The organism is Streptomyces sp. NPDC127119 (assembly GCF_042677425.1).
Classification (GTDB): domain Bacteria; phylum Actinomycetota; class Actinomycetes; order Streptomycetales; family Streptomycetaceae; genus Streptomyces.
The window spans coordinates 1-47,874 of record NZ_JBHXTO010000067.1; the positions used below are offsets into that span (position 1 = coordinate 1).

36 protein-coding genes and 1 tRNA gene are annotated in these 47,874 nt (G+C 71.5%); 27 read left to right on the forward strand and 10 right to left on the reverse strand.

Going from position 1 to position 47,874, the window contains the following annotated elements:
* Both ACFVH5_RS25530 and ACFVH5_RS25535 read right to left on the reverse strand, forming a co-directional pair.
* On the reverse strand, positions 1-1,352 hold a 1,352-nt coding region (locus ACFVH5_RS25530; RefSeq protein WP_385836099.1), incomplete at its 3' end, for a gluconate:H+ symporter.
* A 68-nt stretch (positions 1,353-1,420) separates the two neighbouring features.
* On the reverse strand, positions 1,421-1,930 hold the full coding sequence (locus ACFVH5_RS25535; protein WP_385836100.1) for a gluconokinase: 510 nt from the start codon (positions 1,928-1,930) through the stop codon (positions 1,421-1,423).
* Positions 1,931-2,092: 162 nt separating this feature from the next.
* Between ACFVH5_RS25535 and ACFVH5_RS25540 the strand changes: the two genes are divergently transcribed.
* Entirely contained in the window at positions 2,093-2,800 is a 708-nt protein-coding gene (locus ACFVH5_RS25540; RefSeq protein ID WP_385836101.1) for a FadR/GntR family transcriptional regulator, read from the forward strand.
* Between the two features lie 77 nt (positions 2,801-2,877).
* Here the strand turns inward: ACFVH5_RS25540 and ACFVH5_RS25545 are convergent, their stop codons facing one another.
* Complete coding sequence (locus ACFVH5_RS25545) at positions 2,878-3,297, reverse strand: YchJ family protein (RefSeq protein ID WP_385836102.1); 420 nt, start codon at positions 3,295-3,297, stop codon at positions 2,878-2,880.
* 374 nt (positions 3,298-3,671) lie between these two features.
* Here ACFVH5_RS25545 and ACFVH5_RS25550 point away from each other — a divergent pair, with 374 nt between their 5' ends.
* From ACFVH5_RS25550 to ACFVH5_RS25645, 20 genes are all read left to right on the forward strand, one after another.
* Positions 3,672-5,537: a phage tail sheath family protein gene (locus ACFVH5_RS25550; RefSeq protein WP_385836104.1), complete on the forward strand. Its 1,866-nt coding sequence runs from the start codon at positions 3,672-3,674 to the stop codon at positions 5,535-5,537.
* Positions 5,538-5,576: 39 nt separating this feature from the next.
* Entirely contained in the window at positions 5,577-6,101 is a 525-nt protein-coding gene (locus tag ACFVH5_RS25555; RefSeq protein ID WP_055614510.1) for a phage tail protein, read from the forward strand.
* A gap of 133 nt (positions 6,102-6,234) precedes the next feature.
* The gene (locus tag ACFVH5_RS25560) at positions 6,235-6,963 is read left to right on the forward strand and encodes a hypothetical protein (protein WP_385836105.1); all 729 of its coding nucleotides are present in this window, start codon (positions 6,235-6,237) and stop codon (positions 6,961-6,963) included.
* Complete coding sequence (locus tag ACFVH5_RS25565) at positions 6,956-7,735, forward strand: hypothetical protein (protein WP_385836106.1); 780 nt, start codon at positions 6,956-6,958, stop codon at positions 7,733-7,735. Before ACFVH5_RS25560 ends, ACFVH5_RS25565 begins: the two co-directional genes overlap by 8 nt.
* 58 nt (positions 7,736-7,793) lie before the next feature.
* The gene (locus tag ACFVH5_RS25570) at positions 7,794-8,738 is read left to right on the forward strand and encodes a DUF4255 domain-containing protein (RefSeq protein WP_385836107.1); all 945 of its coding nucleotides are present in this window, start codon (positions 7,794-7,796) and stop codon (positions 8,736-8,738) included.
* A 66-nt stretch (positions 8,739-8,804) separates the two neighbouring features.
* Entirely contained in the window at positions 8,805-10,853 is a 2,049-nt protein-coding gene (locus ACFVH5_RS25575) for an ATP-binding protein (protein ID WP_385836134.1), read from the forward strand.
* Between the two features lie 5 nt (positions 10,854-10,858).
* The gene (locus ACFVH5_RS25580) at positions 10,859-11,182 is read left to right on the forward strand and encodes a hypothetical protein (protein ID WP_385836108.1); all 324 of its coding nucleotides are present in this window, start codon (positions 10,859-10,861) and stop codon (positions 11,180-11,182) included.
* Positions 11,179-17,874, forward strand: a complete 6,696-nt coding sequence (locus ACFVH5_RS25585; RefSeq protein WP_385836109.1) for a DUF4157 domain-containing protein — start codon at positions 11,179-11,181, stop codon at positions 17,872-17,874. Before ACFVH5_RS25580 ends, ACFVH5_RS25585 begins: the two co-directional genes overlap by 4 nt.
* A complete protein-coding gene (locus ACFVH5_RS25590; RefSeq protein ID WP_385836110.1) occupies positions 17,875-18,666 on the forward strand; it encodes a hypothetical protein in 792 nt (263 codons plus the stop codon).
* A gap of 2 nt (positions 18,667-18,668) precedes the next feature.
* Positions 18,669-19,388 (forward strand): hypothetical protein, encoded by a 720-nt coding sequence (locus tag ACFVH5_RS25595; RefSeq protein WP_385836111.1) that lies wholly within the window; start codon positions 18,669-18,671, stop codon positions 19,386-19,388.
* A gap of 10 nt (positions 19,389-19,398) precedes the next feature.
* Positions 19,399-19,809, forward strand: a complete 411-nt coding sequence (locus tag ACFVH5_RS25600; protein ID WP_385836112.1) for a LysM peptidoglycan-binding domain-containing protein — start codon at positions 19,399-19,401, stop codon at positions 19,807-19,809.
* Positions 19,802-20,941, forward strand: a complete 1,140-nt coding sequence (locus ACFVH5_RS25605) for a hypothetical protein (RefSeq protein WP_385836113.1) — start codon at positions 19,802-19,804, stop codon at positions 20,939-20,941. The genes ACFVH5_RS25600 and ACFVH5_RS25605 overlap by 8 nt, the downstream gene beginning before the upstream one ends.
* Positions 20,942-20,990: 49 nt before the next feature.
* A complete protein-coding gene (locus ACFVH5_RS25610) occupies positions 20,991-21,527 on the forward strand; it encodes a phage baseplate assembly protein V (protein WP_385836115.1) in 537 nt (178 codons plus the stop codon).
* Positions 21,528-21,624: 97 nt separating this feature from the next.
* On the forward strand, positions 21,625-21,978 hold the full coding sequence (locus tag ACFVH5_RS25615; RefSeq protein WP_385836116.1) for a hypothetical protein: 354 nt from the start codon (positions 21,625-21,627) through the stop codon (positions 21,976-21,978).
* Positions 21,975-22,361: a GPW/gp25 family protein gene (locus ACFVH5_RS25620; protein ID WP_385836117.1), complete on the forward strand. Its 387-nt coding sequence runs from the start codon at positions 21,975-21,977 to the stop codon at positions 22,359-22,361. The genes ACFVH5_RS25615 and ACFVH5_RS25620 overlap by 4 nt, the downstream gene beginning before the upstream one ends.
* Positions 22,358-25,660 carry a putative baseplate assembly protein gene (locus ACFVH5_RS25625; RefSeq protein WP_385836118.1) on the forward strand — a complete coding sequence of 1,101 codons (3,303 nt, stop codon included), beginning with the start codon at positions 22,358-22,360 and terminating at the stop codon, positions 25,658-25,660. Before ACFVH5_RS25620 ends, ACFVH5_RS25625 begins: the two co-directional genes overlap by 4 nt.
* Entirely contained in the window at positions 25,657-29,592 is a 3,936-nt protein-coding gene (locus ACFVH5_RS25630) for a putative baseplate assembly protein (protein ID WP_385836119.1), read from the forward strand. The genes ACFVH5_RS25625 and ACFVH5_RS25630 overlap by 4 nt, the downstream gene beginning before the upstream one ends.
* Entirely contained in the window at positions 29,592-31,751 is a 2,160-nt protein-coding gene (locus ACFVH5_RS25635) for a hypothetical protein (protein WP_385836120.1), read from the forward strand. The genes ACFVH5_RS25630 and ACFVH5_RS25635 overlap by 1 nt, the downstream gene beginning before the upstream one ends.
* Before the next feature lie 82 nt (positions 31,752-31,833).
* Complete coding sequence (locus ACFVH5_RS25640; RefSeq protein ID WP_385836122.1) at positions 31,834-33,447, forward strand: DUF6519 domain-containing protein; 1,614 nt, start codon at positions 31,834-31,836, stop codon at positions 33,445-33,447.
* Between the two features lie 3 nt (positions 33,448-33,450).
* The gene (locus ACFVH5_RS25645) at positions 33,451-34,329 is read left to right on the forward strand and encodes a peptidoglycan-binding protein (protein ID WP_385836123.1); all 879 of its coding nucleotides are present in this window, start codon (positions 33,451-33,453) and stop codon (positions 34,327-34,329) included.
* A gap of 306 nt (positions 34,330-34,635) precedes the next feature.
* Here ACFVH5_RS25645 and ACFVH5_RS25650 read toward each other — a convergent pair whose 3' ends face one another.
* The 4 genes from ACFVH5_RS25650 to ACFVH5_RS25665 all read right to left on the reverse strand — a co-directional run bounded on the left by ACFVH5_RS25650 (position 34,636) and on the right by ACFVH5_RS25665 (position 41,300).
* Positions 34,636-36,048 (reverse strand): M1 family metallopeptidase, encoded by a 1,413-nt coding sequence (locus tag ACFVH5_RS25650; protein ID WP_385836124.1) that lies wholly within the window; start codon positions 36,046-36,048, stop codon positions 34,636-34,638.
* Between the two features lie 43 nt (positions 36,049-36,091).
* Positions 36,092-40,045: a Pls/PosA family non-ribosomal peptide synthetase gene (locus tag ACFVH5_RS25655; protein ID WP_385836126.1), complete on the reverse strand. Its 3,954-nt coding sequence runs from the start codon at positions 40,043-40,045 to the stop codon at positions 36,092-36,094.
* Positions 40,046-40,242: 197 nt separating this feature from the next.
* Positions 40,243-40,449 carry a DUF397 domain-containing protein gene (locus tag ACFVH5_RS25660; protein ID WP_385836127.1) on the reverse strand — a complete coding sequence of 69 codons (207 nt, stop codon included), beginning with the start codon at positions 40,447-40,449 and terminating at the stop codon, positions 40,243-40,245.
* A complete protein-coding gene (locus ACFVH5_RS25665; protein WP_385836128.1) occupies positions 40,446-41,300 on the reverse strand; it encodes a helix-turn-helix domain-containing protein in 855 nt (284 codons plus the stop codon). The genes ACFVH5_RS25660 and ACFVH5_RS25665 overlap by 4 nt, the downstream gene beginning before the upstream one ends.
* A gap of 152 nt (positions 41,301-41,452) precedes the next feature.
* On the opposite strand from ACFVH5_RS25665, the gene ACFVH5_RS25670 reads away from it, so the two are divergent.
* Complete coding sequence (locus ACFVH5_RS25670; protein WP_385836129.1) at positions 41,453-41,896, forward strand: ATP-binding protein; 444 nt, start codon at positions 41,453-41,455, stop codon at positions 41,894-41,896.
* A 10-nt stretch (positions 41,897-41,906) separates the two neighbouring features.
* On the opposite strand, the gene ACFVH5_RS25675 is transcribed toward ACFVH5_RS25670, so the two are convergent.
* Positions 41,907-42,800 carry an NADP-dependent oxidoreductase gene (locus ACFVH5_RS25675; RefSeq protein ID WP_385836130.1) on the reverse strand — a complete coding sequence of 298 codons (894 nt, stop codon included), beginning with the start codon at positions 42,798-42,800 and terminating at the stop codon, positions 41,907-41,909.
* 93 nt (positions 42,801-42,893) lie between these two features.
* Between ACFVH5_RS25675 and ACFVH5_RS25680 the strand changes: the two genes are divergently transcribed.
* On the forward strand, positions 42,894-43,481 hold the full coding sequence (locus ACFVH5_RS25680; RefSeq protein ID WP_385836135.1) for a TetR/AcrR family transcriptional regulator: 588 nt from the start codon (positions 42,894-42,896) through the stop codon (positions 43,479-43,481).
* A gap of 99 nt (positions 43,482-43,580) precedes the next feature.
* Here ACFVH5_RS25680 and ACFVH5_RS25685 read toward each other — a convergent pair.
* Positions 43,581-43,668: transfer RNA gene (locus ACFVH5_RS25685), tRNA-Leu, on the reverse strand.
* Positions 43,669-43,876: 208 nt separating this feature from the next.
* Between ACFVH5_RS25685 and ACFVH5_RS25690 the strand changes: the two genes are divergently transcribed.
* The 3 genes from ACFVH5_RS25690 to ACFVH5_RS25700 all read left to right on the forward strand — a co-directional run bounded on the left by ACFVH5_RS25690 (position 43,877) and on the right by ACFVH5_RS25700 (position 46,666).
* Positions 43,877-45,202, forward strand: a complete 1,326-nt coding sequence (locus ACFVH5_RS25690; protein WP_385836131.1) for a M20/M25/M40 family metallo-hydrolase — start codon at positions 43,877-43,879, stop codon at positions 45,200-45,202.
* Positions 45,203-45,358: 156 nt separating this feature from the next.
* The gene (chpH, locus tag ACFVH5_RS25695) at positions 45,359-45,592 is read left to right on the forward strand and encodes a chaplin ChpH (protein ID WP_107021063.1); all 234 of its coding nucleotides are present in this window, start codon (positions 45,359-45,361) and stop codon (positions 45,590-45,592) included.
* A 180-nt stretch (positions 45,593-45,772) separates the two neighbouring features.
* Positions 45,773-46,666, forward strand: coding sequence for a chaplin (locus tag ACFVH5_RS25700; protein WP_385836132.1), 894 nt, complete (start codon positions 45,773-45,775; stop codon positions 46,664-46,666).
* 73 nt (positions 46,667-46,739) lie between these two features.
* On the opposite strand, the gene ACFVH5_RS25705 is transcribed toward ACFVH5_RS25700, so the two are convergent.
* Positions 46,740-46,928, reverse strand: coding sequence for a DUF5703 family protein (locus ACFVH5_RS25705; RefSeq protein WP_107021061.1), 189 nt, complete (start codon positions 46,926-46,928; stop codon positions 46,740-46,742).
* A 47-nt stretch (positions 46,929-46,975) separates the two neighbouring features.
* Here ACFVH5_RS25705 and ACFVH5_RS25710 point away from each other — a divergent pair, with 47 nt between their 5' ends.
* On the forward strand, positions 46,976-47,731 hold the full coding sequence (locus tag ACFVH5_RS25710; RefSeq protein WP_385836133.1) for a hypothetical protein: 756 nt from the start codon (positions 46,976-46,978) through the stop codon (positions 47,729-47,731).
* The last annotated feature ends 143 nt before the right edge of the window (positions 47,732-47,874 follow it).

The following is a 47,874-nucleotide window of genomic DNA, read 5'->3' on the forward strand; positions in this document are numbered from 1 at the left end:
GAGATGATGGTCTCCATGACCGACCAGGTCTTGATGGTCTGGCCGACGCTGAGGCCGAAGTACTCCTTGACCAGCCAGAACCCGGCGTCGTTCACATGGCTGAAGAACAGCGAACCGGCGCCGATCGCCAGGACGAGCAGCGCGGTGTGCGTGGTCGACATGTCGGCCGCCAGCGGAGCCACCAGACCGGCCGCCGAGATGGTGGCGACGGTCGCGGAACCGGTCGCGAGCCGGATCGCCACCGCGATCAGCCAGGCCAGCAGCAGTGCGGGGATCGACCAGTCCTTCGAGATGTCCAGGATCATCTGGCCCACCCCGCAGTCGATCAGCGTCTGCTTGAAGCCGCCGCCCGCGCCGACGATCAGCAGGATGCCCGCGATCGGGGCGAGCGACTTCTCGACGGTCGAGGACATCCGGCCCTTGGTGAACCCGGCCGCCCGGCCGAGCGTGAACATGGCGACGAGCACGGCCGCGAGCAGCGCGATCAGCGGGGAGCCGATCACGTCGAAGACGCGCTGCACCATGTGCGTCGGGTCGTCGATGACGATGTCCACCAGCGCCTTGGCCAGCATCAGCACGACCGGCAGCATGACGGTGGCGATGGTGGCGCCGAAACCGGGGCGCTTCTCCAGGTCCTCGGAGGCACGCTGGGGGATCATCTTCTCCGGCGCCGGGACGTCCACCCAGCGGGCCGCGTACTTCGAGAAGAGCGGTCCCGCGATGATCACGGTCGGGATGGCGACGAGGATGCCGAGGGCGAGGGTGACACCGAGGTTCGCCTTGACCGCGTCGATCGCGACCAGCGGGCCGGGGTGCGGCGGGATCAGCCCGTGCATCACGGACAGGCCCGCGAGCGCCGGGATGCCGATGCGCATCAGCGAGTAGTTGCCGCGCTTGGCCACCATCAGGACGACCGGGATCAGCAGCACGATGCCGACCTCGAAGAAGAGCGGCAGCCCGATCACCGAGGCGATCAGCACCATCGCCCAGGGCATCGAACGGCCGCCCGCCTTCGCGAGGATCGTGTCGACGATCTGGTCGGCGCCGCCGGAGTCCGCGAGCAGCTTGCCGAGGATCGCGCCGAGCGCGATCAGCACACCCACGCCGGCGACGGTCGAACCGAGACCGGCCGAGAAGCTGGTGATCGCCTTGTCGAGCGGCGCACCGGCGAAGGCGCCGAGCGCCAGCGACCCGATGGTCAGGGCGAGGAAGGCGTGGAGCTTGAACTTGGTGATGAGCAGGACGATGACGGCGATGCCCGCCAGTACGGCGATGCCCAGCTGAGCATGGCCCGCCGAGGTGATCGGCTCGACGGGATCCGCTGCCAGCATCTCGACGCTGAGTCTGGTCACGGTGCAGTTCCTTGCATGGGAGGGGAGAGGGGAGGGCGCCCCGCGGGGAGGGCAGGGGCGGCGGGGAGTTAGCGGGCGAGGCCGTCCAGCGCGGTGACCGCTCGGTCGGTGATCTCGTCGGGGCTGCCGGCGACGTCCACCGCGACACCCGTCTCGTCCGCCTGGAGCGGCTGGAGGGTGGCGAACTGCGAGTCGAGGAGCGCCGTGGGCATGAAGTGGCCCCGGCGGTGTGCCATCCGGTCCTCGATGAGCTTGCGGTCGCCGGTGAGGTGGACGAAGACGACGTCGGGGGCGGCCGCCCTGAGCCGGTCCCGGTAACTGCGCTTCAGCGCGGAGCTGCTGACCACGCCGCCGAGTCCGGCCCGCCCGTGCGCCCAGGCGCCGATGGCGTCCAGCCAGGGCCACCGGTCGTCGTCCGTGAGCGGCGTACCGGCCGTCATCTTGGCGATGTTCGCCTCGGGGTGGAAGTCGTCGCCCTCGGCGTAGGGAACGCCGAGCCGGTCCGCAAGCAGGGGCCCGATGGTGGTCTTGCCCGTGCCTGCCACGCCCATCACCACGACGACGTGGGGGGTAGTCATAACTGCCTCGCTGTCTTCTGTCTTCTTCGACATCGGATTGCGGATGAATGTCGGGTGCCGCATCCGTCACGACACTGAAACCCATAGGTCAGATGAATTCAAGAGTCTGTGACGTATAAGTCTGACTTTTTGTCCGTGCTCTGTTCCTCGTACCCTGAACCCATGAGCACACCGGGCCGGGGGCTGCACGGCCATGTACTGGAGAGCCTCGGTCCGTCGATCACCGCGGGCGAGTACCCCGCGGGCAGTGTTCTGCGCACGGACGAGCTGGCGCAGCGTTTCGAGGTGTCACGCTCGGTGATGCGTGAGGCGGTCCGCGTCCTGGAGTCGATGCACCTCGTGGAGTCCCGCCGCCGGGTCGGCGTGACCGTCCGTCCCGCGAACGAGTGGAACGTCTACGACCCGCAGGTCATCCGGTGGCGGCTGGCGGGCGCCGACCGGCCGCGCCAGCTGCGCTCGCTGACCGTGCTGCGCTGTGCCGTCGAGCCCGTCGCGGCGGGGCTGGCCGCGAAGTACGCCACGGCCGAGCAGTGCGCCGAGCTGACCGAGTGCGCGCTCGGCATGGTCGCGCACTCACGCGGCCACAAGCTGGAGGGGTACCTCGTCCACGACATCGCCTTCCACCGGATCGTGCTGAACGCCTCCGGCAACGAGATGTTCGCGCGGCTCGGGGACGTGGTGGCCGAGGTGCTGGCCGGGCGTACGCACCATCAGGTGATGTTCGAGGATCCCGATCCCGCGGCGGTGACGCTGCATGTGCAGGTCGCCGAGGCGGTGCGGGCGGGTGACGCGGTGCGGGCGGAGGCGTTGACGCGGGAGGTTGTCCTCGGGGCGCTTCAGGAATTGGACATCCTCAGCCCTGAGGGGTGACAGGTCCCGAGCTGCTTTCGGGTGCGGGTGCGTCGTGGCTGGTCGCGCAGTTCCCCGCGCCCCTCAAGGGCTGCGCCCTAAGACACGTCTCCGTCCACGTACACCCATGCGCCGTCCTGGCGTTCGAAGCGGCTCTGTTCGTGCAGGGAGCCGCCTGCGTAGGACGCGCGGAACGTCACCGTGCCCGTCGTGTGGAACGGCGTGCCCTCCGTCGTGGCGAGGATCTCCAGGCCCGTCCAGCGTGTCGCCCGGTCCAGACCCAGGTGCGTCGGGCGGGTGCGTGGATGCCAGGTGCGCAGCAGGTATGCCTCGTCGCACTTGACGAACGCGCAGTAGCGCGAGCGCATCAGTGCCTCGGCGGTCGGCGCCGCGCCCTCACCCCGGTGAAACCGGCCACAGCACTCCTCGTACGTCTTCGCAAGACCGCAAGGGCAGGAGGGGTTGTGCGCGGGAGCGGAACGGCGCTGGTTGCGTGACTGCGGGGTGCGTCGGGACATGCGCTCCATTCTGCTGCACCACGCCCTGTGGCGGATCGGTGAATCAGGCGCCGCGACACGAGTACATCGTGTGCGAGCTGTGCGCGGTGCCCTCCATCGAATCTCCTTCAGGGGTGGCGTGAACACGCCTTGCATACGCAACTACCCAGCCAACAGGGTGGATTGAGCACTTGAGCATCAGGAGTCACAAGCGAGCTGCTTGACCCCGGACGGCCGTCCGGCCGGGGCACTGACGGGGGAAGCTGATGCGGTGTCGTGGACCGGCGTGCCTTCCGCACGTCCGGAGACCTCTGCGTGCGCCGGATGTGTTACCACCCCCTCTGCCGCCTCTTGGTGCATGTCATCCGGTGCCCGAGATCCGATGAGGAGGGGGAATGCCGATGAACGCGGTGAACACTGCCAGGCCCACGTATCCCGGCGTCTACGTCGAAGAACTTCCCAGCAGCGCACGGACCGTCTCGACCGTCACCACCTCGGTGACCGCCTTCGTGGGGCACACCCGGCGCGGCCCGCTGAACGAGCCGGTGCGTGTCACGAGTTTCACCGAGTTCGAGCGCCGCTTCGGGGGCCTGAGTTCGCGCGGCGCCGTCGGCTACGCGGTGCACCAGTTCTTCGGCAACGGCGGCACGGTCGCCGTGATCGTCCGCGTCGCCAAAGCGAACACCGGAAAGGCCGCCCGGGTCACCCTGGAGTCCACCGAGGGCCACAGCGGGAGCGCGGTCCTCGACGTGCACGCCAAGGAATTCGGCGTATGGGGCAACGGCCTGCGCGTCGCCGTCGACCACGACACCCCCCGCCCCGACGAGACCTTCAACCTGCGGGTGTACGACGCCAGGGGCCGGGCCCGTGAGAGTTTCACCGGGCTGTCCATGGACACCGCGCACGGCCGGTACGCGCCGACCGTGATCAACGCCGGGTCGCGGCTCGTCCGCGTCGAGGCCGTGGGCGAGGGCCGGCCCGACCCGTCCGGCACCGTCTCCAAGCCGTTCGGGCACGACCTGCCCGACCTCGCCGTCGACCTGACCGTCAAGATCGGTGACGTCGAGCGCGAGTTCACGCTGTACGACCCCGACTGCGACGGCGAATCCCCCTCCAACGTGGCCGAGTTGGCCCTGCTGCTCGAACGCAGGCTGCGGGCGCTGCCCGACGCGCCGGGACGGCACGCCTTCGCGGGCGCCGAGGTCACCGCCTTCGGCCGTCGCCTCCAGGTCGTGGCGGGCTCCACCGACCCCGACGACGTCGTCCGGTTCGTCGGCGAGTGCGCCAACGACCTGGGCCTTGAGGCCTCCGTCAACCCGCCCGTCTTCCCTCTGGAGGGCGGCGAGGACGGCGAGGCCCCGGGACCGCGCGACCTCATCGGCAGCGAGGCCGGCAAGACCGGCCTCCAGGCGCTGCGCGGCGTCGCGGACGTCAACCTGCTCGTCCTGCCGGAACTCGCGGCGTACGAGTCGACCGACGACGCGATCACGGTCGTCTCCGCGGCCCAGAGGCTCTGCGAGGAGCGGCGGATCTTCCTGCTCGTCGATTCGCCCGGCACCTGGGTCAGCGTGGACACCGCCCGCGCCGGACTCGCCGCCTTCGACGCCGTCCGCGGCAACCACGCGGGCCTGTACTTCCCGCATCTGCAGCTCACCGACCCGCTCACCGGACGGCTGCGGTCCTTCCCGCCGTCGGGCGCGGTCGCGGGGGTCATCGCGCGCACCGACTCCGAGCGCGGGGTGTGGAAGGCGCCGGCCGGCACCGAGGCACGGCTCGCGGGAGTCCACTCGCTGACCGTCGACCTCACCGACCGGGAGAGCGGCCTGCTCAACCCGCTCGGCGTCAACTGCCTGCGCACGCTGCCGCTGGTGGGCCCGCTCGTCTGGGGCGCGCGCACCCTGGAGGGCTCCGACGCCCTCGACAGCGAGTGGAAGTACGTGCCCGTACGACGGCTCGCCCTGCATGTCGAGGAGAGTCTGCGACGCGGCCTGCAATGGGTGGTGTTCGAGCCCAACGACGAGAACCTGTGGCAGCAGATCCGCCTCGGCGCCTCCTCGTACCTGCACACGCTGTTCCGCCAGGGCGCCTTCAAGGGCGGCACTCCGCGGGAGGCGTACTTCGTCAAGTGCGACCGCGACACCACGACGGACGAGGACATCGCGAACGGCGTCGTCAACGTCCTGGTCGGCATCGCACCGGTCAGGCCGGCCGAGTTCGTCGTCGTCAGGATCCAGCAGACGTCCGGGCAGTTCGAGCTCTAGACGCCATGAGTCCCCTGAGGGAGAACGTGAAGGAAACCGATGGCTGAGTTCACTGTCAACGCCCAGCGCTTCGACCCCTACAAGAACTTCAAGTTCCTCGTGCTGTGGGACGGTCGCACGGTCGCGGGCATCAGCAAGATCAGTCCACTGAAGCGGACCACCGAGGTCGTCAAGCACCGGCACGGCGGCGACCCCAGCTCCCCGCGCAAGTCGCCCGGGCGCTCCGAGTTCGAGGGCATCACGCTGGAGCGCGGGGTCACCCACGATCCCGAGTTCGACCGCTGGGCCAACAAGGTCTGGCAGGTCGGCGCGGGCCTCGGCTCCGAGGTGTCCCTCGCCGACTTCCGCAAGGACATCGTGATCCAGGTCCTCAACGAGGCAGGTCAGGTGGCCGTCTCGCACAAGCTCTACCGGACCTGGCCGAGCGAGTACCAGGTGCTCGGCGAGCTGGACGCCAACGCCAACGCGGTGGCCATCCAGTCGCTGAAGCTCGAATGCGAGGGCTGGGAGCGGGACTACGAGGTGCCCGAGCCGGAGGAGCCCTCGTTCCTGAACCCCGCCTGACCGGCGCGGGGTCGCACGACGGCCACGACGGCTGGAGCAGTCGGGACGGCTGGGACGGCAAGGGCTGCGGGGGCAGCGGGGCAGCGGGGGCAGGTACGGGCCGGTACGGCCAGTACGGAATGGGGGGCGGGACATGACGATCACTCGGGCGGCCGAACTACTCACCACCTGGGAGACCGGCCTCGTCCAGGCCTCCTCCGGACGCGCCCTGCTGCTCCACCGCGCGGCCCGCCCGGACACCGGGCCCGAGACGCTGTCCGCGCTGCCGGTGGGCGAGCGGGAGGCGGACCTCTTCGCGCTGCGCCGGACCCTGTTCGGCGAACGGATGCAGGTCCGCCTCGGCTGTTCCGCCTGCGGCGAGGACATGGAATTCGACCTGGACGCCGGGGAGTTGGCCCGGTCGACAGGCAGTCCCGCCCGGTCCTCGGTGCGGGTCGCCGAGGACGGCTGGGAGATCGAACTCCGGGTGCCGAGTGCCGCCGACCTGACGGCGGCGGCCCGGCACCCGGAACCCCGCCTGGCCCTGCTGGAACGGTGCGTCGTCTCGGCCGTACGCGATGGAGCGGACGTCCCCGCCGACGCGCTGCCCGAAGAGGTGCGGCACCGGCTCGCCGAGGCGGCGCAGGAGGCCGACCCGGGCGCCGACCTCACGCTCAACGTCAACTGCCCCGAGTGCGGAGCGGCCACCCGCGCCGAACTCGACATCGCCTCCTATCTGTGGACCGAACTGGACGCCTGGGCGCGCGACGTCCTCCTCGACGTCCATCTGCTCGCCACCGCCTACGGCTGGAGCGAGCCGGAGATCCTGGCGCTGAGCCCGCTGCGGCGCCGCTACTACCTGGAGCTGTGTGCCGATGTCTGACCCCTTGGCCGATTCCTCGGGAGGGCGCCCCGAGCGGGAGCGGGCGTCACGGGCGCCCGACTTCTTCGACCGGCTGCTCGCCCGGCACACCCCGGCCGCCGCGCCGCCCGCGGACGTGGTGCGGCTGCGACCGCGCCTGGCCGGCCCCTTCGAACGGGCCGAGGCGGTACGGGCCACCGCGCCCGAGCCGGACGAGGTGGGCGCACTCCGGCCGGCCGCACCCCGACAAGGTCTGTCCGAGACGGACGTGGCGGGCCCGACCGTGCGCGAGGTCCAGCTCCGTACGGAGCGCGAGCGGACCGTCGTGCAGGCCGGGCGGCCGGTGTCCGAGGAGCCTGCGCCCCGGCCCGTGCCGCGTGACCTGCCCGAGGCGCCGTTGCTGCGGCCCGCGGCCGAGCTCGTACCGGCGTTGCGGCCCGTGCCCGACCCGGTGCGGCGTTCCGCCGGACGGGGCGAGCCGGAGCGGGCCTCCTCCCCGAGGGTGCTGTCCGGTCCCTTCCCTTCAGGCACGGGCATGGCTTCCCCTGCCGCCGTGTCCGCCGCGCTGCGACCCGGCACCGCGGACACGGCGACGGCCCGCGACGCCGTACGGCAGGCCGCGGGCCGACGGTCCGGGCGCGGCGGCGAACAGGTGGTCCAGGTGCAGATCGGGCGCCTCGAAGTGACGGCGGCGGGGGCCGCCCCGGCCGACGGCAGCCGTCGGCCCACCGCCCCCGGGCGGCCGGCGGCGACCGTGAGCCTGGCCGACTACTTGGCGAGGGGGCGCGAGTGAGACACACGGAAGCCGGCTGCCGACCGATCAGCGCACCACGGACCGAGGAACTGGCCTCATGAGCAACGCACTTGCCCTCGCCCACGTCACCCAGGCCCTCGCCCTGCTGATCGAGGCCAACCTCCAGCCCGAGATCGACATGGCCGTCAAGGTCGAGCCGCGCAAGCCGTCGGCCGACCCGCCCGCCGAGCCCACGATCACCGTCTTCCTCTACCAGGTCACCCCCAACACCTCGCAGCGCGCCACCGACCTGCCGACACGCGCCTTGGTCGGCACGCTGCTGAAGCGGGCCGCGACGGCGCTGGACCTGCACTTCCTCATCAGCGCGTACGGCGACGAGACGGAACTGGTCGGCCAGCGGCTGATCGGCTCCGTCGTACGCACGCTGCACGAGATCCCCGTCCTGCCCCTCGACATCATCGAACTCGCCGGGGAGAAGCCCTACTTGGCGGACAGCGACCTCGCCGGAGCGGCGCAGCGGGTGCGGTTCACGCCCACGGTGATGGACATCGACGAGACCTCGAAGCTCTGGGGGATGCTCCACCAGACCCCGTACACCCTCTCGGTGGTCTACCAGGCGGCGCTCGTCCTCATCGAGGGCCGCGAGACACCGGTGCCGGCGAAGCCGGTGGAGCGGTCGACGGTACGGGTGACGCCGAACGGCGGCGCGCCCGTCGGAACCGCCGCCGCGCAGGAACCGGCCGCCAGGACGTCGGCCAAGGCGTCGACCGGGACACCGGCCAAGGCGTCGACCGGGGCATCAGGCGGGGCATCAGGTGGGACAGCCACCGGAACGACCTCCGCGAAGGCGGTGAAGGCGCCGACGAAAGCGCCGGTGAAGGCTGCGGCCAAGGCACCGGCCCGTACCCGTAAGGGGGCGCAGCCCGGCAAGGCGGCCCAGGCGGGCAAGGTCCCGCGCGGCGCGGCCAAGGGCACGACGCCCGCGACCCCCACGGACTCCGCGACCGCCCCCGACGGCGGTCCCGACCGCACGGAGCGGTGAGGCGGCATGCGGACGACGGGGGCAGGCGCCAAGGGCATGGACGGGCACGAGCCGGGCGGGGCGAGCATGGGGGGCGACAGCGCGACGCTGACCTCGGAGATGCGGCGCGTCCTCGCCCGCGTCGACGCGCACGCGTCCCGGGTGTCCCGCGTGTCCCAGGCGAACGAGTCGGCCACCACCGGGGTCGGCACGGAGGCCGGTACAGAGGCCGGTACAGAGGCCGGTACAGAGGTCGGCACGGACGCCGGTGCGGACGGCGCCGACGGTTCCGTACGGAATCCGGCCGGTGCGGCGGGTCCGGGGACGGGCCCCCTCGACGCGCTGGTCGACTGCTTCGGGCTCACCCCGTTCGAGCGGGACCTCGTACTCCTCACCGCAGCCTGCGAGTTGGACGCCACGACTGCCGCCCGCTGTGCCGCGGCGAGCGGGGACCCGGAGCGCGCGTACCCCACGTTCTCGCTCGCCCTGGCCGCGCTCGCCGAACCGCACTGGAGCGCGCTGACCCCGGTCGCGCCCCTGCGGCGCTGGCGGATCGTCGAGCCGGCCGACGAGTCACGGCAGTCCCTGGCCCTGACCCTGTCCCGGCTGCGGCTCGACGAACGCGTCCTGCATTTCCTGCTCGGCTCGCCCTATCTGGACGCGCGCCTGCACGGCCAGTTGCGCCGCGCACCGGTCCCCGAGGAGCTGCCACCGTCGTACGACCTGGCCGCGACCCGGATCGCCGACGGCTGGACCGCGCGTACCCGCCCCGACGCGCCGTTGCTCGTCGAGGTGGTCGGCGGTGATCTGCGCAGCCGGGCCGACATCGCCGCCGCCGCGGCCGGCCGCTCCGGGCTCGCCCTGTACGCGATGAACGCCGAGGACATCCCGACCGCCCCCGCCGACCGCGACCTGCTGGCCCGGCTGTGGCAGCGCGAGGCGATCCTGCTGCCCGCCGCCCTGCTCGTGGAGGCGGGCGAACTCGACCGCGACCAGCACGCGGCGACCGACGCGTTCCTCGCCGGGGCGGCCGTTCCCGTCGTCGTGTCGAGCCCCGACCCGCGTCGGTCCGACCGGACGCGCGGTGAACGGGTGACGGTGCCGAGCCTGGACGACGAGGAACAACTGGCCCTGTGGACGGGCGCGTTCGAGGACGTCGTGGACATCGGGGAGGGTGAACTGCGGGCACTGGTAGCCCAGTTCCAGCTGCCACCCCATGTCGTACGGTCCGCCGCGGACGCCGTACGCCGTGAGCTGCCGGCCGCGGACGCGCCGGACCCCGCGCTCCTCGCCTGGCGGGCCGGGCTGAACGAGGCCCGGATCGGCATGGACGAGCTGGGCCGCCGCATCGAGCCGGACGCGGGCTGGGGCGACCTGGTGCTGCACGAACGGCAGACGAGCGTGCTGCGGGAGATCGTCGCGCATGTGCGGCAGCGGGCGACGGTCCACCAGGAGTGGGGCTTCGCCGCCACCCTGCGCCGGGGCCTCGGCGTCACCGCGCTCTTCGCGGGCGGCTCGGGCACCGGCAAGACCCTCGCGGCCGAGGTCATGGCCAAGGAACTGGGCCTGGACCTCTTCGTCATCGACCTGTCCCAGGTGGTCAGCAAGTACATCGGCGAGACCGAGAAGAACCTGCGCCGCGTCTTCGACGCCGCCGAACGCGGCGGCGCGCTCCTCCTGTTCGACGAGGCCGACGCCCTCTTCGGCAAGCGCAGCGAGGTCAAGGACAGCCACGACCGGTACGCCAACCTCGAAGTCAGCTATCTGCTCATGCGCATGGAGGCGTACCGGGGCCTCGCGATCCTCACCACCAACATGAAGAAGGCCCTGGACACGGCGTTCCTGCGACGGATCCGGTTCGTCGTCGACTTCCCGTTCCCGGCCGAGCACGAGCGCGCCGAGATCTGGCGCCGCGTACTGCCGCCGCAGACCCCGGTGAAGGGCATCGAACCGGAGCTGCTGGCCCAACTGACCGTCGCGGGCGGCTCGATCCGCAACATCGCCCTCTCCGGAGCCTTCCTCGCCGCCGAGGAGGGCGACCGCCTGCAGATGCGGCACATGCTCGCGGCGGCCCGCACCGAGTACCTCAAGCTGGAGCGCTCCCTCACCCCCGGGGAGGTCCGCGGATGGGTGTGAACGGCGTGAACGATGTGAGCGGGAGCGGGAGCGGGAACGGGGGCGCGGGCAGGCGGCCGGACGCGATCCGGGTGGACATCGGCGAACTCGTCCTCGACGGCTTCCGCGTGGACCCCGACCGGGTGTCCACCGCGTTCACACACGAACTGACCCGGCTGGTACGGGAACACGGTGTGCCGCTGGCCACCGGGCGGGGCGCGGTGACGCTGGACGCGCTGTCCGGCCTGCCGCCGCTGCCCGCCGGGCTGTCGGCACGCCGGCTCGGCCAGGAGCTGGCCCGGGCCGTGCACGCGGGCCTCTCCGGCGAGGGCGAGGTGCAGCCTTCATGAGTGGCAACTCGCTTACACAGGACGCCAGTTCGGAACAGGTCGCCGAACAGCGCCGCCGCAGACGCAAGGAGCGCGCCGCCAAGTCCCGGGCACCCGAGCCCAAGGACATCGTCAGCGGCGCGGGACAGCCGCTCGACGTCGGCGTACGAAGGGAGCTGGAGGAACAGCTCGGGCACGACCTCGGCCGCGTACGGCTGCACACCGGGCGGGACGCCGGACAGCTGACCGAACTGCTCGGCGCGGACGCCGTCGCCGTCGGCCAGGACGTCTTCTTCCGCGAGGGCGCCTACCGCCCCGGCACGGCCGACGGCCAACGCCTGCTCGCCCACGAGCTGTTGCACACCGTGCAGAACCCCGACGGCCTCGGCGCCCTGCGGGCCGGCCGCGACCTCGGCGCGGTGAGCCTCCCGCACCAGCCGATCGAACAGGAGGCGGAATCGGCCGCGCAGACCCTCGTACGCCCGACCACGGAGCAGTCCGCGCAGTCCGCGCAGGAGCTGGCGTCGGAGGTGGCACCGGGCCAGGCCACGCCGGGCTGGCTGCGCTATGCCACGGTGGACGCCGACCGCAACCGGCTGGAGCAGATCGACCCGGCGACCCTCGTGGACCGCTTGACGAACTCGGTCGTGCGGTCCCTGCGCGGTGACCCGGAGGACCGCTCCAAGCGCACCCGCCACCAACTCGCGCGACTGCCCGAGGAGTTGCTGGACGGCGTTCTCGACCGGCTGGACGACCGGCTGCTCGGCTCGGAGCACGACCGGGTGCTCGACATGGTCGAGGAGATCGAGGCCGACGGAGACCTGCCGGAGGAGCCCGACTCGTACGAGACCCCGGCGGTCGAGGCCGACGCGGCCCGGGAACTGCGGGTCCGGCGGGAGAGCGAGCGGCGTGCGGCCGAGGAGGAGCGGACCGAGGAGCAGGGGACCGGGGAGGCGCCGGGGCCGGAGAAGGAGCCGTCGGGCGCGGAGGGGGCGACGGGTTCCACACCGGAGAACGGGAGCGCCAGGCCGGGCGGCGGCCGGGACGCGGAGGAGCAGCAGACTTCGTCCGATGCAGCGCAGTCCCCGGGCGCGCGGCAGTCAGGTGAGAGGACGACCGCGGGCTCCGACGCGCAGGGTGGAGCGGCGACGGGCGGACCAGAGAAGGGCGGACCGGAGAAGAAGCAGGCGAAGGAGGACCGGGCCGCAGCCGGGGACCAAAGTGGCGGCAAGAGCGGTGGGGCGCAGAAGGAGGGCGGGGGGGACAAGGGGGCCGCTGCGGAGCGGAACGCACCCGCGGCGAGCAAGGAGGAGTCCGCCGCCAAGCACCGTCCGGGCGCCGTCGACGCGCTCGTGGCGGGGCAGCATCCCAAGCCGGCGGACAAGGCCGGGCAGCCGAAGCCGACGGGTTCGCCCACGGTGGCCGGCAAGGATACCCAGCTGCCCGCCCGGCTCAGCCGGCTCGACGGCGTACGCAACCAGGATCTCGAAGGCCCCGAAGAGACGGCCGACGAGGACCCCTTCGGCTCCGGCAGCGAGTCCGAGGTCGAGGTCGGCGGCGGGGAGAAGAGCGCCTGGGACACCAAGCTCCAGCCCGAGGACTTCATCCCGGAGCACGACCCCGATATCTCCGGCATACCGACCGCGGACGCGTCGGACCCGTCCTCGGCCGCCGCCACGGCTGCCCCGTCGTTCTCCGCGCCCCCGGTGACCAGGGCCGACAAGGTGCAGGCGGAACGGGAAGCCGAGGACGCGGAGGACGCGGCGGCGGAGTCCGAAGCAGGGTCCGAGTCCGAGTCCGATTCCGGGGACGTCATCGCGTCCGCCGGCATGAACCCGGCGGACGCGGAGGCCGGCCCGGAATCCGGTCCGGGCGACAGCCGGTTCGGTGGTCTCGCGGTGGAGCAGGCCGCCGCGCCGCTGTCCGTGTCGGGCGTACCGGCGAGGGACCCGAAGAGCGGTGCCGACCCCAAGGCCGGACCGGTGGACGCGCAGACGGCGGTGCAGCAGGCTCCGGGCAGGTCCGAAGGCGGCGCCGAGAGCGGCGGAGAAGTACGGGAGACGGCGGCCAAGGAGGAGAAGGGCACTCCTGCCGGAGGCGAGAAAGCGGGCGGAGCGCAGGAGAAGGCTTCCCCGCAGGCGAGTTCGGCTTCGGCTTCGGCTTCGGGTGCGGGTGCGGGCGGGAGCTCGGGCTCGGCTGCTGTTACGAGTCCGCAGGCGTCGTCGGCAACGGCGTCTGCGGGGTCTGCGGGCTCCTCGGGATCCTCGGCGGGGACGAGTACGTCGGCGACCGAGTCCGGGACCGCGTCACCCGCACGAGACAGCCATGTCTCCGGCAACACGTCCGGGAGCGGGGCCGGAACAGCGACCGGGACGACGGAATCCCCGGCAGCGCAGACCCCCACCTCTCAGCCCGAGCCCGAGCCCGAATCCGCGCCCGAGCCCGTCCAGACCGCTCCCGCTACCGCAGCCGCTCCTGCCTCCCGGGCCCCGGCGGGCAGGTCGGCGCCGGCCGCCAAGGGGGCGCGCGGAGGCGGCGGAGGCAGGAGCGGAGGCGGCGGCAGTGCCGCTGTGCCGGCCGCCCGGGGCGGCAAAGGCGGCAAGAAGGACTCCGCCCCGGCCCCGAACCTCTCGCAGGTGTCCCCGGAAGCGGGCCTGTCCACGGCCTCGAATCTCAAGCCCCACAGGGCACTTGAGGCCATGGGCGGGGTGAGCGGCTCGGTCGACCGTACCGTCGGCGACGAGCACAAGGCACTCGCCGCCGCCCCGCCCTCGATGCAGCGACCCGCCGGCGCGCCCCAGACCCTCCAGGGCAAACCGAAGGCCGACGCACCCGCGCAGTACTCCCAGGACCCGGCGCGCAAGTCCGAGGCGCCCGAGGAGGAGAAGGCCGAGGTCAAGGGCGCCAAGGAGCCCGAGGGCCAGATCGAGGCCGAGAAGGCGGAGGAGCCGGACGGCTGGGACACCTTCAAGATGGCCCTGGGCTTCGGGATCGGCTGGCTCGCGGACAAACTCGGCTTCGAGGTGGACGCGCAGGAACTGGCCGCCAAGTTCGCCGGGCTGCCGACGAAGGACGAGGCGCTCAAGCAGGCCCAGGCGGGCAACGCGCCGGGCGTGGAACTGCAGGGCGAGGCGGAGGGCGCGGCCGGCGAACAGGGCGCCGCGGTCGACACCAAGGGCCAGGACACCGTCACGACGGGCCGCGACGACGCGGCCCGCCCCATGGGCGAGAACCAGGTCTACCCCGACGCCCCCAAGGAGCAGCTGACGGCGAAGGTGCTCGGCGCCGAGGGCGGCAAGGGCGGCGGGCCGGAGGGCGGGGCGTCGTCCACCGGGGCCGTACCCCCCGAGGCGGCCTCCGAGGTGGCGGAGCACGACCGGGGGCCGCAGTTCAGGGCGGCGTTCAGTGACGGCCAGAAGGGGATCTCCGAGGGGCGGCAGACCAAGGACCGGGACTTCCGCGACTCGCAGGCGAAGCACAAGCAGAAGGTCGACGCCGAGATCGCGGCGAACACCGAGAGCCAGGCGGGCGAGCGCGAGAAGGCACTCGGGGATGTGACCGCTCAGCGTGCCGACTGGCGCAAGGAGCAGGACGAGGAGCTGAAGAACCTCGGTACGAAGAAGACCGAGCGGCACGACAAGGTTCGCAAGGACGTCCAGGACAAGGAGAAGAAGACAGACGACGACGTCGCCAAGGAGAAGACGGACGGCGACAAGAAGATCCAGGACGCGAACACCAAGGCGGAGCAGGACGCCGAGAAGAAGCGCGACGACAGCGTCAACGAGTCGGGCAACTGGATCAGCAAGGCCTTCGACTGGCTCAAAGAGAAGGTCATCGAGATCAAGAACGCGATCGTCCGTGTCATCAGAGCGGCACGGGACGCGGTCATCGGTTTCATCAAGAACTTCAGGACCACGGTCGAACGCTGGATCAACGAGGCACGCAAGTTCATCGTCGACGCGATCAAGAACCTGATCGACGACCTGATCGAATTCGCGAAGGCCCTGGTCCGTGGAATCATCGAACTGGCCGCGCGGATACGGAAATTCATCAGCAATCTCATCTCGGCGGCGATCGCCCTGGTGAACCGGCTGGCGAAACTGCTGAAGCAGATCGTCACGGACCTCCTGAACGCCATCGGCAAACTCCTGGGCAGCATCCTGAGCATTCTGCGGAAGATGCTGCTCGATGTGGTCAAGGCCGTGGTCGCGGCGGTGAAGACGGTCCTGGACTACGCGTCGAAACTCCTCGGCGCGCTCGGCGAGTTCATGATGATCGCCGTCGACTTCCTCTCCGACCCGGGCGGCTGGCTGAGCGGGGCGAAGAACTCCGCCGTCGACGGGGCGAAGAACCACCTCTTCCGCGAGGTCCAGGCGGCGGTGAAGCAGTGGTTCCAGTCGAAGATCGAGGAGATCATCGGCATTCCTAAGGCGATCATCGACAAACTCCTCAAGGGCGGCTTCACCCTGGAGCGGATCGTCAAGGAGACGTGGGACGCGATCGTCCCGCAACTTCCCTTCATCATCGGCGAGATCGTCATCACGAAGGTCATCGCCAAACTCATCCCCGGGGCGGGCTGGGCGATGGCGGTCATCGACGCCGTCCGCACGGCGATCGGCGCCCTCAGCGAGATCCTGCGCGCGATCGGCGCGGTCATCACCTGGCTGCGCGCGGTCCGCCAGGGCGGCGCGGGCATCCTCTTCGCGAAGGCGGTGGCGGCGGGCATCGTCGCCCTCCTGGAACTCGCGTACGAGGCGCTGCTCAGCGGCATCGGCAAGTACGTGGCGAAGGTCGGCCGCCGCCTGAAGGGCGTGGCGGCCAAACTGGGCAAGGAAAAACCGACCAGCGGCGACGGCAGGGCCCCGGCGGGCGGGGGCACGGACGACCGGGGCAACACGACAAGGCCCCGGCCGGCCACGACAACCCCGAGGCCCGGCACGACTCCCACCCCGACCAGGCCGACGACCGCGGGCCCGGCAAAGCCCACGGCGCAGGGCCCAGCCAAGAACACCCCCAAGCCCGGCCCCACGGCCCCGACGAAGCCGACGGTCGACACCAGGAAGCCCACGGGCAAGGACAAGAACGGCCGCCCGAAGACGAAGGAGGACGAGAAGCCGGACACCCGCCCGACGCCGTCCCCGAAGCCCAAGCCCCAACCGGCGCCTCGCCCGAAGCTCGACCCGGAAACGCGCCCCGGGCCGAAGAGCGGCACGCCGGATCGGCCGAAGGACGACAAAGACTCCGCCGCGCCGCCGAAGAGCCAGGGCCCGGATTCCACTGGGCCGAGGAAAGGCAGCAAGGACTCCTCAGAACCCGACGGTCGGAAGCCGAACAAGCCCGAGGGCGACGAGCGAGGCACGCCCGGCAAACCCCGCCCCGGAAGCGGCAAGGAAGGTTCCGCCAAGACGAGGCCGAAGCGCAATGCGGACAAGGACGGATCGGACAGGCCCAGGACGGGGCCCGGCAGAAGAGGCCCGGGAAAGCCGGGGCGCAGGCCGGACCGGAGTGGCCCCGGCAGGCCCAAGGCCCAGTCGGGAAAGGACAGGCGGAGAAAGGAGGAGGACTCCCGGGACTCGAAGGACGAGAGACTCCGGAAGATCATCGCGCGCATACGGCCTCAATTGAACACATTGCTCGACAAGGGAACCCCCGAACTGGCCTTCCGTGGGGTCCTACGCGCCCTGCGGGCCTGGCACCGACTTACTGACCTCTCCGCCCAGGGCGCCGAGAACTTCCGTGTCATCGCGACACTCAATCCGCAAGGTCTGGCCACGCAAGGGGATTTCGAGACCTTCGCCCTGGGTGAGTTCGAGGACAAGGTGATCACCGAGATCCGTCAAGCGATCGAAGGTGAAGTGCACGGGCAGCGTGAACTCAGAGACATAGTCAAGCTGTGCAATAAAATCGGCGACGAGATCATAGCGAAGCACAAGAAGGCGGCAGCCGCCCAACAGAGCAACAGTCAGACGCAGCGAGTCGCTCAATCGAAGAAGAAGAATTCCACCCGGCAGGGCGGGGCGCGACTCGGTGAACTCCAGTGGGACCCGGACGAGCGTGAGCTCAACGACATAGTGGCTCGTGACTTCCCGGACTCCGTCTTCCTGAATTACTATCGCTCGCCGTCGGGGAATCTGCCCGGTGAGACTGTTCATGTCGGTCAGTTCCGATCGAGCAAGGATGTGCTCCAGGAATCCGAGCGGCTTGGAGATCAGGTGGCCTACCGGGATCCCCGGTACCCAATGCGGCAGTATGTTCTTAGTGAGACGGGCAACTATGTTCCCCGCGTGGTGCAGCGCGCCCTTGCCGGACGGGACAAGAGGCCGGACAAGCGTGGAATAACCGTTACCGCCCCAGAGATGATCGCGTCGCCGGAAAACATCATGGCGCATGTCCAAGGTGCCTCGGCGCCCAAGGGGCAGGAGAAGCAGACACCCTTCACTTCAGTGACGAAAATCGATGCCAAGAACCTCACCAACGCGAAGGGAGAGAAACTTGGCGGCCAATTCGGTTACGTCACGATCGATCTTCTCCATGTGTCGCCGACGCAGATCTTTGACCTCACCGGATCGGAAGAGCAGGAACTGTACGGATTGGCCAATCCCGTGCGATCGCAGCGGCAGGCACTCCAGGACGTCGTACGAACCCAGGAAGTGCTGATCCACGGCCTGATTCCAGCCGAAGCGATCAAGTTCATTACGGGCCAGGGAGAGTAAGTGTCATTCGACTCCTATCACTGGGAAGATTTCTCCGTCCTCGACCCGGGGATCGCGGAGCATCGCGAGAACCTGTTTTCAGGGAGTGGGCAGCCGAGTGACTTTCTCGCACTGTTGTGCAGCGGTGACCCTGTGGGGGTCGGCGTGGCGCTCGACCAGTACAGCGAGGCGGAGGCCCTCACCAGATTCGGGACGGCGAACCCGTACGGGGCTCACCACCTCGCTGTACGGGAGGCGGCACGCCGCGTGCTCGAGGATCCGCCGTACCCCTCCGAAGCCGACGGTGACGAGGGGCTCAACCACGCCAGTGCGCTGCTGGTTCTCGCTCACCTCGCGACAGCCGAGGACGGCGACCGCATCGCGGACATCCTGCGCACGCACCCCACGCCGGTGGTCATGAACGCCGCAGGTCGAGCGGCGCGCTGTGCGCTGATGGCTTCCGAGACCCTCAACGAGAATCTGATCGACGCACTGAGTGCAATTCTGCTCGACGAATCCATGAGTACACGAGAGCGCCTCGACGTGCTGAGCGCCTTCGCGCACCTACGGGACGAGACGGTCGGCGACATTCTCGCGCGAACCGTGAGGACACCCGACACCAAGTTGCAGGTTGAAGTCGTCGTGATTCTCGCGAGCCACTTCCTGGCAACTCACATGGAAATCGTCGACGAGATCACGGCTGCCTGGCCGAAGAGCCCCTCTCCCACCCAGACGCGCATTCTCCGCGCTGTGGATGCCGCCAAAAATGCCAGCGCCGGAGAGCGAACCCCCGACCGCCCTGATACGGAGTGAATATGACCCGCTACGCCGACATCCCCAAACCCATCCGTTCCGGAATAGTCGTCGTCGACCCCGACCGCGGAACCCCCCAGCGCATCATCGTGCTGCAGTTCAATCCCGACACCCTGGAGCGCAGTCTCAGTCCGCAGTCCGCCGGGGGGAGTGGGGATTCCGGTGGTGGGGGGAGTGGGTCCGGGGATCGGAATGAGGCTTTGCGGCTCAAGGGGCCCGCCCAGGAGACCTGGAAGTTCACCGCCGAGATCGACGCGACCGATCAGTTCGAGGTCGCCGCCCCCGACGGCATCCACCCCCAGCTCGCCACGCTCGAAATGCTCGTGCAGCCCACGACCCAGCAGATCCGCGACGCCACCCGCCTCTCGCAGAAGGGGGCCATCGAAATCAGCCCGATCGAAATGCCGTTGACCCTTTTCACCTGGGGCAGCAAGCGCGTCATGCCCGTGCGGATCACCGAACTGTCCATCAACGAGTCGGCGTTCGACGTGAACCTCAACCCGATCCGCGCCTCGCTCGGCATCGGGCTGAAGGTCCTCACCGTCAGCGACCTGCCCGCCGGACACCGCGGCGCCGACCTCTACATGGCCCACCTCGCCCAGAAGGAACGCCTCGCCTCGGCGGCCCGCCGCGGCAGCCTCGGCGGCCTGGGCCTCACAAGCGCCGGCACGGGCACGGGCACGGGCACGGGCACCGGCGTCACCCTGACCGGAAGGGGCTGAGGCAGCGGCCATGGCAGACATCGAGCCCTACGAGAACGCCCTGGACGCCATCCCCGGCGCCCACCCCTACCCCCGCTCCAGCCGCTACCACGACGCCGAGATCGGCATCCACCGCCAACCCGACGGCACCGAAGTCCGGTATACCAAGGGCCGGTTGCTGCCCCCGCTCGACCAGCCCGGTCAGCCCGGTCAGCCCGGTCAGCTCGATCAGTTCGACCGGGCCGGCGACGAGGGCCGGCGCCACACCGTCGGCAGCGGCGACCGCCCCGACCTCCTCGGGCAGCGCTACTACGGCGATCCCGCCCAGTGGTGGCAGATCGCCGACGCCAACCCGGTCCTCGACCCGCGGGAGCTGACCGACGAGGCAGGCAAGGTCATCGAGGTGCCGCTCCCCGGCAGCGGGGGAGAGCGGCGTGTTTGACGTCCCCGTGGGCCAGGGTCCCGTACACATCACCCTCCGCATGGGTCCGAAACTCACCCGCCCCGTCCCCGCCGAGGTCACCGAAGCGCTGCTGTCCGCGCAGATCACCGCTACCGCGGGCGAACGCAGCGGCTTCCAGCTCGCCTTCGACCTCACGAAGAACGGGATCATCAACCGTGCCCTGCTCCCGGAGGGCTTCTTCGACCCGAAGACCCGGATCATCGTGACGGTCACCGTCAAGGGCACCCCCGACGTGCTCCTCGACGGCCTGATCGTGCGCCAGGAGGTCGGCGCCAGCAACCAGCCCGGCCACTCCACGCTCACCGTCACCGGCGAGGACCTGTCGCTGCTGATGGACCTGGAGGAGCGGACCGACCGCTATCCCAATCTCCCGCCCTCCGACCGCGTCCTCGCGATCCTGCGCCGCTACTCCGACTACGGCATCCGGCCCGATGTCTACAAGGAGAAGGTGAGCCAGCCCCCGCACCAGGACCTCCGCGTGCACTACCAGACCGGTACCGACCTCCAGTACGTCACCGAGCTGGCCCGCGCCAACGGCTACACCTTCTACCTGGAACCCGGCCCCACCCCCGGGCAGTCGTCCGCCCGCTGGGGTCCCGAGATCCGCCTCGGCATCCGCCAGCACGCCCTCAACGTCAACATGGACAACAACTCCACCGTCGACCAGCTGACGTTCTCGTACGACGGAACCGCGCGGGAGGAGCCGCAGGCCCGCTGGCAGGACCCGGGGACCAGGGTGTCCACCCTGCTGCCGCAGCCGCCGATCAGCCCCCTGCGCCCACCGCTCGGCAAGCGCCCCACCCCCGCCCTCAAACGCAGAACGCTCACCGGCACGGCCAAGCAGCAGCGTGAACAGGCCGAGGCCGAACTGCTCGCCAGGGCCGCCGTGTCCGCCGACGTCATCTCGGGCTCGGGCTCGCTCGACGTCAACCGGCACGGCTACATCCTCCAGCCCCGCCAACTGGTCGGCGTCCGCGGCGCCGGACGGGCGTACGACGGCGACTACTACGTCAAGTCCGTCACGCACAACCTGCGCCCGGGCTCGTACCAGCAGAACTTCACCGTCTCGCGCGAGGGGCTTGAGGCGCGCAGCGCCTACGTCAGGCCCTGAACCAAGTCGAGGCGACCGACAACACCCGACAGAGCAGGAGCAGTTCAGCATGGCGGCAACCGGCAATCGCTACCTCGGCAAGTTCCGCGGCCGGGTGGTGGACAACGACGACCCGCTGCGGATCGGGCGAGTCAGGGCCGAGGTCCCGGACGTCCTGGGCGACGAGCCGTCGACCTGGGCGCTGCCCTGTCTGCCCTTCACCGGGCCGGAGTCGGGACAGTTCGTGGTGCCGCCGCCCGACGCGGGTGTCTGGGTGGAGTTCGAGCAGGGTGACCCCAGCTTCCCCATCTGGACTGGGTGTTGGTACGGGGCCGCCGAGGAGCTGCCGCCCGACGCGCGCCGCGAGCTCCAGGCCGGTTCGCCGAACAAGCCCGTGGTCGTGCAGACGCCCCTCGCGCACAAGCTCGTGATGAGCGACACCGCCGGTGCCGAGCAGGGGATTCTGCTCCAGGCCCAGGGCGGCGCGTACATCCGTATCACCAAGGACGCCGTGGTCATCGCGACCGGCGCGGGCGCCGAGGTCGTCCTGCGCGGCAGGGAAGTGACCATCAACGAGGGCCAGTTGACCGTGCTCTCGAAGCGATAGCGACAGCGACAGAGACAGAGACGGCGACCGCCATGGCCAGGGCGACTGCCGCAGCGGTGCAGAAACGACAGTGAACGGAAGACGGGGGAACCATCAAGTGTCCAGAGCGACAGGGGCGTCCGGAAGCCTGCTCGGCGCAGGCGCCGTGATCAGCTGCCCGCACGGCGGGCGGGCCACCACCGCCACCACATCCGGCTCCACCGTGCTGATGGACGGGCATCCCGTCGCCACGGCCGCCCACGCGTACGTCGTCACCGGCTGCCCGCACACCGTCGACGGGGTGCCCGAGCCGTGTGTCTCCGTCCGCTGGACGGCGGGGAGCACCGGGGTGACGGCCGGCGGTTCGCCCGTCCTGCTCGACATCTCCGCGGCCGAGTGCTTCACGGCCGCGTTCGTGCCGCAGGGGCCGCCCGTCGTCCAGGCCGACCGGCGAAAGGTGACCGTCCGATGAGCCCACGCACCCGCCCCCGTACCGACATCGCGTTCCCCTTCAGGACCGACCGCCGGGGCCGTACCGCGCACGCGCGCCACGACGAGCACGTCCGCGACCTGATCGAGCAGGTGCTGTTCACCAGCCCCGGCGAACGGGTGATGCGCCCCGACTTCGGCTGCGGACTGCTCGACCTGGTGTTCGCGCCCAACAGCCCCGAACTCACCAGCACCCTCGAACTGTCCGTGCAGGCCTCCCTGCAGCGCTGGCTCGGCGACCTCGTCGAGATCGAGGACCTGGACGTGGTGAGCGAGGACGACACGATTCGGGTCCACCTCTCCTACGCCGTGCGCTCCACCGGGACGCGCCGCGACGACGTCTTCGAAGGGAGGGCCGCGGCATGACGGCCTCCGGCACGACCCGCGGCACGACCGCCTCCCGGCGGGCGAAGGCAAGAGCCGCCCAGCTCAACGGAGTCGACGCGGTCGAGGTGAGCGACGACGGACTCACCCTCACCGTCACCTTCCTCGGCAAGGCCCCGCACGGCCTGTGCGCCGAGAACGTACGTATCGAGGGCGGCCGGCGCGTCGACGGGCTCACCGGCATCACCGTCGTCGACATCGGCGTCGAGCGCGAGGAGGACCCCGAACTCGACGACCGGCTGTACGTCACCCTCGACCGGACCGGCGACTCGTCCCGCTACCGGCTCTCCCTGGTGGAGACCGACCCGTACGGGCGTCCCGGGACCGAGCCGTACCGCGGCTTCGACCAGCGCTATCACGGCGCCTCCTTCACCTTCCGGCCCGACTGCCCGAGCCCCTTCGACTGCAAGCACGGGCACGAGCACGAGTACGGCCACGAGTTGTCACCCGCCCAGGCGTTCCCCGAAGCGCCCGTCGTCGACTACACCGCCCGCGACTACGACACCATCCGCAAGCTGCTCCTCGACCGGCTCGCCCTCACCACCCCCGACTGGCTCGAGCGCAGCCCCGCCGACCTCGGTACGACGCTGGTCGAGATGCTCGCGTACACCGGCGACCAGATCAGTTACCAGCAGGACGCCGTCGCCACGGAGGCGTATCTCGACACCGCGCGCCGCCGGGTCTCGGTCCGCCGGCATGTGCGGCTCATCGACTACGCGATGCACGACGGCTGCAACGCGCGCGCCTACGTCACCGTGGAGAGCGCCGGCGACCACACGCTGCCCCCGGGCACGTACCGCTTCGCGTCCGTCGACGTCCGCTCCCTCGACCCGCACGACCGTCCGGCGCCCGGCACGGTCATCGGTGACGGGGACCTCGCCGACCTCGACGAGCGCGGGTCCGTGGAGGTCTTCGAACCGGTCGTGGCCGCCGACCCGCTGGAACTGCGGTCCGCCCACAACACGATCCGGCTGTGGACCTGGGGTGGCGAGGTGCGCTCCCTGCCCAGGGGTGCGACGGCCGCGACCCTGCGCGACGAGTGGCGCGACACGGAGACCTGCGAGGAACGCCGACTCGGCCTGCGCGCAGGTGACTTGCTGGTTCTGGAGGAGGTGAAGGGGCCGCGCACCGGCACCCCCGGCGACGCCGACCCCGCCCACCGGCAGGTGGTCCGGCTGACCTCCGTCACCCCCGCCGTCGACCGGATCGAGGACCAGCCGGTCCTGGAGGTCACCTGGGCCGCCACGGACGCACTGCGCTTCCCGCTGTGCCTGACCACGCGCGGCGGACGCGGCTGCGAGCCCGTCGAGGACGTGACGGTCGCCCGCGGCAACGTCGTCCTCGTCGACCACGGCCGCTCCCTCAACCCGCGCGGCGAAGGCCTCCCGGAGACGGTCACCGTACCGCCGGGTCCCGCCGTCGGCGGCTCCTGCGGCACACCGGCCTTCGGCTGCGCCGACCCCGACGAGGGCAACGGCCCCGCCCGGCTCGTCAACTCCCTCACGGACAAGGCGGACTGCGGTGAACCGCTGACCCCCGACGATGTCCACGAGCTGTTCGCCGTGGTGGGCGAGGACGCGACGGTACGCGCCGGACTCGGCCTGGAACTCACCGGGCGGCGCCCAGGCCGCGGCGGGACGGCGAGCGAGGGGCAGGTCGTGCCGGGCACGGCGTACGCCCAGGCCGCGGCGCTGCGGACACTGCTCGCCCAGTCCGTGTACCCGGGCATCGCACCCCGCTTCCGGCCCGTGCTCGGCCGCTCGCCCGTCACCCAGGCCGTGCCGTACCCGGAACCTGGGGTCGTCGCCACCGGCCAGGCCGACCGGATCGCCGCCATCCCGGGACGGGTCGAGCAGCGGCTCACCGAACTGTGGCGCAGCGCCCGCGACCGCGACGGGCTCGGCGAGCAGGAGATCGCCGAACTCACCGTGCTGTACGGCCTGAAGGTCCTGGAGCGCCTCGAACTGCGCCGCCACCCGGTCCGCGCCCTGCGTGAACTCCTCTTCCTCAGCGACCGGTTGCTCCACGCCAAGCTCCGGCGCGTCGAGGTGCTCACGGCACGGGCCCGCGCGGGGACGGTCCTCGACGGACACATCGCCTGGGAGATCGCGCACAGTTGGGGACCCGCGTACGCGGACGGCCTGCACCCGGGCGAACAGGTCCTGCGGGGCCCGGCCTCGGCGGCACTCCGGCACGACCCGCGCCAGGCCCTCCCCGCCGTCCGGCTGCACGAGGCCCATCACGGCCATCACGGCCATGACGGTCAGTACGATCACAACGGCGACGACAAGCACGGCCACCACCACGGCCACCACCACGGCCACCACCAAGGCCACCACGACGACGTGATCTGGGAACCACGCCGCGACCTCCTCGACAGCACCCCCCGCGACCGCCACTTCGTCGGTGAACTGCAGGACGACGGACGCCTCGCCCTCCGCTTCGGCGACGGCCGGCACGCCGCGCGGCCCACCCCCGGCACCCGGCTCGAACTCCGTTACCGGCTCGGCGGCGGCACCGCGGGCAACGTGGGCGCCGAGGCCATCAACCACCTCGTGCTCACCGCCGACTGCGAGCCGCCGCCCGTGGCGGGCGTACGCAACCCGCTGCCCGCCGCAGGCGGCACGGAACCCGAACCGGTCGAGCAGGTACGCCAGTCGGCCCCGCTCGACCTGCGCCGCACCAGGCTGCGCGCCGTCACCGCGGACGACTACGCGGCCCTCGCCGCCGCCCTGCCCGGCGTCCAGCGGGCCGCCGCCACACTCCGCTGGACCGGCAGCGGCCAGGAGGCCCACATCGCCGTGGACGCGTACGGCACCGGGGACTCCTCTCCGGGGCTGCTCGCCGAGGTGACCCAGGCCCTGGAGGCGTACCGCCGTATCGGCCACGACCTCGTCGTCGGCGCCGCCCGGTCCGTGCCGCTCGACATCGCCCTGCGGGTCTGCGCGGTCCCGGGCCATCAGCACGGGCAGATCCTGGCCGAGCTGTACCGCGTGCTCGGCCGGGGCCGCCTCCCCGGCGGACGGCTCGGCTTCTTCCACCCGGACGCGCTCACCTTCGGCGAACCGGTCCGGCTCAGCCGCCTGGTCGCCGTCGCCGCGGCGGTGCCGGGCGTGGAGAGCGTCCAGGTCACCCGGCTGCGCAGGCAGTTCCACGAGGACCGAGGAGAGAGGGAGGACGGCGTGCTGCGGCTCGGCCCGCTGGAGATCGCCACCTGCGACAACGACCCCGACCGGCCGGAGAACGGCCGGCTGACGATATCCCTCGGAGGTGCCCGATGAGCGACGACTGCACCTGCGGCGGAGCATGCGGCGACGGAAACGGGCCCGGTGCCGGCACCGGGTGCGGCGGCGGCGCGTGCGGCGGTCACGACGAACGCCTCGCCCCCGCCCCGCTCCACAACCCTCCCGGCCGTACCGCCCTCGACCTTCGCGTCGGCGACCACGGCTCCTTCCTGGCCGCCCTGCTCGACCGCCTCGCCTCACCCGCGTACCCGGCGCTGCGGGGCCTGACGGTCCGCACCCCGGACGACCCGGCGATCGGCCTGCTCGACGCCACTGCCGTCCTGGGCGACCTGCTCACCTTCCACTCCGAGCGGATCGCCGACGAGGCCTATCTGCGCACCGCCGACGAACACCGCTCCCTGGTGCTGCTCGGCCGCCTCGTCGGCCACCGGCCGCGTCCGGGTGTCGCCGCCGCCACCCATCTCGCGTACAGCCTCGAACGGGACCCGCGCGCCGAGACCCTGTCCGTGGTCGTCCCGCGGGGCGCGCGCAGCCACAGCGTGCCCGCGTCCGCCGACGAACAGTCGCAGACCTTCGAGACGAGCCGTGACCTGACGGCCCGCTGGGACTGGAACGAGCTGAAGGTCCGGCGCCGCCGCCCCTCCCTCGTCACTCCCGAGGACCTGGAACGCCGCTCCGCGCTGTTCGTCGAGGGCACGGCCAACTCCCTCGCCGTCGGAGACCAGTTGCTCTTCGTCTTCGGCGAACAGGCGGGCGCGCAAAGGCTGCTGCTCCCCGTGGCGAGCGTCCGTGTCGACCGGGACGACGAGATCACCGCGATCGGGCTGCCCCGGTCGGCGCCGCCCACCTTCCGTGAACTCGTCGACGAGGTACGGCGCTGGACCACCGAGCCCGCCGCCCCCGGTGAGCCCGGCGACGAACCGCCCACACCGGAGGTGCCCAACCCGCGCCCGGTCAGCCGCCTGATCGACGACCTCGACGACCAGGTCCTCGCCCCGCTGCGCGCCGACCTGGACGGCATCGGCACACCGGAGAGCCTCGCGGCCCGCCTCGCCGAACCCGTCGCGCGCCTCGGCGAGGCCCAGATCCTCGCGACCCCGTACGAGGACGTGGCGGCCTGGTTCGAGCAGCTGGAAGCGGTGCTCGCCGAACTGTCCGAGAGAGCACTGGAGTTGGCCCCCTCCCAGCCGATCCCTCCGGGGGACGGGGACGGGGACGGGGACGGGGACGGGGACGGGGAGGGGGAGAGCGAGGGCGAGGGCTCCACGACGGCGGCGGCCCGGAGCGCGCCGACGGCCCTGAGCACGCCGGTGTCCGCGTCCGCGACCGGCCGTCACGAGGCCGCCCTCCAGGCACTCGGCGCCGTGCTGCCCGCCCTCCGCGGCAAGGCACCGGCGCCCACCGCGCGAGCGACCCGCCCCCGCCGCCCCGGCGCGGACACGGCCCGCCTGCTCTCGGTCCTCGACCCCGGACTCAGCGGCCTCTACCCGGCCTGGCGCACGGCCACCGCCCCCGGCACCCCACCGCTCCTGCGTGAACTGCTGGCCCTGCGCGTGACCACCGCCCCCTTCGGCGCGACGGCCCCGCTCAAACCCGTCCAGGACGACCGGGGCCGGGTCATCCGCACCGCGGACTGGCCCCTCACCGGCGCCCTGCTGGTCAGCATGCGCGTCGTGTTCGACACGGCGGGCAGGGCGCCGGTGAGGGCGGAGTTCCAGTACGTCGAGGGCAGCAGCTCCGACCAGCGCGCGGAGAACCTGCCCGTCACCGTGCCGGTCACCTTCCGCCTCGGCACCGGTGAGGTGGACCTGTCCACCCACGCGGGCCAGGACCGCGAACCGGGCCGGCTCACCAGGCGGCCCACCGACGCGCAGGAGCCGGGCGTCACCGCGGTCCTGCGGGCGGGCCTGCCCGAGCGCACCCTCTTCGTGTCACGCCCCGACGCGGACGGCGTGCTCCGCGTCGGCATCCACAACGGCACCACCGAAGAGGTCACCCTGCGGCCCGGCGTCCCGGAGCGGTTCACGCACGGCGAGTACGAGGTGAGCCTCACGTACACCGTGGGCAGCGCCGCCCCGAACGTCGAGGTGGTCGTCGCCTCGAAGCCCGCGCCCGCCAACCGCCGCCTGCTCCAGCTGGACTCGGTGCGCGACAACATCACGGTCGGCAGCTGGGTGGCGGTCCAGCGTCCCACCAAGGGGGCCGAGGGAGGCATCCCGGGTGATCCCGCTCTCGCGTACGTCACCACGAAGGTCGTGTCGGCGCGGACGGCCGCGTACACCAACTACGGCATCACCGGCCGGGGCACCGAACTCGTCCTGGCCGACCCGTGGCTGGACGAGTTCGACGTCCTGCTGTCGCACATCCGCGACACCACCGTGCACGCGGCGGGCGAACCACTGCGCCTCGCGGACGAACCGCTCGGCGAGGACGTGCACGGCAACGAGATCGAACTCGCCGAGCTGTACGACGGGTTGAGGCCGGGCCGCACCCTGATCGTCGAGGGAGAGCGCAGCGACCTGCCGGGTGCCACGGCCGTACGGGCCACCGAGGTCGTCACCGTCGCCGCCGCCGAACCGGCGATCGACCCGGCCCTGCCCGGCGACCACGTCCACACCGAGCTGACGCTCACGACGGACCTCGCGTACCGCTACCGCCGCGACAGCGTGCGCGTCCTGGGCAACGTGGTCGAGGCGACGCACGGCGAGTCCCGCGACGAGGCGATCGGCAGCGGCGACCCGGACCGGGCCAACCAGACGTTCGCGCTCTGGCAGGCGCCCCTCACCTGGCTCGCCGACGACAACCCGCTCGGCGCCACACCGGTCCTGGAGGTCCGGGCCGACGGTGTCCTCTGGCACGAGGTCGACAGCCTCGCCGGGCGCGGCCCGCGCGAACGCGTCTACATCACCGGCAGCACCGCCGACGGCCGCACCACCGTGACCTTCGGCGACGGCGTTCACGGCGCCCGGCTGCCCGGCGGCCACGAGAACATCCACGCCCGCTACCGCTTCGGCACGGGCCGGGCCGCCAATGTCGCCGCGGGCCGCGTCACTCAGGCCCTGACCCGGCCCCTGGGTGTCTCCGCGGTCACCAACCCGCGCCCGGCCACCGGCGGGGCGGACGCGGACGGGCCCGCCCTGACGCGCCGCACGATCCCCCTCGCCGTCTCGGCCCTCGACCGCCTGGTGTCGGAGGCCGACTACGAGGACTTCGCCCGCTCCCGGGCCGGCGTCGGCCGGGCCGCCGCGCGCGAACTCTTCGACGGGCGGCGGCGCGTGCTGCACGTGACGGTCGCGGGCACCGACGACGTGCCGATCGCCGGAACCGGAACCGGGACCGGGACCGCTGGCGGCGACTCGCCCCTCCTGCGGTCCCTGCGCGCCGCCCTCACCGAGTACGGCGACCCGAACCTGCCGGTCCGCGTGGACGCCCGCGAACTCGTCGCGCTCCTCGTGTCCGCGAAGGTGAAGGTGTCGCCCGACCACTCCTGGCAACTCGTCGAACCCCGCCTGCGCCAGGCACTCCTGCGCGAACTCGGCTACGAGGGAAGCGAGTTGGGGCGGCCCGCCCGCCTCTCCGCCATCCTCGCCACGGCCCACCGGGTGCCCGGCGTCGACTACGTGGACGTCGACGTCTTCACGGGGGTGGCGGCCTCCACGACCGCCGGAGAGCTCACCCGGCTCCTCGCCGACCCCGGCCTGCCGAAGGCGACGGTCCCGGCGCGCGGAGCCACGTACGACGAGAAGACCCACACCGTCCGCGAGAAGGACGGCGAGACGCTGTCGGAGATCTGCGGCCGGTACGGGGTGCCGCTCGCCGAACTCCTGCGCCTCAACCCCGACATCACCGACACCCGCCGCCTGGCGAAGGGCCGCTCGGTGTACGTCTTCCGCGGTATCCGCCCCGCCCAGCTCGCCCTGCTGTCACCGAGGGCCGCGGACACCCTGATTCTGACGGAGGTCAACTGATGTCCAGGGAACCGGACGGACTCGCCGAGCTGCTTCCCCAGTGGCACCGGCTGCGCGACGCCCAGGAGGGCGAACCCCTGCGCGCGCTGCTCGCCGTCATGGCCGAACAGCTCGACCTCGTACGGGAAGGGGTCGAGCAGGGATACGAGGACCTGTTCGTCGAGACGGCGGCCCCCTGGGCGCTGCCGTACCTCGGCGACCTGGTGGGCTACCGGACCCTTCCCGGCTACGAGCGTGTCCTCACCACCGGTCTGCGCGGCGGGAGTCCGGCCGCGCTCACCGAGGCCGTCGCGCCGCGCGCCGACGTCGCCGCCACGGTCGCGAACCGCCGCCGCAAGGGCACCCTCCACCTCCTCGAAGAACTCTCCGAGAACGTGGCGGGCTGGCCCGCACGCGCCGTCGAACTCTCCCGCCACCTCTCCCACCAGCAGCCCGTGAAGCTGTACGGGGCCGGAGGAACCAGCGCGGCGGGTCGCGGCACGCGCGGACGGCTCGCCGACCTGCGGAACGGCTCCGCGCTCGACCTGGCGGGCGGCCCCTTCGGCGAGGTGGCCCGCTCGGCCGACGTACGCAGGGCCGACTCCCGCCACCGGCAAGGGGGTTGGACCCCGGCGGGCGTCGGGCTGTACGTCTGGCGGCTCAAGGCGCACTCGCTGACGTCGTCACCCGCGTACTGCGTCGACCGGGCCCGCAACCTCTACACCTTCTCCATCCTCGGCAACGACACCCCGCTCGTCACCCGGCCGGTCCCCGAGCCCTCACCGCACCACATCGCGGAGATCGACAACGTTCCCGCCTTCATCCGCCGCCGCCGTCTCCACGACCGGCTCGCCGACCTCTACGGGCCCGGTAAGAGCTTCGTCATCCGGCGCGACGGCGAGGACCGGCCCGTACCGCCCTCCGACATCGTGGTCGCCGACCTGTCGGAGTGGCGCTACCGGCCCAAGCGCGGCCAGGTCGCGGTCGACCCGGAGCTGGGCCGGATCGCCTTCGGCGCACGGACCGCGCCCCGCAAGGGAGTCTGGGTCGACTACCACCACGCGTCCGGCGCGGACCTGGGCGGCGGCGAGTACGCACGCGACCGCGAACCGCGCCCCGACGCCACGGTGTTCCGGGTCGGCCCCGGCCAGAGCCACCGGCAGATCATGGACGCCTACCGGGCCTGGCAGCACGACCGCCGGGCGGGCCGCTGCGGCCCCGAGGGCATCATCGAGATCACCCAGAGCGGCGCCTACCAGGAACAGCTGGACTTCGACCTCGACCCGGGCGACCGGCTGGAACTGCGCGCGGCGGAGGGCACCAGGCCCGTCATCCGGCTGCTCGACTGGTACAGCAACCGCCCCGACGCCCTCAACATCCGTGCCGTCTCCGACGACTGCGCCCCCGGCGAGCGGCCCCGGATCGTGCTCGACGGGCTGCTCGTCACCGGCCGCGGCATCAACGTCACCGGCCCGATGGGCGCCGTCGTCGTACGCCACTGCACGCTGGTGCCCGGCTGGTCCCTGGAGCCGGAGTGCGACCCGCACTCCCCGGAGGAGCCGAGCATCGTCCTGGAACGCACCACCGCGTGCCTCCGGATCGAGCACAGCATCCTCGGCACCATCGAGGTCATCGGCGACGAGGTCTCCGAGGAGCCCCTCGACATCCACCTGCGCGACAGCGTCCTGGACGCCACCGCCGACGACCGCGAGGCACTCTCCGCCCCCGACTGCCGGCACGCCCACGCCGTCCTGCACCTGCACCGCACGACCGTGATCGGCGAGATCCACACGCACGCGGTCCGCATCGCCGAGAACTCGCTCTTCACCGGCCGCCTCCACGTGGCCCGCCGGGGCATCGGCTGCCTGCGCTTCTCGTACGTGCCCACCGGCTCCCGTACGCCCCGCAGGTACCGCTGCCAGCCGGACCTGGCCGGTGAGGCGGGCCCCGGCCAGGCCTCCCGCGTACGTCCGCGGTTCACGTCGACGCGCTACGGGACGCCCTGGTACGGGCTGCTCGCCGACCGGGTCGCGGAGGAGATCCGGCGCGGCGCGGAGGACGGGGCCGAACTCGGCGCCTTCCACGACCTGTACCGGCCCCAGCGCGAGGACAACCTGCGGGCCCGGCTCGCGGAGTACACGCCCGCGGGAACGGACGCCGGGATCTTCTTCGTGACGTAGACCCGCCCGAGCAGGCCCGCCCCACCTCGCTCCGCCCCACGACTTCGACGAACCGCACTTTCCGACCAGGGGGACACCCTTCATGCACGCAGACCTCTCCCGCTCCACCTTCCGCCCGGAGCGGCACTACTCGGCGGTGCTGGTCCAGCAGGGCCGCGTCCAGCTCGACGCCGACGCCAACGAACAGACCGCGATCCAGCTCCATCAGGCCCGCGCGCTCACCACCGACCTGATCGGCCCGCACGGCGGACCGCGCGACGCGGCCGGCTTCCGGATCGAGTACGTCGGCGGCAAGCACGACATCGACACCCTCCTCATCCACGGCGGCCGGTACTACGTCGACGGCATCCTGTGCGACGCGGACCGCCCGGCCGCCGGAGTCCCGGTACCGGACGAGGACGCGGAGGACGGTACGGACGGCACGGACAGCGCCGACACCGACGGACAGGGCGCCGCGCAGCCTGACCCGCACTGGACCTACTGGGACCAGCCGGACGGCTTCCGCGACGCGGAGAAGCCCGGCGACCGGCTGCCCTCGCCCGCCCGGGCACCCTTCGTCGCCTACCTCCAGGTCTGGGAGCGCGCGGTCACCGCGGCCGAGGACCCGGCCCTGCGCGAGGTGGCGCTCGGCGCGGCGATGCCGGACACCGCCGCCCGGGCCAAGGTGGTCTGGCAGGTCCTGCCACTGGCGCTCGCCGACCTGGACATCGAGGCCTCCGACCCGTCGAAGGACACGGTCCGCGAGGCCTTCGCCCGCTGGGCCCGCAGGCGGACCGTCTCCTCGTCCCGCCTGGCCGCCCGCGCCGAACGCCCCGGACACGCCGACGAGGACCCCTGCCTGGTCAAGCCGGACGCCCGCTACCGCGGCCCGGAGAACCAGCTGTACCGGGTCGAGATCCACGCGGGCGGCGCGGCGAAGGACGCCTCGTACAAGTGGTCGCGCGAGAACGGTTCCGTGGTCTTCCCGGTGGACGAACTGGACGGCACCTGGGTCCAGTTGGCGTCCCTCGGCCACGACGACAAACTGGACCTGGACGTGGGCGACCGCGTGGAGTTCACGGACACCGCGTACGCCTCCCGCCTCGAACCCCTGCCCCTGCTGAGGGTCGAGGAACTGGACCTCCCCGGCCGCCGCGTACGCCTGTCGGCGGAGCCCGAGCCGGGCGTCGGCCGGCTGCCGCACCTGAACCCGTTCCTGCGCCGCTGGGACCACCACGAGGGCCCGCGCCGCAAGGGCCGCACGACAACCCTGCGGGGCGGGGCGGTTCCCGTCACGGAGGGGGAGTGGCTGCCCCTGGAGGACGGCATCGAGGTGTACTTCGCCAAGGGCGGCGCCTACCGCACCGGCGACCACTGGACCGTGCCCGCCCGCACCGCGACCGGCGGAGTCGAATGGCCGGTCGACGGCTCCCGCAGGCCCCTGCTCCGGCAACCGGCCGGAATCACCCGCCACTTCGCGCCGCTGGCCCTGGTCAAGGGCGAGGCGGGCGCCGTGGACCTGCGCCTGGCCTTCGCGCCGCTCGCCACCGACGTCCCGGCGGCGGACGAGGCGACGCTCGCGGCGGAGGCGCGGGCCCGCGAGGAGGAACAGCGGGCAGAGGCCGCCGACCCGTCGGGCGGCAGGTCGCAGACCACCGCGGAGGCGGAGAACGCCGCGGACGCCGCCGTAGACGCAGACGCGCAAGGAGAGAAGTAAGCCATGGCCACACCACTGACCGCCTCCAAACTGGTGGCGATCCTGCGCGCGGAGGGCCTGACGGTCCACGAGATCCGCAGCTGGCGCAGCCACAACCGCAACAGCAAGGGCGCCTGGGGCCCCATGAACGGCGTGATGATCCACCACACCGTCACCTCGGGCACCGCAGCCTCCGTCGACATCTGCTACGACGGCTATTCCAGCCTGCCCGGCCCCCTGTGCCACGGGGTCATCGACAAGAAGGGCCATGTCCATCTGGTCGGCAACGGCCGCGCCAACCACGCGGGCCTGGGCGACGGAGACGTCCTGCGAGCCGTCGTCAACGAGACGAAGCTCCCGTCCGACAACGAGGCCGACACCGACGGCAACCGGCACTTCTACGGCTTCGAGTGCATCAACCTCGGCGACGGCAAGGACCCGTGGCCCGAGGTCCAGAAGGAGGCCATCGAGAAGGTCTCGGCCGCGATCTGCCGCGCCCACGGCTGGAGCGAGCGGTCCGTGATCGGCCACAAGGAGTGGCAGCCCGGGAAGGTCGACCCGCGCGGCTTCACGATGGACAGCATGCGCACGCGCATAGCGACCCGCTTGAAGAGCAAACCCACTTCGCCCAAGCCCCCGGCGACGCCCCCGAAACCGTCGTACGTCCCCTTCCCGGGCAGCGCCTTCTTCCACGTGGGCCAGAAGTCGGCCGTCATCACGGCGATGGGCCGCCGCCTGGTCGCGGAAGGCTGCGGCCGTTACGAGTCCGGCCCGGGCCCCGACTGGACGGAATCGGACCGCAAGTCGTACGCGGCCTGGCAACAAAAACAAGGCTTCAAAGGCAAGGACGCGGACGGAATCCCAGGCAAGAAAACCTGGGACACCCTGAAGGTCCCCCGCTAGCCCCCTAAGGGGCGCGGGGAACGGCGCGAGCAACCACGACGCTCCCGCAGGTCAAAAACGCCGCCCACCCCCCGCCCCTCCAGGGGCGCGGGGAACGGCGCGCTCAACCACGACGGACCTGCACGTCACAAACACCGGTCACCCCCACCCCCTAGGGGCGCGGGGAACTGCGCGCTCAACCACGACGCTCCCGCAGGTCAAAAAATACCGCTCACCCCCACCCCCTAAGGGGCGCGGGGAACGGCGCGCTCAGCCACGACGCTCCCGCACGTCAAAACCACCGCCACCCCCCCGGGGGCCCCGCCGTCACCCCCCGCTAGGCGGATAAGACGGCCGTTCAGGAATCCCCACCCCCGCCGAGGGCAACGCAGGCAGCGCCCCCTCGAAAACCCACGCAGCGAACAGCTCGTCCAACGGCTCCGCCGAATACCGAGCCACATGCGCCACGAACGCCGCCGTGGTCACCGCCCCACCCCGATGAACGGTCACCCACCCCCGCAACATCCGGAAGAACGCCTCGTCCCCCAAAGCGCACCGCACGGCGTGCAACACCAACCCGCCCCGCTCGTACAGCCGGTCGTCGAACATCAGCTTCCGCCCGGGATCGGCCAGCCGAAGGTCCTGCGGCTTCCCGGCCAGCCCCCGATGCGCGATCCCGGCCAGGGCCTGCGCACTGCGCCCACCCGACCGCTCGGACCACAGCCACTCCGCGTACTTCGCGAACCCCTCGTTCAGCCAGATGTGCCGCCAGTCGGCGATGCTCACACTGTTCCCGAACCACTGGTGCGCCAACTCGTGCGCGACCAGCCGTTCGTACCCCCGCCCGCCGTCCACATGGTTCGCACCGAACAGTGAGAGCCCCTGCGCCTCCACGGGCACATCGAGTTCCTCCTCGGTGACCACGACCGCGTACTCGCCGAAGGGGTAGGGCCCGAACAGTTCCTCGAAGAGCGTCATCATCGCGGGCTGCCGTGCGAAGTCCCGCGAGAACTCGGTGAGCAGCCGTGCCGGAATGTGCCCGGACTGCGGCACCCCGCCCAGTCCCGGGTCACCGAGCAGCACGGTCTGGTACTTGCCGATGGAGAGCCCGACCAGGTAGCTGGACGTCGGCGCCGCCTGCTCGTACACCCACGTGGTCGTGGACGCCTTGGGCGTACGTGTCAGCAGCCGCCCGCCCGCCACCACCGAGTACGCCGACGGCGTGGTCACGGCGATCTGGTACGAGGCCTTGTCGGCGGGCCGGTCGTTGCACGGGTACCAGGACGGCGCCCCCACCGGCTGGCTCGCCACCAGCGCCCCGTCCTCCAGTTCCTCCCAGCCGATGCCGCCCCACGGGCTGCGTACCGGCTTGGGGTTGCCCGACCAGTGGATCTCCACGGTGAACGCGGCCCCGGCCCGCAGCGGCTTCGCCGGGCGGATCCGCAGCCGCCCGCCCCGGTGCGTGTAGTGCGTCGTCCGCCCGTCGACCCGGACCCGCCCGATCCGGAAGTCGGCGAGGTTCAGCTGGAACTCGGCGAGCGGCGACCGGCCCGCTATGGCGTTCAGGCGCGCGGTGCCGGACAGCCGGTTGGGTCCCGGACGGTAGTCCAGGGCGAGTTCGTACCGATGGACCCGGTAACGGGGGTCCCCGTTCGCCGGGAAGTACGGATCCGCTCCCACTGTCTGCTGAACCACTGAAGTATCTGCTCCCTGCGCTGTGCTCGTACGGTGTGCCGGCATCGCCTCCCGGGCGCCGTACGAGCCGCGTCTGGGAACGCGACGCCTAGGAACGCCACGCCTCGATCGGGTTGCCCAGCCAACGGGTGTCGTCGGGAACGGATTCCGCCGCCATGACGAGGGACGCGGGTCCCAGTGTGCTGCGCGCCCCGACGGTGCTGCCGGGCAGAACGATTCCGCCCGGACCCAGGGTGGCGCCCTCACGGAGGACCACAGTATCCGTCCTCAAGATCCGGTCGTGGAAGAGGTGGGTCTGCAGCACACAGCCACGGTTGACCGTCGCCGCGTCCTCCAGTGTCACCAGATCCGTCTCGGGCAGCCAGTAGCTCTCCACCCAGACGCCCTTGCCGATCCGGGCGCCGAGGCCGCGGAGCCACAGGTTCATGACGGGCGTACCCGGCACGGACCCGGCCAACCACGGCACGGCGACGACCTCGACGAAGGTGTCGGCCAGCTCGTTGCGCCACACGAAACCGCTCCACAGCGGGTGCTCACCGGCACGGTGACGCCCCACGAGGACCCACTTCGCGACGACGGACAGCAGCCCGGCGGCGGCCCCCGCGCCCAGCAGCACCAGCCCGGCGAGCGCCCAGGCCCACGCCCCCAGCGCGCTCAGCGCGGCCACCGTCAGCACGGCGAGCGCCGCCGAGCAGAAGACGGGCACGATCCGGCACAGCTCGACGAGCCCGCGGGCCCACAGCAGCCGCACGGGCGGGTCGTACGTCAGGCTCTGGTCGCCGTCCTGTGTGGAGCGCGGCAGCTTGACGGGCGGCAGCCCCAGGTAGGAACTGCCCTTCTTGGCCTTCTTCGGCGTCGCGGACAGCACCCCGACCAGACCGCCGTCCGGCACCGAGCGGCCAGGACCGGTCATCCCGGAGTTCCCGAGGAAGGCCCGGCGCCCGATCTCCGCCCGCCCGATCTTCATCCAGCCGCCCCCGAGCTCGTACGGCGCGGTGAGCGTGTCGTCGGCCAGGAACGCGCCCTCGCCGACCGTCGTCAGGCTCGGCAGCGCGAGGACCGTCGACACCTCGGCGCCCCGCCCGATCTTCATGCCGAGCAGCCGCAGCCACACCGGCGTGACGAGTCCCGCGTACAGCGGGAACAGGGTCTCCCGGGAGCGGTCCATCAGCTGGGTGACGGTCCAGGCCTGCCAGCCGATCCTGCTGTGCGTCGGATGCGTACCGGGCCGCAGCCCGAGACTCAGCAGCCGCACGGCGACCAGCAGGAGCAGCGCGAACGCGAGACCGAAGGCGAGGGTCGCCGGCACCAGCGCCACGGCGGCGCCCCGCAGCGCGTCGGCGAGCCCGGCGTCCGGCGCCACGAAGGCGCCCACGACGAGCAGCGCTGCCAGCCCCGACACCACGGGCAGCATCGTCAGCGCGAACCCGGTCGCCCCGTACATCACCCGCCAGTACGTGCCCTTCTGGGGGCGCTCCTTGGGCCAGTCCCGCTTGGCCTTGCCGAGCTTGGCCGCGGGCGAGCCCGCCCACCGCTGACCGGTGGGCACCTGCCCGGAGACCGCCGAGCCGGGGGCCACCTCGGACCGCTTTCCGACCCGCGCGCCGGGGAAGAGGATGCTCCGGGTGCCGACCACGGCGTGCGCGCCCACCTTGACCGGGCCGATCTCCAGCCGGTCGCCGTCCAGCCAGTGCCCCGAAAGGTCCACCTCGGACTCCACGGCGGCACCGCGGCCCAGCTTGAGCATGCCGGTCACGGGCGGCAGCGAGTGCAGGTCGACGTCCGGGCCGACCTTGGCGCCCAGCGCCCGCGCGTACCGTTCGAGCCAGGACCCGGTCAGCGAGGTCGCCCCGCTGAACTCGGCGAGCCGTTCGGCCGTCCACAGCCGCAGATGTACGCTCCCGCCGCGCGGATACTCTCCCGCCGTCACGTTCCTCAGCAGCAGCCGCGCCCCGCCGGCCCCGATCGCGAGCCGTCCGGGCGGGCTGAAGAGCAGGGCTGCCAGCGGGGCGACCAGCCACCAGGAGGCGGTCGGCGCCCACGGGTACGCCCTGAACCAGTGCAGCGCGTTGCCGAGCGCGGCCAGCGCCACGGTCCAGCGCAGCCCGAGCAGCGCGAACAGGGGGAGGAGCACCAGCAGCTGCACGACCTTGGCGCGCGCCGGGACCGGCGCGATCAGCCGCTCGGCGCCGTCGCCCTGCGCGGACTTCTCCAGATGCCGGGCCAGCTTCCGCAGCACCGGCTGCTGGTAGATGTCGAGCACGGCGGCGCTCGGGTAGCGGGTGCGCAGCCGTGTGGTGAGCAGGGCCGCGGCGAGACTTCCGCCGCCGATCGCGAAGAAGTCGTCCCGGGCGGAACCCACCGGGATGCCCAGCACCTCGCTCCACTGCTCGGCGAGCCAGGCCTCGGTCCCGTAGAGCTGCTCGGTGGGTCCGCCGGTCTCCAGGTTCTCCAGCGGCCAGGGCAGCGCGTCCCGGTCGACCTTGCCGGACGTACGGGTCGGCAGCTCGGGCACGAGCGCGATCAGCGGGACGAGAGCGGCGGGCAGCTCGGCCCGCAGCCGTTCGACGGCGGGGGGGTGATCCCAGCCGCCGCCGTCGGCCCCGTCCTCCTGGACCTGTTCCCTGACCTGTTCCTGGACATCCTCCTTGACCTGCTCCTGGACCTCGTCCTGGAGCACGACGTAGCCGACGAGCAGCTGGTTCCCGCCGCGCGCGGTGCGCACGGCGGCAGCGGCTCCGGCCACCCCGGGCAGCCCCTGAAGAGCGGTGTCCACCTCGCCCAGCTCGATCCGGCGCCCGCCGAGCTTGATCTGCTCGTCGGCCCGCCCGAGGAAGATCAGCCCCTCCGGCTCCGCCTTGACCAGGTCACCACTGCGGTACGCGCGCTCCCACCCGAGCGATTCGAGCGGGGCGTACTTCTCGGCGTCCTTCTCGGGATCGAGATAGCGGGCGAGCCCCACGCCCCCGATCACGAGCTGCCCACTGCCACCCATGGGCACGGGGTTCCCCGCCTCGTCGACGACGGCCAGCTCCCACCCGTCGAGCGGCAGCCCGATCCTGATCGGCTCCTCGCCGGTCATGAGCGAGGCACAGGCCACGACGGTCGCCTCGGTGGGCCCGTAGGTGTTCCACACCTCACGCCCCTCGGTGACCAGGCGCTGCACCAGCTCGGGCGGGCAGGCCTCACCGCCGAAGATCAGCAGCCGTACCTCGTTGAGCGCCTCCGGCTCCCACAGGGCGGCCAGCGTCGGCACGGTGGAGACGACGGTGATCTCCTGCTCGACCAGCCACGGCCCGAGATCGGCGCCGCTGCGCACCTGGGAGCGCGGTACGGGCACCAGGCAGGCCCCGTAGCGCCAGGCCAGCCACATCTCCTCGCAGGAGGCGTCGAAGGCCACGGAGAGCCCCGCCATGACCCGGTCACCGGGTCCGATGGGGTCCTCGGTGAGGAAGAGACCGGCCTCGGCGTCCACGAAGGCGGCGGCACTGCGGTGACTGACGGCCACGCCCTTGGGCTTGCCGGTCGAACCGGAGGTGAAGATGATCCACGCGTCGTGCCCGACCCCGGGCCGCGAGGCCGGCACCTCGCTCCGCCCCTCGACGGTCAGCTCGTGCCCGGCCCCGACGACGGCGCGTACGTCCGCCTCGCCGAAGACCAGTTCGGCGCGCTCGTCCGGGTCCTCGGCGTCCACCGGCACGTAGGCGGCCCCGGCGGCCAGTACGGCCAGAATGGCCACGTACAGCTCATTGGTGCCGGACGGCACGCGCACACCGACACGGTCGCCGAGGCCGACGCCCGCGTCGCTCAGCCGTCGCCGCAGCGCCTCGACCTCTATGGCGAGAGCGCGGTAGGTGAGGGCCTCCCGGCCGTCGTCGAGGGCGGGCTCGTCGGGATACGCGCGCACGGAGGCGTCGAGGATGTCGACGAGCGTGCGCGGAGAGGGTGCGGAGGCTGCGGAGAACCGCGCCCGGTCGCCGAACTCGGCCCGTACTTCGTCGTCGGACAACTGGAACGCGGGGCCATGCTGGAGGGCTGCCATCGGGTCCTCACATGTCGTACCCGGATGCACCGGGGGAGCCGGCGGGCCCGCAGGTATGCCTGGGGATATTCCACTCAGCTCCGAACAAGCGTGGAATTTTAGTACGACGCTAGCCCCGGCCTCGCGCCACAGCGACGCGAACGGGCCCGTACGGACCCCGCTGACCGGCCTCCACACCCCTCTGACATGGAGTTATGTCACCTTGACGAGATCTGCCCCACACCTGCCGGAAACACGGCGACGAACGCCGTCCAGGCGTCTGGGGAGACGGCCAGCGACTGCTTCCGAATGTCCTTCGAGTCCCGCACGTGGACGGTCGCGGTGCGCACCGCGACCTCGATGCAGTTGTCGCCACCGCCACCGCTGTAGCTGCTCTTGAACCAGGTCGTTTCACTGGCAGTCATAGCGCTCCTCGCATCTGTTCCAGCAAGCTGGCTGTGGCCTGATGGCTCAGGGCCTGCGAGCGCATTTTGCCATAGCGCTGAAGCATGTGACTTGCGGCTTTTGGGTCGGTGATCAGCAGGCTGCTGCTGTGCCCCTCGACGTAACCGACCCATCGGTGACCGGCCGTCTCGGCGAGGTACATGTCCCCCTCGGCGCCCGCGTGTTCCTCCTGCAGCGATGGCATGACCTGCAGCTCCACATTGCGGTAGCGGCCGACTGAGAGCAGGTGCTCCACGAGGACTTTCGTCACCGCGACACCGCCCATCCGACGCTCCAGAACCGCCTGTTCCACGACGAAACTGAACGACGTGTTCGGGCGCTCGACGAGGAGTTGCTGCCTGGCCATCCGAGCCGCCACCTGAAGGTCGGACTGCTCATCCGTGAGCGGAGGGAGATAGCGCTCGAAAAGGGCCCGGATGTACGGCTCTGGCTGCAACAGGCCCGGAATCACCCGGCACTCGTACGCGTACAAGGAGATGGCCTCCTCCTCGACCCCCGCCCACTGGCGGAACCAGGACGCCAGCCCCGCCTTACGGGTGAGGCTGCGGGCCGCGGCCCCCAACACCCGTGCCGCGACGGGGCCCAACACCTCCTCCGACCGGTCCAGCAACTCCCGGGGAGGGAACCGCTTGCCCTGCTCGATCTTGGCGACGTACGCGGTCGAGTACCGCACGAGTGGCGCGAACTGCTCCTGCGTGAGCCGGGCTTCCTCCCTCAGGACTTTCAGCACCGCACCGAAGGTCTTGAGGCTGTCGGACACCTCCGGTTCACAACCCCCGCCCGCCCCGCCGCCGTTGTCAGCCGTCGCCATCGAAGCCGCCTTCCCCTGTGCTGTTGTGCCGCTGAGCTGATCAATGGTTACGTACAGCGACCGTCCCAGTCCAGAGAGTGAACCCGTACAACGGGATCTGTATCGGCGCCGAGCCTGTCGGCGGCCCCGCCGCGCCCCGCAGGCTGACGCACATGCAAGCCCCCTACATCCCCGCCCCCGCGCAGCCGACCCGCACGTTCGCGCAGCGCTTCTCCGCCACGAGGCGCGGCGCGCGCCTGGCCCGACTGCTCGCGGCGCACCAACTCACGGAGTGGGGCCACCCGTACGGCACGCAGGTGTACGGCACGGTGGTGCTGGTGGTCGCCGAACTCGCCGCGAACGCGGCCTTGCACGGCCGGGTGCCGGGCCGGGACTTCGCCCTGTACCTGGCCTGGGGCGAGGCGCGAGGCGTGATCCGCATCGAGGTGACGGACACGCACCCCGCCCTGCCGACCCGCAGAACCCCACCCCCGGAAGAGGGCCAGGGCCGAGGCCTGCTCCTCGTCGACGCACTCGCCACCCACTGGGGCGTACGGGACCGGGTGGGCCCGGGCAAGACGGTGTGGGCGGAGTGCGCGACGTCTCCGCCGGCCTGAAGGCGCTGCTTCAGACGATCAGGACCCGCCGCCCACGGGTGTGACCGGCTCGGCTGTCGATGTGCGCCGCCGCGGCCTCGGCGAGCGGGTACGACTTCTCGACCGGGATGTGGAGTTCCCCCCGCGAGATGAGCGCGGCGGCTTCGGCCAGGGCGTCCGGCACGCTCCCGGCCACGCCGGAGAACCGGACGCCGAGCCCCGGCGCGTCGAGATCGGCGATGGAGATCACCTTCCGTGGGTCGCCGGTCAGCTCGACGAGTTCGGGGATCACGCCCGAGCCGGCCAGATCGAGGGCTGCGTCGACGCGGCCGAGCCGCCGTACCCGCTCGACCCAGCCGTCGCCGTACGTCGAGGCGAGGGCGCCCAGGCTCCGCAGGTAGTCCTGGTTCGCGGCCCCGGCGGTGCCGATCACCGTGATGCCGCGGGCGCGGGCGATCTGCAGCACCGCCGATCCGACCCCGCCGGACGCGCCACTGACCAGGAGCGTCTGTCCGGGCCGCACGCCGACCTCACGGATGACGCGCAGCGCGGTCTCCATCACGGAGGGATATCCGGCGGCCTCCTCGAACGTCAGGCCCTCGGGCATGCGGGCCCAGGCCGAGAGCACGGCGAACTCGGCGTAGGTGCCGGCGCCCTCACCGAACACGTGGTCGCCGACCTCGACGTCTTGGACCCCCTCGCCGACCTCGTCCACCACTCCGGCGGCGTCGATCCCGACGCCTGCGGGCAGCTCGATCGGATGGGCCCCCAGGACCTGGCCCTCACGGACCCTCCAGTCGACGGGGTTCACGCCCGCCGCCCGCACGGCGACGCGTATCAGGCCGGGACCCGCATGGGGTTCCTCGGCATCCATGAGGTGCAGGACGTCCGGACCGCCGAACTCGGCGAAGCTCACTTTCTTCATGCGATGGACGGTAACACTAACGGTTAGTGTTTTGAATCTGCTTCACTTTCGTACTCGTTTCATATTTGTACCTGATAGTCTCGACGTATGACCGTGCCTGTGCCGCCCGGACGTCGTGAGCGCAAGAAGGCCGCGACCCGCCAGAAGATCGCCGACGCGGCCATGCGGCTCTTCCTGGAGCGCGGGTACGACGCGGTGGGCATCCGTGAGGTGGCCGCGGAGGCCGATGTGGCCGTGACCACGCTCTTCTCCCACTTCGCGGCCAAAGAGGCCCTGGTGTTCGAGCAGGACGAGGACTTCGAGCGGCGCCTGACGAGGGCGGTCACCGGCCGGTCGCCGGACGAGCCGCTCATCCCCGCGCTGCGCCACGAGATCCAGGCACTGGTGCGGCACTGCACGGCGGACACCGCCGCCCCGGTCTGGCGCATGATCGACGAATCGCCCGCTCTGCGGAAGTACGAGGAGTCGATGTGGCTGCGCCACGCGGAGACGCTGGCGACGGCCATGGCGGCCGATCCCGGACTGGCGCTGACCGCGACGGCGGGCCGGGCGATCGCGAGGTTCGTGGTCGACGCCTATGCGCTGGCCCGTGAGGAGGCCGATCCGCAGGCCGCGGTGGACGAGATCTTCCAGATGATCGAGGCGGCCTGGGAGGCCGCCCACCCCGTACGACACGCGTGAGGGGCTTCGCCGGGCCGACCGGTCCGCCCATGAGGCCGAAAAGCAGAAAACCCCACCTGAAGTGGGGTTTCGCTTGCTGACTCGTGTGACTGCTACAGCTGGTGTCCGAGGGGGGACTTGAACCCCCACGCCCGATAAAGGGCACTAGCACCTCAAGCTAGCGCGTCTGCCATTCCGCCACCCGGACAAGGTGTCTGTCGCGCGGGGTTCCCCTCGCGGCGACGAAGGAAACATTACCAGGCTTTGGAGAGCCCCCGATCACGGGGCGCCGGCCGGGCGGCGGGCGTGAACGGCGTGTGACGGGCGTGGTCCGGCCTTGGGCGGGGAGGAACGGAGAGAGAGGATGAGGGAGAAGGACGTGGGTGACCACCAGCAGTGACAGTGGGAGGAAGCACGTGAGCGAGCAGGACACGACCAAGGGCATCAAGGGTGAGGACGAGGTCGTCGACCTCTGCCGCGAGCTGATCCGGATCGACACCAGCAACTACGGCGATCACTCGGGCCCGGGCGAGCGCAAGGCCGCCGAGTACGTCGCGGAGAAGCTCGCCGAGGTGGGTCTCGAACCGCAGATCTTCGAGTCGCACACGGGCCGCGCCTCCACGGTGGTCAGGATCGAGGGCGAGGACCGCTCGCGGCCCGGACTGCTCATCCACGGCCACACCGACGTCGTACCGGCGAACGCCCAGGACTGGACGCACCACCCGTTCTCCGGCGAGATCGCCGACGGCTGCGTGTGGGGCCGTGGCGCGGTCGACATGAAGGACATGGACGCGATGACCCTCGCGGTCGTACGCGAGCGGATGCGCAGCGGTCGCAAGCCTCCCCGCGACCTCGTGCTGGCCTTCCTGGCCGACGAGGAGGCGGGCGGCACGTTCGGCGCCAAGCACCTGGTCACCAAGCACCCCGACCTCTTCGAGGGCGTGACGGAGGCGATCGGCGAGGTCGGCGGTTTCTCCTTCACGGTCAACGAGAACCTGCGGCTGTACCTGGTGGAGACCGCCCAGAAGGGCATGCACTGGATGAAGCTGACCGTGGACGGCACCGCCGGGCACGGTTCGATGATCCACAAGGACAACGCGATCACCGAGCTGTCGGAGGCCGTGGGACGGCTCGGCCGGCACAAGTTCCCGGTGCGCGTGACGAAGACCCTGCGGCACTTCCTGGACGAGCTGGGCGACGCCCTCGGCACCGAGCTGGACCCCGAGAACATGGACGCGACGCTGGCCAAGCTCGGCGGGATCGCCAAGCTCATCGGCGCCTCGCTCCAGAACACCGCCAACCCGACCCAGCTGGGCGCGGGCTACAAGGTGAACGTCATCCCGGGCCAGGCGACCGCGCACATCGACGCCCGCTACCTGCCGGGGTACGAGGAGGAGTTCCTCGCCGACCTGGACCGCATCCTCGGCCCGAACGTGAAGCGCGAGGACGTGCACGCGGACAAGGCCCTGGAGACCACCTTCGACGGGGCCCTCGTGGACGCCATGCAGACCGCGCTGATCGCCGAGGACCCGATCGCGCGGGCCGTCCCGTACATGCTCTCCGCCGGCACCGACGCCAAGTCCTTCGACGACCTCGGCATCCGCTGCTTCGGCTTCGCCCCGCTGAAGCTGCCGCCGGAGCTGGACTTCGCCGGGATGTTCCACGGTGTCGACGAGCGGGTCCCGGTCGACGCCCTGAAGTTCGGTGTGCGGGTGCTCGACCGCTTCATCGAGGCCTCCTGAAATAAACCGCTGAAACGACACTCCAATAATCGCCAGCGCGTACGGGGCCGACTGAGAAGAGTGAATGCGCTCATAAGCTCGTAGCCCTATTACTCCCTCCTCGTTACTGCTGATGTGATCCGCGGCTGGGATCACATTTGCCAACTAGGAGGAACAATGATCAAGAAGATCGTCGCCGCTGCGGCTGCCACGGGTGGCCTCGTTCTCGCCGGTGCGGGTCTTGCGGTTGCCGACGCCGGTGCGCAGGGTGCTGCTGTCGGCTCCCCGGGCGTGCTCTCGGGCAACGTCGTCCAGGCGCCCATCCACATCCCGGTGAACGTCTGCGGCAACACGGTCTCCGTGATCGGGCTGCTGAACCCCGCCTTCGGCAACACCTGCACCAACGTCTGACCCTGTGCTCGACGTCTGACGATGTGCTCACCTCATGAGGGCCTGCATCCCATGAAGGTCTGAATCCATGAGGGTCTGAGTCCGCGGCCCCGGAGTGCGTGCCATGCGCTCCGGGGCCGCCGACATTTCGTATACCGCGATATCGCGCACCACACGGTTCACAAGGGGCAGGGAAAAGCTATGCGACAGGTCACCCGCAAAGGCCTGATGACGGTGGCGGCGGCGACCGGGGTCCTCGCGGCCACCGGTGGTTACGCCCACGCCGACTCGGGGGCGCACGGCACCGCTTCGGGCTCCCCGGGCGTACTCTCCGGCAACTCGGTACAGGCGCCGGTGCACGCGCCCGTCAACGTCTGCGGCAACACCGTGAACGTGGTCGGCGTGCTCAACCCGGCGGTCGGCAACAAATGCAGCAACAAGGGGGCGGGCAAGGGGACCGGCTCCGGCCACCACGGGCACGGCGGCTCGGGCGGTGGAACCGGATCGCACGCCGGGGGTCACACCGGAGGCTCGCCCGGCGTGGGCTCCGGCAACCATGTGCAGATCCCGGTCGACGTACCGGTGAACGTCTGCGGCAACAGCGTCTCCGTCGCCGGAGTCGGCAACACGGCCACGGGCAACGCCTGCGGGAACACCGGCCGCGGCGGGCACGGAACCACGACTCCCGGGCACGGCGGGCACGGCGGGCACGGCGGAAACGGCGGGCACGGCGGAAACGGCGGGCATGGCGGGCACGGCTCGCCGGGCGGGCCGGGACAGCCCGGTGACGCAGGGCACCCGGGTACGCCGGGCGGGCCGGGCAAGCCGGGGGAGTCGGACGGCTCGGGGCAGCCCGGTTCGTCGGGACACGGAGGCGGGGGCACCTCGAACGCCGACGCCTCGAACGCGCATGCCTCGGATGCGAACGGCACGGGCGCGAACGCCCTCGGCGACCGGGCCGCCGGCCGCCCCGACGGTTCCGCGCACCTCGCGCAGACCGGCGCCGATGTGCCGCTCGGCCTCGTGCTCCCCGTGGGCGCGGGCGCGCTGCTGGCGGGCGCCGTGCTCTACCGCAAGGCACGCGCCTCGGCGTGAGCGACTGATCCCCGGCAGGTCGGACGGAGCGGGTCCCGCACGAGCGGGCCCGCTCCGTTTCAGCCTTCCCGTGTCACCAGGTGGCGCGCACCTGGCGGATGATCCGCCGGCGCAGCCGCACCCTGCGGCTGCCGTCGGTATGCAGGCTGAGGCGGTCCAGTTCCCAGTGTCCGTACTCCGCGTGGTCAGTCAGCAGGCGTGCCGCTTCCTTGCGGGAGACCCCGCGCGGCACATACACGTTGACAAATTCGTATTCCGGCATCGCATCTATTGTGCGTGCGGAGGCCCGGTACGGATAGCGTCTGCACTATGTCTGATGCTGCGCAGCCCACCGCTGCCGAGGTACGCGCCGCCGCCGAGGCGGTCAAGACCGCGCTCGACCGCCACCTGGCGGCGGTCGAGCGCAGGTCGGGTGAGGACGACCCGGCCGTCTACGAGGCGTTCAACGAGTTGGCGGCCGCCGCCGAGGAGTACGACGAGCTTCTCTACGACCGCTACGACGAGGTCACCCCTTTCGAGATCCCCGGCTCGGACGACGCCCTGCCGCCGTACACCGGGCCGGAGGAGCCCAACGCGCTGAGCGTGCTGATCCGCCGGGACTACGCGGTGGTGGAACCGCAGCGGCTGCTGGCGCAGGCCCAGCGGGTCGAGGCGGTCGAGGAGTCCGGGGCGGTGACGGCGGGCTTCGACGCCGCGTCCGGGACCGTGCACGGTGCGCTCGGCGTCCTCTTCGGCGAGTTCGAGCCCGACGAGATCGCCTCCCGGCACAAGGAGTTCGGCCTGGAGGAGGGCGACTCGACGCTGTGGGTGACCGCCTCGGACGAACCGGCGGACCCGGGTGAGTGGCTGGAGGCCCCGTTCGACCAGGCCGACACCCACCAGGTGGTGTGCCGCTTCGACGTCAGCGCGGTCTTCGACGACGACGCCGATGACGGCATCGACGACCTGGACGACATCGAGGACGAGGTGCCGGACACCGCCGAGCCGGAGCCGGCAGGCACCCTCGACGGGACGGAAGCGGAAGCGGGCGTCGAGGACCTGCGGTCGCGCAACGCGGACCGCTGACGGTCCGGCCGCACTGCGACGGTCCGGCCGCACTGCGACGGTCCGCCCGCACTACGACGGTCCGCCCGCACTACGACGGTGGCGGGGCACGGCCCCCCAAGGGGGCGGGGGCCGCCACCGGCCCCGGCGGGAGAACGGGCGGG

Bases quoted from the DNA above. Each gene is read 5' to 3' on its own strand.
- ACFVH5_RS25535 (WP_385836100.1), bottom strand. From the start codon at position 1,930: ATGACTACCCCCCACGTCGTCGTGGTGATGGGCGTGGCAGGCACGGGC.
- ACFVH5_RS25620 (WP_385836117.1), top strand. From the start codon at position 21,975: ATGAGCCCACGCACCCGCCCCCGTACCGACATCGCGTTCCCCTTCAGG.
- ACFVH5_RS25665 (WP_385836128.1), bottom strand. From the start codon at position 41,300: ATGGCGACGGCTGACAACGGCGGCGGGGCGGGCGGGGGTTGTGAACCG.
- ACFVH5_RS25600 (WP_385836112.1), top strand. From the start codon at position 19,399: ATGGCAGACATCGAGCCCTACGAGAACGCCCTGGACGCCATCCCCGGC.
- ACFVH5_RS25610 (WP_385836115.1), top strand. From the start codon at position 20,991: ATGGCGGCAACCGGCAATCGCTACCTCGGCAAGTTCCGCGGCCGGGTG.
- ACFVH5_RS25575 (WP_385836134.1), top strand. From the start codon at position 8,805: ATGGGGGGCGACAGCGCGACGCTGACCTCGGAGATGCGGCGCGTCCTC.
- ACFVH5_RS25645 (WP_385836123.1), top strand. From the start codon at position 33,451: ATGGCCACACCACTGACCGCCTCCAAACTGGTGGCGATCCTGCGCGCG.
- ACFVH5_RS25705 (WP_107021061.1), bottom strand. From the start codon at position 46,928: ATGCCGGAATACGAATTTGTCAACGTGTATGTGCCGCGCGGGGTCTCC.
- ACFVH5_RS25670 (WP_385836129.1), top strand. From the start codon at position 41,453: ATGCAAGCCCCCTACATCCCCGCCCCCGCGCAGCCGACCCGCACGTTC.
- ACFVH5_RS25650 (WP_385836124.1), bottom strand. From the start codon at position 36,048: ATGCCGGCACACCGTACGAGCACAGCGCAGGGAGCAGATACTTCAGTG.
- ACFVH5_RS25595 (WP_385836111.1), top strand. From the start codon at position 18,669: ATGACCCGCTACGCCGACATCCCCAAACCCATCCGTTCCGGAATAGTC.
- ACFVH5_RS25540 (WP_385836101.1), top strand. From the start codon at position 2,093: ATGAGCACACCGGGCCGGGGGCTGCACGGCCATGTACTGGAGAGCCTC.
- ACFVH5_RS25625 (WP_385836118.1), top strand. From the start codon at position 22,358: ATGACGGCCTCCGGCACGACCCGCGGCACGACCGCCTCCCGGCGGGCG.
- ACFVH5_RS25675 (WP_385836130.1), bottom strand. From the start codon at position 42,800: ATGAAGAAAGTGAGCTTCGCCGAGTTCGGCGGTCCGGACGTCCTGCAC.
- ACFVH5_RS25655 (WP_385836126.1), bottom strand. From the start codon at position 40,045: ATGGCAGCCCTCCAGCATGGCCCCGCGTTCCAGTTGTCCGACGACGAA.
- ACFVH5_RS25630 (WP_385836119.1), top strand. From the start codon at position 25,657: ATGAGCGACGACTGCACCTGCGGCGGAGCATGCGGCGACGGAAACGGG.
- ACFVH5_RS25635 (WP_385836120.1), top strand. From the start codon at position 29,592: ATGTCCAGGGAACCGGACGGACTCGCCGAGCTGCTTCCCCAGTGGCAC.
- ACFVH5_RS25545 (WP_385836102.1), bottom strand. From the start codon at position 3,297: ATGTCCCGACGCACCCCGCAGTCACGCAACCAGCGCCGTTCCGCTCCC.
- ACFVH5_RS25660 (WP_385836127.1), bottom strand. From the start codon at position 40,449: ATGACTGCCAGTGAAACGACCTGGTTCAAGAGCAGCTACAGCGGTGGC.
- ACFVH5_RS25555 (WP_055614510.1), top strand. From the start codon at position 5,577: ATGGCTGAGTTCACTGTCAACGCCCAGCGCTTCGACCCCTACAAGAAC.
- ACFVH5_RS25560 (WP_385836105.1), top strand. From the start codon at position 6,235: ATGACGATCACTCGGGCGGCCGAACTACTCACCACCTGGGAGACCGGC.
- ACFVH5_RS25700 (WP_385836132.1), top strand. From the start codon at position 45,773: ATGCGACAGGTCACCCGCAAAGGCCTGATGACGGTGGCGGCGGCGACC.
- ACFVH5_RS25550 (WP_385836104.1), top strand. From the start codon at position 3,672: ATGCCGATGAACGCGGTGAACACTGCCAGGCCCACGTATCCCGGCGTC.
- ACFVH5_RS25585 (WP_385836109.1), top strand. From the start codon at position 11,179: ATGAGTGGCAACTCGCTTACACAGGACGCCAGTTCGGAACAGGTCGCC.
- chpH (WP_107021063.1), top strand. From the start codon at position 45,359: ATGATCAAGAAGATCGTCGCCGCTGCGGCTGCCACGGGTGGCCTCGTT.
- ACFVH5_RS25640 (WP_385836122.1), top strand. From the start codon at position 31,834: ATGCACGCAGACCTCTCCCGCTCCACCTTCCGCCCGGAGCGGCACTAC.
- ACFVH5_RS25570 (WP_385836107.1), top strand. From the start codon at position 7,794: ATGAGCAACGCACTTGCCCTCGCCCACGTCACCCAGGCCCTCGCCCTG.
- ACFVH5_RS25565 (WP_385836106.1), top strand. From the start codon at position 6,956: ATGTCTGACCCCTTGGCCGATTCCTCGGGAGGGCGCCCCGAGCGGGAG.
- ACFVH5_RS25710 (WP_385836133.1), top strand. From the start codon at position 46,976: ATGTCTGATGCTGCGCAGCCCACCGCTGCCGAGGTACGCGCCGCCGCC.